Here is a 57,671-nt window from a genome sequence, read left to right as displayed (position 1 = left end):
TAACGCCTGAAAAAGCTTTGATTTCAACGGTAGATTTTTTTTCACCGATGGTCAATGATCCGTTATCATTTGGAAAAATTGCGGTCGCTAATGCTTTAAGTGATGTCTATGCCATGGGCGGAACAGTCCTTTATGCGCTAAATCTTGTGTGTTTTCCACAAAAGATGTCAAAAGAATGGTTGGAACAAATGCTCTTGGGTGGCAGCCTAAAATTAAAGGAAGCTGGTGCTTTACTGGCGGGAGGCCATTCGATTTATGACCATGAACCCAAGTATGGCTTAGCGGTAACCGGAGAAGTTCATCCAGAAAATTTGTGGCATAATAATACGCCACAGGTAGGGGATGTCTTGATTTTAACTAAAGCTTTAGGTGTAGGAATTATTCAAGCGGCTGTTCGGGGGCAATTAGCGAAGCAGACGGAACAAAAAATCGCGCAAGATTCGATGGAACGTTTAAATAAATATGCCGCTGAGAATGCTCAATCCTACGCAGTACATGCTTGTACTGATGTGACTGGGTTTGGTCTATTAATTCATGCAAAAGAAATGGCTGATAATCAGGTAACATTACTGATTGATACAGAAGCATTACCAACCATTACAGGAGCGTTGACCTACGCCGCAGAATGTTTAGTCACTGCAGCTGGGCAAAGAAACCGACAAACAATCGGAACAACAATTGATTATTCAAAAATTTCTATGGAAATGCAAGAACTTTTGTTTGATCCACAAACATCTGGCGGACTGTTAATTAGTGTCGCTGCTGACGAAGCAGCAGCCTGTTTAGCAGCTATTCAAAAAGAGGACCCTGTTGCCAAAATTATTGGCGAGGTTCTACCAAAAGAACAACAAGCAGTATTACTTTTATAGAGAGAAGGGCCAAATATGAAATTAGTAGATGCGTTGGGGAAACCTTGCCCAATACCTGTGATTGAAACAAAAAAAGCCTTGGCGGAGCTAGGTTTAGCTGGAGGCACTATCGAGGTTTTAGTCGATAATGAAGTAGCCGTTGAAAATTTAAAAAAATTAGCTGCTAAAAAACAGGCCACTTTGACTGCGAAGCAGATAGAAGCCACGGTTTTCTCTGTCAAAATTACGGTAGCTGAAGAAGCGACTCAACAAACAAGTCAGCCAGTAACAGATTTAGTAATTACGATTGGCTCCGATCAATTAGGTACTGGGGACGAACAGCTAGGACGACTACTAATGAAAAGTTATCTTCAATCCTTATCAGAAGCAGAAACTGTTCCTACACAGTTATTATTCTTTAATCGAGGGGCGTTTTTAACGAATCAAGCAGCGAATACCTTAGCTGATTTGCAACAATTAGCGGAGAAGGGAACCACGATTCAAACGTGTGGGGCCTGTTTAGATTTTTATCATTTAACAGACACCTTAGCCATCGGCTCTATTACTAATATGTACGAAATTGTTGAAACAATGAATCAAGCGGCTAAAGTAATTACGCTTTAACAAAAAAGAAGGTGAAAAGATGGAGTATTTGCTAACCTTTCCGAATACACATTATGCTGTTCAGGCAGAACAAGTACTGTTGACAAGAAAGGTGGCTGTTCGCGTCTTTACTTTGCCACCATCATTGACGGATGGCTGTGGGATCGGTTTACTCATTAATGAAGCGGAAATAACTCACAGTGTATGTTTTTTAGAAGAAGCAAAGGTACGAGTAGCCTCTATTTTTTCTGTGAAAAATGACCTTGGGGAAAGGAGGTACCAACTGTGGAGTCCTTAAAAAAGTGTTTTGATTTACAAGGAAAGGAGATTGTGTCAATTGTTGGTAGTGGTGGGAAAACAAGCTTAATGTGGGCGCTAGCAAAAACATATCGAAAGGAAGCTGTTCTGGTTAGTACAACCACAAAAATTGGGTTTCCCCAACGTCAATTGTATGATTATTTTTATACAAACCATTTTGAAAAAATAACGCCGAATATCTGCGGAATCACTCTAGCAGGAACCGCTATCAACAACCAAACAAAACTAACAATGCCTGCAATGACCTCATTTCAAACATTGTTTCAGCACTTCACGAAAGTTTTTTTAGAAGCGGATGGGTCCAAACAACGACCTTTGAAAGGCTGGTCCTCTTATGAACCCGTGATATTAAAGGAAACAACCACCACAATTGGTGTGCTTCCGATTTCTGTGATTGGTCAAAAGATAGATGAAACGACCATTCATCGGTTGCCGCTTTTTTTGGAATTAACCGATGCGCAACAACAAGAACCAATCACAGAAACATTGTTAGCTCAACTCATTGCTCATCCAAAAGGATTGTTTAAAGAGAGCCAAGGCAAACGAATTTTGTGTTTAAATCAAACCCATACGCGAAGAGAGTTCGTTCAAGCGATGAATGTCTGTCTTCAATTACCCAAAAGCTGTTTTGAAAAATTAGACAAGATTATTGCTTGCAATATGGAAGTAGAGAAAGGACTTATTTTATGGGAGAAATCAGTCAAAACATCCAAGAAAAATTAGTGATTGTTCGCGGAGGAGGCGATCTAGCGACAGGCGTTATCCAAAAATTATGGCACGTTGGTTTTAAAATACTAGTACTAGAAACAGAATGTCCCCTGGCCATTCGGCGGACTGTTTCAGTTTGTGATGCTATTTTTCAGAAAGAACAAAGAGTGGAAGATTTGGTTGCTGTTCGAATTACTTCATTAAAGGATTGCGCGAAATGTTGGCAGCAAAACAAGCTGCCTGTTTTTGTCGATCAAACAGCAAGTGCTATTCAACAATTGAAACCACTGATTGTTATCGACGCGATTTTGGCTAAGAAAAATTTAGGTACGCATCGAGGAATGGCACCGATTACGATTGCTTTAGGACCAGGATTTTCAGCACCGCAAGATGTCGATGTTGTGATTGAGACAATGCGTGGCCATAGGCTGGGACGTTTATACTTTGAAGGAACAGCTTTACCTAATACAGGTATTCCAGGTGAAATTGGCGGAAAAAGTGCGGAACGAGTTGTCCATGCCCCTGCTTCAGGACAAGTTACCCACCTTAAAAACATAGGGGATTTCGTGTTGAAAGGGGAAGCATTATTTTTTATCGATCAGGTTCCAGTTTATTCACCTCTGACAGGGACTTTGAGAGGATTGATTTCAGAAAAGGTACCATGTTATCAAGGGTTGAAGTGTGCAGATGTCGATCCTCGACCAGTTGAGAAAGTCGATTGCTTGACTACTTCTGACAAAGCTCGTGCATTAGGGGGAGCAGTTTTAGAAGCAATTTTTATGATTGGAAGAAGGAAAAACGTTTTATAAAAAAGGACCTAAATAATATTTTTTTTACCTTAAAAATATTGTTAAAAAGGTTTGGAGTGTGGTATAGTAAAGACGTAGTAAAAAATACTCTATCTCGAAAGGAGAAGAGTACGTACTTAGTTAGATTAGTTTGTGAATAAAATCATTTGTAAAAGTTATTTTTTTAGGAATTAATGTAAGGGGTTACAATTGCATTTGAATGCATTGAAATATTTAGGAAAAAAGAAAGGAAATGAATGAAGATGGCACTAGTAAAAATTGTTTATGCAAGTATGACTGGAAACACAGAAGAAATTTCCGAGATTTTGGAAGAACAGTTTCAAGAAGTTGGAGTAGAAGTAGAACGTGAAGAGTGTTCAGAAGTTGATGTAGACTTCTTTGATGATGCAGATGCTTGTATTATCGCAACGTATACTTATGGTGATGGGGAACTGCCTTTTGAATTTGAAGATTTCTTTGATGAATTAACTGAAAAGGATTTAGCAGGTAAGCCATTTGGCGTTGTTGGTTCCGGTGATCGTGAATATGGTGAATTTTTCTGTAAATCAGCGCATGATTTTGTAGGAGCTTTTGAAAAAGCTGGTGCTAAAAAAGTAGCTGAAACAGTTGAAATTGAAAACAATGCAGAAGAAGAAGACATCGAAATGCTAAAAACATTTGTTAAAAGTGTCGCCACAACTTTATCTGATAGCGTTGCCTAAAGGTTTAAGAAAGTAGGAGTCAGAATGAAAAGGAATGATGAAGGTAGGTATTTCAATGTTTAATATTCTTCAGTCGACTCAATTATCTAATAATACATTTGATTTTTGGCTGGAGGCGCCAAGAATAGCAACACATGCTCAGGCTGGACAGTTTGTTATTTTAAGAATTGACGAAAAGGGAGAGCGGATCCCCTTAACGATTGCGGAAACAAATCCACAAGCAGGCAGTATTCGAATTATTTTCCAAGTAATCGGTAAGACAACAGCTGCACTTTCCCAACTTAAAACTTCCGATTCATTGTTGGATATCAGTGGACCTTTAGGTATGCCCACAGAAGTGAAGCAATATGGAACGGTGATGGTTGTCGGTGGCGGGGTTGGCATCGCGGCTATTTATCCAATTATTAAGGCTTTAAAAGAAGCAGGCAACCGAGTGATTACGATTTTGGGGGCACGAACAGCTGAGTTGGTTCTGTTACAAGAAGAATGCCGCCGTTATTCGGATGAGCTAATCATTACAACCGATGATGGCTCATTAGGTAAAAAGGGCTTAGTAACAGAAGCGATGGAAGAAGTTATTGCACGTGAAGCTGTAGTGTGCGGTTGGGCGATTGGGCCCAGCATCATGATGAAATTTTGTACCTTGACAGCTGAAAAACATCAATTACCAATTTATGTTTCCTTGAATCCTATTATGATTGACGGAACAGGCATGTGTGGCGGTTGTCGGGTCACTGTTGATGGTACCATGAAATTTGCCTGTGTCGATGGACCTGAGTTCAAAGGCAATGAAGTAAATTGGGATGAATTCATTAATCGAATGAAGCAATATCAGGAAGAAGAAGCAGTTTGCTTTACAGATCGTTTGAAAGAGCAGGTGGAGAAAAATGGCTAGAAAAAGTCGTATAAAAACACCGATTGCGGAACAAGCGCCTACTATTAGAAAGAATAATTTTGAAGAGGTTTGTTTAGGCTATACATTAGCAGAAGGACAAGAAGAAGCGGTTCGCTGTTTACAATGTAAAAATGCACCTTGTATTGCTAAATGCCCCGTGATGATTGATATTCCTGGATTTATTTTAGCTATTCGTGAAGGAAACATGGAACAAGCAGCCGATATTTTAAGTAAATATACGAATTTACCTGCTATTTGTGGACGCGTTTGTCCGCAAGAGAAACAATGTGAACAAGTTTGTAAATTAGGGAAAGCCAAAAACTTTGAACCAGTGGCAATTGGCAAATTAGAACGTTTAGTTGCCGATTGGGCATTAGAAAATCACATGTTTCCTAAGAAAACAGCGGAACCAACAAAAGGGAAAGTCGCAGTGGTCGGTTCTGGTCCTTCTGGGTTAACAGTTGCGGGGGATTTGGCAAAGCTCGGTTACGAAGTAATTATTTTTGAAGCGCTTCATGAAGCTGGCGGCGTATTAACCTATGGCATACCTGAATTTCGATTACCGAAAAAAATTGTTAAACAGGAAATTGCGAGTATTGAAGCCTTAGGTGTAACAATAGAAACCAATGTGGTAGTAGGTAAAACGATTACGATGGAAGAAATAATGTCAGAGTTTGATGCCTGTTATCTATCGGTTGGTGCAGGGGCACCAAACTTTATGGGAATCCCAGGAACTAGTTTAAATGGGGTTTATTCTTCTAGTGAATTTTTAACACGAATCAATTTAATGCATAGCTATAAGTTTCCAGAATATGATACACCGATTAAACGTGCTAAAAATGTCGTTGTGATTGGCGGCGGGAATGTTGCAATGGATGCCGCTCGTTCAGCCAAACGATTAGGCGCTGAAAATGTGAATATTGTGTATCGTCGTTCGTTAGAAGAATTACCAGCAAGAATTGAAGAATACCACCATTCCCTTGAAGAAGGAATTAACTATTATTGGTTGACAAATCCGATTGCTTATTTAGATGACCAACAAGGAAATCTAGCTGGTGTTGAATGTGTCAAAATGGTTTTAGGGGAACCAGATGCGTCTGGAAGACGACGGCCAGAACCGGTTCCAGACAGCACGTTTACCATTCCTGCTGATGCAGTAATCGAGGCAATTGGCCAAGGGGCAAATAGAGTCTTGTTATCAACATACCCAGAAATAGAACTAAACCAATGGGGGTACATTCAGGCTAATCCTAAAACAGGAGCAACCTCAATACCTGGTGTTTTTGCTGGGGGCGATATAGTCACAGGTGCTGCCACCGTTATTTTAGCGATGGGCGCTGGGAAAATCGCAGCTAATGCAATTGATCAGTATGTCAAAACACAAAAAACAGCAGTCACAAGCAATGTTTAGGAAAGATAAAAGGTGAAGAAATGAAAAAAACAATGGATGGAAACACCGCAGCGGCTTATATTTCATATGCGTTTACAGAAGTTGCCGCTATTTATCCTATCACACCAAGTTCAACAATGGCTGAGTTGGTAGATGAATGGGCGGAAAGTGGATTAAAAAATATTTGTGGTCAAAAAGTTCAAGTTATTGAAATGCAATCAGAAGCTGGGGCAGCAGGAGTAGTTCATGGTTCGTTAAAAACAGGTGCGTTAACCACTACTTATACTGCTTCACAAGGTTTACTGTTGATGATTCCCAATATGTATAAAATCGCAGGAGAATTGCTGCCTTCTGTGTTCCATGTGGCGGCTCGGGCAGTAACGACAAGTGCGTTGAGTATTTTTGGTGACCATGGCGATGTGATGGCTACCCGCCAAACAGGTTTTTGTATGTTAGCAGAATCGAGTGTTCAAGAAGTGATGGATTTGTCGGCAGTTGCTCATTTAGCTAGCTTAGAAGGTAGTTTACCTTTTGTAAACTTTTTTGATGGTTTTAGAACGAGCCATGAACTACAAAAAATCGAAGTGATTGATTATGATGACCTGAAAGAAATGGTGAATCAGGAAGCTGTAACTCGTTTTAGAATGGGAGGCATGAATCCTAATCATCCCACTGTTTCAGGGACCGCTCAAAATCCTGACATTCATTTTCAACAAAGAGAAACAGTCAATAAAAATTACGAAGAAATGCCAAAAATTGTTCAAAAATACATGAAAAAAATTAACAATCTTCGTGGAACAACGTATGATTTAACCGATTATTACGGGGTTGAAGATGCAACAGAAGTCATTATTTCAATGGGGTCGGCTTCGCCAGTAATCAAACAAACAGTCGACTATCTCAATCAACAAGGACGCAAAGTTGGTTTTATCAATATTCATTTATATCGTCCATTTCCTACCGAAAACCTTCTTGAAAAATTACCAGCTACAGTAGAAAAGGTTGCGGTTTTAGATCGAACAAAAGAATCAGGAGCCGAAGGGGAACCGTTATTGCTAGATGTTCAAAGCGCTCTTTATCAACATGAAAATCGACCAATTGTGATTGGTGGACGTTATGGGTTAGGCTCTAAAGACGTAGCGCCTAATCAAATTAAAGCGATCTATGATCATTTGTTATTGCCATTTAAAGAATTAAAACAACGCTTTACGGTGGGGATCGTTGACGATGTAACCTATCAATCATTGCCAGAAGAACCTGCCTTAGATTTAACGCCAGATACTACCTTCCAAGCAAAATTTTGGGGCTTTGGTTCTGACGGAACAGTGGGAGCAAACAAGCAAGCGATTAAAATTATCGGAGATCATACCGACCTTTATGCACAAGCTTACTTTAGTTATGATTCTAAAAAATCAGGCGGTTTAACCGTTTCGCATCTGCGTTTTGGTAAAGAGCCAATTACTTCCACGTATTTAATTGAACAAGCAGATTTCATCGCTTGTCATAATGCGTCCTATTTGCATAAATACGACCTGTTAAAAGGTTTAAAAGATGGCGGAACGTTTTTACTGAATACTATTTGGGATCAAGAAAAGGTTCACCGTTTATTACCGGCTAAGTTAAAAAAATATATTGGGGAGCACCAAATCAAATTTTATATTATCAATGCGGTTGAGTTAGCTCGCAAAGTAGGCTTAGGTCGTCGGATCAATACAGTGATGTCTACTGCCTTTTTTGAAGTAACAGATATTTTAACGAAAGAACAATATTTACCGTTACTTAAAGAAGAAGTGAAAAAGACTTATGGAAAAAAATCAATGGAAATTGTGGAAAAAAATTACCAAGCGATTGACGCTACCTTTGAATCGCTGCAAGAAATCGTAGTTCCAGAAGATTGGGCCACCATTGCTTTAGATCCAGAAAATCAAGAGTCGGAAGCCCCAGCTTTTGTGACAAATATTTTAGAACCAATCAATCGTCAAGAAGGGGATCAGTTGACCGTTTCAGATTTGATTGAAAACGGAATGAAGGGCGGTGCCATTCCTATGGGCACTGCGGCTTATGAAAAACGCGGCATTGCGTTAGAAGTGCCTGAGTGGCAAATGGATAAGTGTACAATGTGTAATGAATGTGCCTTTGTTTGTCCGCATGCGGCTATCCGACCATTTTTAGCGGATGAAGAAGAACTGCAAGAAGCACCTGCAGGTTTTGCTATGCGCGAAATGCGTGGCACAGATGGATTGATGTATCGTATCCAAGTTTCTTTAGAAGATTGTACAGGTTGTGGTCTTTGTGTTCAGGCTTGCCCTGTGAAAGACAAGGCGATTTTAATGAAACCTTATGAAACTCAGAAAGAACAAGCGATGAATTGGGCCTTTGCGATGACTCTTAAACAAAAAGCCAACCCGATCAAAAAACTTTCTGTTAAAGGTTCTCAATTTAATCAGCCATTGATGGAATTTTCAGGTGCTTGTGAAGGTTGTGGTGAAACACCTTATATTAAGTTGTTGACGCAATTATTCGGTGATCGGATGATGATTGCTAACGCAACAGGCTGTTCATCAATTTGGGGTGGTTCGTCACCGGTGACACCTTATACAACGAACGAATGTGGCCAAGGACCAGCTTGGAGTAATTCGCTGTTTGAAGATAATGCGGAATATGGTTATGGTATGTATATTGCCAATCGAACGAAACGTCAACATTTAGCTAGTCTGGTTGAAGAAAGTCTTGCTAAAAATGTCGGATCAGATTCACTTCAAGCCTTGTTAAAAGATTGGTTGGAACACATGACTGAAGGGGAAGGAACACAACAGCGAGCAACCAAATTAGCGGCGGCATTAAGTGAAGAAGCCGATGAAGATCCACTTTTAACAAAAATTTACGAACAAAAAGATTTACTAGTAAAAACAAGTCAATGGATCGTCGGCGGCGATGGTTGGGCCTATGATATCGGGTTTAGTGGCATTGATCACGTTCTGGCTAGTGGGGAAGATGTTAATATTTTTGTTATGGATAACGAAGTATATGCCAATACAGGCGGGCAAACATCTAAAGCTACACCAGCTTCAGCTATTGCCAAATTCTCAGCGGGTGGGAAACATACCTCTAAAAAAGATTTAGGGATGATGGCAATCACTTATGGCAATGTCTATGTTGCACAAGTGGCTTTAGGCGCAAACTCAATGCAAACGATTAAAGCAATTGACGAAGCGGAGCGGTACCCAGGCCCATCAATTATCATTGGTTATACCCCATGTATTAATCATGGGGTCAAAGGCGGAATGGTTCGGACGTTAGATCAAGCCAAAGAAGCCGTTGAATCTGGCTATTGGCCACTTTATCGCTATAATCCTGAGTTAGTTAAGAAAGGCAAAGATCCGATGGTCCTTGACTACAAGAAAACAGATTTTGATAAAATGCGTGATTTCCTTGAAAAACAAACACGTTACTCTGCGTTGCATACAATTAAAAAGAATCAAGAAGTAGTCGAACATTTACTTGATAAAACTAAAGAAGATGCAATTGAACGCTCTGAAAGTTATAACAAACTAGTCACACATATGAAAAAATAAAAAAGAGCCTGGGACAAAAATCACTTTGGATTTTTGTCCCAGGCTTAAAAATTGATAAACGGCGGAAACAGAAGCAACTCCTTCGGAAATAAGCCGAAATTCTCCAAAAATTAAAGAACAATTTTCGGAAATTCCTTCTTATTTCTCGGAGTTAAACACTTCTGTCCCGACCTCTTTTTTATCCAATAATAATTTTTTCTGATGGGTATTCGTAACCTAAGTCACGTGTTTCTTTTGGTACAAAAATCATTAAGGTATAAAGCATACCGATCCGTCCAATAAACATTAATAAAGCAATCATTAATTTACCTATTGTTGTTAAATCATCTGTAATGCCTAAAGAAAGACCGGTTGTTCCAAAGGCAGAAGCGACTTCCACAATGATTGAAATCAAGGGAAGATTTTCAGTGGCTGACAAAAAGACGACAGCGAAAAAGCACATAATCAAAGATAACATGAAGACGACAATCGATTTTTTGACATCATCGTCATCTATTTTACGGCTAAAGACGCTAATATCATCTTCACTTTTTAAAAAGGCTAACAAATACAAGCCAATAATCGCAACAGTCGTTGTTCGAACACCACCACCAACAGAGCTCGGACTACAGCCAATAAACATTAACACAGAAAAAATAATCAACGTTGTAATTTGGAAGTCTCCTAAATCATTAATTTGGAGGCCAGCGTTTCGTGTAGTCATCGAATAAAACATCGAACTTACCCAACGGCCACTTTCATTCATTGTCAAAAATAGGTGCTCTTTTTCTAATAAGTAAATCAAAATAGTCCCGCCAATAAACAGAACGATAAACGCTAGTAAAGCAATTTTACTAAATAAAGAAAAGCGGAAAGGCAAGCCTCGTTTCTTCTTACGAAAATTCTTTTTCTTAAAATGCAACCATTCATGAATTTCCAGTAAAACGGGAAATCCAATCCCGCCAATAAAAATTAAGAACATAATTGCTAGTAAAAAGAGATAATCATGAGCAAAAGGGATAATTGAATCACCTGAAATATCAAAGCCTGAATTAGTCACTGCAGAAATAGCTTGATAAAATCCATAAAATATTGCATCTCGCCAGTTCGTATAATAACCACTTATATAAAAATAAATCGAAAAGAGCGAACCGAAGATTACTTGGAACCAAATTAAAATCAAAAAAGTGGTTCGGATCAGTCGAACAATTCCGCTCAGTCGTGGTTGATTCATGTCAGTCATAATTAACTGACGTTGCTTTAATGTGATTCGCCGTTTTGATAAAATAAAAAAGACCGTTGAAATCATCATAATCCCTAAGCCACCAACTTGGAAAAGAACCTCCAATAAGACAATCCCACGATCATTAAAAATCGAATTAATATCGACTGTGGTGAGTCCGGTAACACTGACTGTGCTGATTGCTAAGAAAAACAAATCAATAAAAGGAACATGCGAGTCAGGTTCTCTGAAAATAGGGAGGCAAAATAATAAATAAGAAATAACCGTCATTAATATGTAATAAGCGACGATGATTTGAATAGATGAAAAATTTTTGCGAATAAATCGATCGCTTTTTCGCTGTGCCAGCCACAGCAAACGTGTATGGTTCACTAGATAACCTCCCAATTCTAATTAAACTAAGTATACCAAAACTTTTCGCCTCAAACGAATAATTCTGCCAGAAAATCCTTGAAATGACAAATAAAAATAAGAAATTCGTTAGAAATAATTGGAAAACATCCACAAACAAGCGAGAACATGATATTTTATGAAAGAATAGAAAAATAGGTTGTTCCCCAAACAACTTATTAATAATTGGTCAGTTTGTCTAACGATACAACTTTAAAAAGTAGTGGTAGCTTTTTTATTTCGGTTGATATGTGAATGTGTTCACTTTATGTAACAAACTGTTATTTTTATTCAAATGAAAAATAAGAAATTGTGTTGGTAGAAATCAATAGTTTATAAGGTGGGAAAACAATGAAAAAAGTGTTAATGGGAGTTCTTTCCCTAGGGTTATTATTAGGTGCAGCAACAGGTTGTACAAGCGATCAAGAAAAAGCCGCTGGTAAAACAAAAGCATCTTCTGAAAAAACAGAAGCAACATCTGGTGCCTCTGCTAATGGTTATACAGATCCAAGTGAACTAAAAGACAGTTATGATGTTGTTATTGTTGGTTCAGGTGGTGCGGGGATGACCGCTGCATTACAAGCCAAAGAAGCTGGCATGAATCCAGTTATTTTAGAAAAAATGCCTGTTGCAGGTGGGAATACAATTAAATCGTCTTCAGGAATGAATGCTTCACAAACAAAATTCCAAGAAAAAGAAGGCATTAAAGATAGCAACGATAAATTCTTTGAAGAAACACTAAAAGGCGGTAAAGGAACCAACGATCAAGAATTACTACGTTATTTTGTTGATCATTCAGCTGAAGCAATTGATTGGTTAGATACAAAAGGAATTACATTGAGCAATTTAACGATTACAGGTGGAATGAGCGAAAAACGCACACACCGACCTGCTGACGGATCAGCAATTGGGGGCTATCTCGTTGACGGTTTAGTACGTAACGTTCGCGAAGAAAAAATTCCATTGTTTGTTGATGCTGACGTCACAGACTTAGTTGAAGAAAACGGTCAAATTGATGGCGTAAAAGTGAAAATGAAAGATGATAAAGAAAAAACAGTTAAAGCAAAAGCAGTCGTTGTCACAACAGGTGGTTTCGGTGCCAACGAAAAATTAATTACACAATACAAACCAGAATTGAAAAACTATGTTACAACGAACCAAGAAGGAACAACAGGTGACGGTATCCAAATGATTCAAAAAGTTGGCGGTGCGTTAGTGGATATGAAAGAAATTCAAATTCACCCAACTGTTCAACAAAGCGATGCTTTCTTAATTGGTGAAGCAGTTCGTGGAGAAGGCGCAATCTTGGCTTCTCAAAAAGGAGAACGTTTTGTTAATGAGTTAGATACACGTGACAAAGTTTCTGCAGCAATCAATGCCTTACCAGAAAAATCAGCTTATTTAGTCTTTGACCAAGGCGTTCGCGACCGTGCAAAAGCCATTGATTTCTATGATCAAAAAGGTTTCGTGGAAAAAGGTGAAACGATTGAAGAATTAGCTGAAAAAATTGGCATGCCTGCCGATACATTGAAAGCAACGATTGACACTTGGAACCAAGATGTTAATGCCAAAGATGACAAACAATTTGGCCGGACAACTGGCATGGAAGCTGACTTAAGCACAGCGCCTTACTACGCAATTAAAATTGCACCAGGGATTCACCACACAATGGGTGGCGTGAAAATCAATACGAAAACAGAAGTTTTACGTGAAGATGGCACACCAATTAAAGGTCTATATGCTGCTGGTGAATTAACAGGCGGCTTACATGGCCAAAACCGTATCGGAGGCAATGCCATCGCCGATATTATCATTTATGGTCGTCAAGCAGGTACGCAATCAGCAGAATTTGCCTCTGCTCAAAAATAAAGGGTAAATAACTAGAATTAAAAAGTCTGAAATTGTAGTCAAATAATTACAATTTCGGGCTTTTTTATTGCTCACTAGCAGGATCATTGGTTGGAGTATAAACCACCCTGCTAAAATGACTTTGGCGTAGATTCTGTTTTTTTCAGAAAAATGCACGACCATTTTAGCTAAAAATACTGCTTTTTTGCTGAAAATATAGTAAAATACGTAAGGAACTAACGGAAAGGTGTAGTGAACATGGCTCAATTATTTTTCAAGTATGGCGCAATGAACAGTGGTAAAACCATTGAAATCTTAAAAGTAGCACACAATTACGAAGAACAAGACAAACCAGTTGTTTTGATGACCAGTGGACTAGATACACGTGATGGTGTCGGGAAAGTATCCAGTCGCATCGGATTACGCAGAGATGCTATTCCAATTTTTGAAGAAACCAATGTCTTTGACTTGATTAATGATTTGTCTTACAAACCTTTTTGCGTATTAGTCGATGAATGTCAATTTTTAAACAAGCATCATGTCATTGAATTTGCACGAATTGTTGACGAATTAGATATTCCAGTAATGGCATTTGGGCTAAAGAATGATTTTAGAAATGAATTATTTGAAGGTTCAAAGTATTTACTTTTATATGCAGACAAATTAGAAGAATTAAAAACGATTTGCTGGTTCTGTCATAAAAAAGCAACTATGAACTTGCATTATATTGATGGCAAACCCGTTTATGAAGGGGATCAAGTCCAAATTGGTGGGAATGAAGCCTACTATCCTGTTTGTCGCAAACATTATTTTCATCCAAAAACAGTGAATGAAGAACAGTAAGGAGAGACACTATGTACGATCAATTACAATCTATTGAAGATCGCTATGAGGAATTGGGCGAATTATTAAGCGACCCAGCAGTCATTAGCGATACAAAACGTTTCATGGAATTATCGAAGGAAGAAGCTAATACACGTGAGACGGTTGAGGTTTATCGCCGATATAAACAAGTTGTTGAAGGGATTAGCGATGCCGAAGAACTTTTAAGTGAAAACTTAGATGCGGAAATGGCCGAAATGGCGAAAGAAGAACTTTCTGATTTGAAAAAAGAAAAAGAAGTGTTAGAAGACCGCATTAAAATTTTATTATTACCAAAAGACCCAAATGATGATAAAAATATCATCATGGAAATCCGTGGTGCAGCCGGTGGCGATGAAGCCGCACTTTTTGCTGGCGACTTATTTAATATGTACCAAAAATATGCAGAAGCACAAGGGTGGAAAGCGGAAGTTTTAGAAGCAAATGTCACTGGAATCGGTGGATATAAAGAAGTAATTATGATGATTTCAGGAGATAACGTCTTTTCAAAATTAAAATACGAAAGTGGTGCTCACCGCGTGCAACGAGTTCCTTCAACAGAATCACAAGGACGGATTCATACATCGACAGCAACCGTTGTAGTCATGCCGGAAGCCGAAGAAGTCGAAATCGAATTAGCTGATAAAGATATCCGTGTTGATATTTATCATGCAAGTGGCGCTGGTGGACAGCACGTCAATAAAACCGCTTCGGCTGTTCGATTAACCCATTTACCAACAGGAATCGTGGTCGCAATGCAAGATGAACGTTCACAGCTAAAAAACCGTGAAAAAGCAATGAAAGTTTTGCGTGCGCGTGTGTATGACCAAATTCAACAAGAAGCACAAAGTGAATATGATGCTAACCGTAAATCGGCGGTGGGGACTGGAGATCGTTCAGAACGAATCAGAACGTATAACTTCCCACAAAATCGAGTAACGGATCATCGTATTGGTTTAACCATCCAAAAACTAGACCAGATTCTTGCTGGTAAATTAGACGAAATCATTGATGCATTAGTTTTATATGATCAAACATCGAAATTAGAAGAGATGCAAAATGGCTAAACGTTACTTTGAAGTCCTTAACTGGGCTTCTTCTTTTTTAGAGGCGCAAGGCAAAGAAGGTTATGCTATTCGCTATGTTTTTTTAGAACGTAAAGGTTGGGATAAAACGCAGTGGCTCCTGCACATGCAAGAAGAAATGCCCAAAGAAGAAGAGGAACAATTAAAAACGGATTTAGCCCAATTATTGACAGATTACCCAGCACAATACTTACTAGGACAAGCTGAATTTTATGGACATTCCTTTATTGTTAATGAACATACTTTGATTCCTAGACCAGAAACAGAAGAATTAGTCGAGCGTTGCTTAAAAGCCAATCCAGATACTCCTTTGACGGTCGTGGATGTCGGAACAGGGACCGGGGCCATTGCGATTAGCTTGAAACTGGCACGGCCCAACTGGCGAGTTATTGCCATTGATCTTTCAGAGGAAGCGTTGACTGTCGCTAAACAAAACGCGCAAGCATTAGGTGCTGGCATCGAATTTTATCAGGGGAATGGCTTACAGCCAGTTGCTTCTGAAAAAATTGATCTGCTTATTTCTAATCCGCCCTATATTAGTGAACAAGAATGGCCTTTAATGGATGCAAGTGTCCGAACGTATGAACCTAAAACCGCTTTATTCGCTGAAAATAACGGTTTGGCCTTATACCAACAATTAATTCATGAAAGTCAAACGATGCTTAAAGCAGATGGTAAAATTTATTTTGAAATAGGGTTTCAACAAGGCGCGGCCCTCCAAGCATTATTGAGCGCCGCCTATCCACAAAAAACAATTCAAATTGAAAAAGATTTATCTGGCAACGATCGTCTCGCGATAGCCGAATAACCAAGGCTCTTCGTCGCCACTTTTCTAGAAGGAGCGATTTGCAATGGAAACAAAAAAATTAACCAAACAAGAAATAGCCCAAGCAGCAGCAGCCATTCAAGCAGGCGAGCTAGTGGCTTTTCCAACAGAAACTGTTTATGGCTTAGGTGCCGATGCCTTAAATGAAGCGGCAGTAAAAAAAGTTTACCAAGTAAAAGGCCGTCCCAGTGATAATCCATTGATTGTTCATGTGAACAACGTTGAAATGGTCAAAAAATATGTAGCGACCTTACCAGAAGTCGCTACAAAATTGGTGTCTGCCTTTTGGCCGGGACCATTAACTTTAATATTTAATGTGCCTAGCGATACATTTTCTAAAACAGTAACAGGTGGTTTAGAGACAGTCGCTTTTCGTATGCCAGATAACCAAGCGACCTTAGCCTTGATTGAACAAGCCAATGTTCCATTGGTCGGACCAAGTGCGAACACTTCTGGCAAGCCTAGTCCAACATCTGCAGAGCATGTTTATCATGATTTGCAGGGGAAAATTGCTGCTATATTAGATGATGGCCCAACACAGATTGGGGTGGAATCAACGGTCTTAGATTTAACGTCGGAAGATGGTGTGCCAGTTATTTTACGACCAGGAGCAATTACCAAAGAGCAGTTGGAAAGCATTATTCCCCAAGTGAAAATCGATACACATTTGATTAGTGAAACTACAGCACCCAAAGCGCCAGGGATGAAATACAAACACTATTCTCCTGATGCGGAAGTTTGGATTATAAGCGGTCAAACAGCAGACTGGCAAGCGGCGATTCGACAAGCAAAAGAACAAAAGCAAAAAATCGGCTTATTTTTAAGTGATGAGCAGGCAGCACAACTAGATACAGAAAATGTATTTGTTTATTCTTATGGCACAGAAACGGTTGAAAACGCCACAAAAGAACTATTTGCAGGGTTAAGAGCGTTAGATGAGCAAGGAGCTACCACAATTTTTGCACAAGGATTTGCAGAAACTGGTTTAGGCACTGCTTACATGAATCGCTTGAAAAAATCAGCTAATCAAAAATTTTTTGAAAAATAAGAGGTATTTGTAACGAAGCTGACACAGAAGTATGATACAATCAGACAAAAGAAAACAAAATGGAGTGTTGTTTGAATGGATTACAAAACGTATGACCCAGATTTATGGAATGCAATTGCAAGAGAAGAAGAGCGCCAAGAAAATAACTTGGAACTAATCGCATCTGAGAATGTTGTGTCAAAAGCGGTTATGGCTGCCCAAGGAAGTATTTTAACGAATAAATACGCAGAAGGTTACCCTGGCAAACGGTACTATGGTGGTTGTGAATTTATCGACATCGTAGAAAATTTAGCTATTGATCGTGCCAAAGAATTATTTGGCGCAAAATTCGCGAATGTACAAGCCCATTCAGGTTCTCAAGCCAACACAGCGGCATACCTTTCATTGGTTGAACCAGGTGATACCATTTTGGGGATGGATTTATCAGCTGGTGGTCACTTAACACATGGTTCGCCCGTTAACTTTAGTGGAAAAACCTATAATTTTGTCAGTTATGGAGTGGATCCTTCAACAGAAGTAATCGATTACGATGTCGTGCGAATTTTAGCAAGAGAACATCGTCCAAAACTAATTGTTGCTGGCGCAAGTGCGTATTCACGGACGATTGACTTCAAACGTTTCCGTGAAATCGCTGATGAAGTAGATGCCAAGTTAATGGTTGATATGGCGCATATTGCAGGCTTGGTAGCTTCAGGGTTACACCCAAATCCAGTTCCGTATGCTGATATTGTAACAAGTACGACACATAAAACATTGCGTGGTCCTCGTGGCGGTTTAATTTTGACAAATAGCGAAGAATTGGCGAAAAAAGTAAATAGTAGTATTTTCCCAGGCATTCAAGGTGGACCATTGGAACATGTGATTGCTGGAAAAGCCGCAGCTTTTAAAGAAGCATTGGATCCAAGTTTTGCTGAATATAGTCAGCAAGTGATTGCAAATGCGCAAGCGATGACAAAAGTTTTCAATCAAGCGCCAGAAGCTCGTTTAATTAGTGGGGCAACAGACAACCACTTATTACTGATCGAAGTGACAGGTTTTGGGTTAAACGGAAAAGAAGCAGAAGCTATTTTAGATAGTGTAAATATCACTGTTAATAAAAATTCAATTCCGTTTGAACAATTAAGTCCATTTAAAACAAGTGGTATCCGTATTGGAACGCCTGCGATCACTTCACGTGGTTTTAAAGAAGAAGATGCGGTAGAAGTTGCCAAATTAATCGTTCAAGTTTTAAAAGATCCAGAAAATACAGCAGTTCATGATGAAGTCAAAGCAGCTGTAGCAGCGCTAACAAAAAAATATCCATTATATAACTAACATCAGAGATAGCTGAAGCGCGATTCTCTGAACAAATAAGAGTCGGAGCTTAGGATTTAAGGAATTCAACTTGTGTCCTAGGCTCTTTTGTTTTACAATAAGAAAGAATAAAATAATGAAGGAGAATAGATATGGGAAAATTTCAAGTAATTGATCATCCGCTAATTCAACACAAACTAACAATGATTCGCGAAAAGAACTGTGGGACAAAGGTTTTCCGCGAAGTTGTCAACGAAATTGCTATGTTAATGGCTTATGAAGTATCACGGGATATGCCTTTAGAGGATGTTGTCATCGAAACACCGATGGGTAAATCAACACAAAAAACACTTTCAGGAAAAAAAGTAGCAATCATTCCTATTTTACGTGCCGGCATTGGCATGGTTGATGGGATTTTAGAATTAATTCCAGCAGCGAAAGTTGGACACGTTGGACTTTACCGTGATGAAGAAACATTGCAACCACATGAATACTTTGTGAAATTACCTGAAGATATTGCAAGTCGTCAATTATTTGTTGTTGACCCAATGCTAGCAACAGGTGGTTCCGCAATTATGGCCATCGATTCATTAAAAGAACGTGGTGCTAGCAACATTAAATTTGTATGTCTAGTGGCCGTTCCAGAAGGTGTGAAAGCTTTACAAGAAGCGCACCCAGATGTAGATATTTATACAGCAGCTTTAGATGAGCGCTTAAACGAAGACGGCTATATCGTTCCTGGTTTAGGGGATGCTGGTGACCGTTTATTCGGAACAAAATAATAACAAAAGACCGTTAGATAACCGATTATGGTTACTAACGGTTTTCTTTTGCTTAAAGAACTTTTCTAGGTGTATAATAAAAAATAAAAAAACAAAGGAGTAGCTATGAAAAAGAATAAAAAAGTCTTACACGCTATCGCTGTGATTGCTAGTGTGATGTCAGTTTTAATGTATGTTTCGTATATTCCGCAAATTTATGGAAATTTACATGGGGAAAAGGGTAATCCGACGCAACCATTAGTTGCAATGATTAATTGTATTTTTTGGACGATTCATGGGTTATATGGAGATGATGGAGAAACACGAGATAAGTCTATTATTTTTGCTAATGTGCCCGGAATTATTTTTGGTTTTTTTGCTTTTATTACAGCAGTATAGTTTTAGACGAATTGGAAAGTATTCCAATTCTGTACATAAAAAAGAGCGGGGGAAATTTCCCACGCTTGAAGAATTAAATCTTTTTCAATTGTTTGTAATTAATAACAATCACACCATTGCTGTGCACCATTAAGTGATTGTTTTTTTGCGTTTCGTCAATTTCGACGACAGCGGCATTTTTTAATTGTTTCGTAACAACGCCTGTTTGTGGCTGTCCGTGAACAAGAAAAGTAACATGGGTGTCAACGGCGAAATCCTTACCAGCATCCGATGGAACAACAGGAGTAACCATACCATTAAAATTTGACATACAAAAAACCATCCTTTCTTGATATCTCTATTATACCACATTTTCAGAAAAAAGTTTGTAAAGTCGCTATTTAGCTTATTTTAAGGAGATTTTGCATAAATAAATAACAAACAGACTTTACAAATAAAGTAGAAAGTCCTATAATAGACTTGTTTCAGGCCAGCTTAGCTCAGTTGGTAGAGCAACGCACTCGTAACGCGTAGGTCACAGGTTCGATCCCTGCAGCTGGCATCAAAAAAAACAGACAGGCACTACCATCTGGTAGTGCCTGTCTGTTTTTTTTAGATAAAATTTTGGATTAGTGCAAATGAAGCAATACCTACAATTACAATAATCAATAAGTTTTTAGTAAGTATTGCGGCTAAAATGGTAGGGAATGAAGCAAATAAATAAGGAAGATTGAGGCTTGGTAAATGCCCCATTCTTTGTTCAAATAAGCTACTAAACCATAAGGCGGACATAATCACAATGGGAACAAAACTTAGATATTCTAATAATTTCTGTGGCAGGCTGACTTTTTTTAAAAGTAAAAATGGCAGTATTCTTGAAAGCCAAGTTGCAGCGGTACAGCCTAAAATTGTTAAAAAGAGATACTCAGAAGAAGGCATGTTTGATCATCACTCCTATTCCACAACCGATTAACGTGACAACTAAGACAATTAAATTACTGGGAATAAAAATTAGACCAATAGACATCAAACCAAAAGTAATCAGGACCATGATGAGTTGTAAAGCGATTTTCATGGAACGATCACTAATTATCTGCAGATAAAGTAAACCAATGAACATAGCCACAACCGCAAACTCAAGACCTAGTGCTTGAGGATTTGCAATAAAGCGCCCTAGATAGGTACCGATGATCGTCGAAAAAACCCAAGTCGCATAGGAAATTAAATTGGCAGCATTAAACCACTCAAAACTTAAACGTCCTTTGGTGTGATTTAATTTATTCATTCCTAGTGCAAAACTTTCATCCGTCAGTAAGGTTCCCAACCAGAGATTTTTACCGAGAGATTCGGCTTTAAAGTAAGGTGCAATGGTCATTCCCATAAGAATCATACGCGCATTTACTAAGAAAGTCGCTAACACAATAGATAAGATAGGGCTGCCGCCAGTCAACATACTAACTGTTACAAACTGAGCAGATCCTGCAAAAATAAAAAACGACATCGCACTAACAATAAGAGGGGAAAAACCTGCTGCTTGTCCGACGATACCAAAAGCAATGCCAATACCAATATAGCCAAAAACCGTTGGCAAGGCTTCACGAATGCCAGTGCGTGCATCTAATTGGTGGTTCATTCTCTTTTTTTCCTTCTTTCTGTATAAAATTTAAACACGTGTGTATGAAAATCTAGACCTTCGATAATGAGACACAACGAGCGAATGAGCGTTTTCATTATTAACCACTCCTTTTGAACAACTAAGATATATATTGTATAATACAATAAAGAATACTTTTGTTCAATATATTAAACTTTTGGATGATAAAAAGAAACAGAAGGAGTAACTATTTTGGAGATTAATACAATTATTGGCAATAATTTAAAAAAAATTAGACAAGAAAAAAAACTTACGTTAGATGAACTAGCTGGGTTAACAGGGGTGAGTAAAGGGATGCTTTCGCAGATTGAAAAAGGAACCACCAACCCTACCATAAATACAATTTGGAAAATAAGTAATGGACTCAATGTTCCATATACGTATTTATTAGAATATGACTATGTTAAAGAAAATCCCGTGGTTAAAAAAACTGAGACGGTAACACAACATTCTGAAGATCACTCCTATCGAGTCTTTAATTACTACTCAGACAACCAAGAAAGAAACTTTGAACTCTTTCAGTTTGAATTAGATTCAGGGAAAAAGTATCAAGCTGTTGGGCATTCAAAACGTTCGACAGAGTATGTCATGGTTATTCAAGGAACATTAGCTATTGAAGTGGGCGGTCAGAGATACCTTCTTCCAAAAGACGCCGCTATGTATTTTGATGCTAATCAAGTACACACGTATATAAATGATGGAACAGAGAAAGTCCAAGCAGTCGTCATTAACTATTATACGTAACAGTGGAAAATAAACATTAGGAAATTGCTTCATCTGTTATTTTATGGACAAAAAAAGTAAACAATGCTACCCTAAAAATAATAGAAAATGAAAGATAAAAGAAGAGGTCAAAATGAATAAAAAAATTGAAAGTCTTGGTAATACAGCATTAAGTTTACTAAGTAATACGATTATTGTTGTGCCTTATTTACTTTACATTCAATTGAGTGATGGACACAACCTTCTAACAATTTTACCATTTGTCTTATTTTATACATTGCGTATGACAGGCATCTTTCTGGTTCGAGGAATTAATTTGTCTTTAACTAGTCTAGGTCTACTAAAGATTTCTCTCTTGTTAGGCTTGGCAGGCTCCTTAATTGGGATCGTCGGCGCTTTTTCTTTCCCTCTTTATAGCATTTCAGGAATGTTGTTAGGACTTAGTGGGGCGTTGTTGCCACCAAGTAGTCAATCAATTCGCTTTTTCTTGAAAGAAGAAGGTCAAAAAATCAGTCACAGCAACCTTTTTACGACAGTCTTATTGACCGCTGTTTTATTTGGCGCTTTATTTTTTAAAGCGGCTGAGATTGGACTGGCGTTATTGGTGTACGCTCTCTATTTTCTGGTTGCTTTAATAGCAATCAAGAGCTATCCTGTTTCATTAAACGAGCTGGAAGAAGAATCAGCAGAAGTTTCACGTAAAGAATTAATTCTGTTTGTTATCTTTTTTGTGTTATTACTCTTATTAAGAAGTGGCCGCTTATTAACGAATGCGGTGGAATTTGATTATGCGATTGTTGGCGCCTGCTGTTTCTTTGTGGTGGCTGTCCTTTTCGTTAGTCATTATGGCAAACGCGGCGCGTATAAAGTGTCGTTAGAAATGAATCTTGCGACCTTGATTAACGGGATTGTCGGGAACTATTTATTTTTATTTGGTTCCATTTATGTTGCAGGAGTTTATGGCAGAGCTCAGATGGTCATCTATCTCTATTTACCTTATGTTTTAGGGATGATTTTTGCAATGATTGTAGCTAGTAAAACGAAACAATGGTCAAACAATGTACCAATGCTAGGGCTGGCGGGAAGTTTGGGAATATTACTTCTTACTTCGTGGACTATTTTAGGCCTGTTTCTCTTGAGTTTTTTCAAAAGCACATTGAACAGCTTTTTAGCTAGGCGATATTATCAAGAGACAGATTTGCCAAAAGATAGCCGCATCCTTATCAAATATACAACACAAACAAAAGGAAGTTTATTCCATCAATTTATTTTGATGGCGCTTATGTTAGTCACTGTAGTAGGCAAAGGTGGCACGACACAATTTTTATTAGAATTAACTGGCGGCAAAGGCATTTCGACGCAAACAAGTCAATTTTTAACTTTCATTAAAAATAGTAATTCGCTCTTAGTGTTATTGTTTATTGCAGTTTATTTCGTGGTCGTTTTTCGTCAAAAGAAACGATAATTTACAAATATTCATAAAAAAATACTTGGAAAAACAGTGATTGTGGCTGATTTTCCAAGTATTTTTTTATGAAAAGATGTTTTTTTTTTTCGAAGATTCAAAAAAAATTAAGCAATTGTTTCATTTTTAACAAGCTATTATTAGGTTATATGAATTTTATTGAAAGGGGATTAGTATGAAGAAAAAAACTTTTTCTTTTGTGATGTTAAGTATACTTCTCGCACAAAATTTCGGTTTTGCCGTAAATGCCTATGCTGTAACAACGACAGAAGCACAAACAGAGACCACTGATACAGCAGAAAAAGAGACAGAATTACCGAACACAACACCAGCTTTACCTTTAGCACCAACGACTACTTCAGAAATGAATCAACCAACTGCAACAACTGAATCGCAAACCACAGAGGCGAACACAACAGCTGCCAGTGATGCTGTTAAACCAGCTGAACAACAAACAACGGAGGACACCTCACTTAATGAAAAAGCCCTACCAGATGTTCAAGCGTCAATTACAGATGAACTACTTGACAGTATGAGTCTTGCGCCGATTGGTGGAACAGAATACAGCCAAACAGAGGTTCACCGCGAATTAAATACAACACCGGTAACCGCTACGTTCCAATTTGCTGTTGGCAACACGGGCTATGCACCTGGATCAGTTTATACAGTTCAATTACCAGAACATTTAGGTTATTCAACTGTCAGCGGAGAAGTGACAGGCATTGGCGCAACTTGGGCAGTCAATGCGGCAACCAAAACATTAAGTATTACGTTTAATCAGCGAGTTTCGGATACCTCCTTTAAAGTAGAACTAAAAAGTTATCTAACAACAGAGGCGGAACCATTAATCAAAATTGAAACTCCAGGAAAAAATAAAAAAACCTACTCGTTTGATTTATATGAACAAGTAGAACCAATTCAATATAACGAACGAACCAGAACGACAGGGTTAGATGGCGAAATTTTTTATAATTTAGACCGGACGTTAACTGGCAATCAAACATTAGAATTATTAACAACAGAGACGCCAGGCGCTGTCTTTGGAAAACAAGATAACTTGGAACCTCAAGTTTTCAGTTACGATGTCGACATTAATGGTCAAATTTTACCAGAAACACAAACCCTGTTAACACCTGGCAAAGATTATACATTAAGCGATAATTCACTCGGGCGGATTGCTGTAACTGTTCCAAACATGGATCAACAAAAAGCTTATTCCTTATCGATTAATCGGACAATTTATTTAGAGAGTGTTTCGGACTATAACTACTTATATTCGCAGCAGTATCCAACAACAAAAATTGGTTCAATTTCTTTGAAAAGTACGACAGGATCTAAACAAACAACCGATTTTACTGCTAAGACGAGTCAAACAAGTAAAGTAATTGCTGATCGTGAAATGCGTAGTATGTCCTATATCAGTTTTCAAAGCAAAGGGAAATATTATGTAACAATTTATGGCACGTTAACAGAAACAAAAGTGGGTCAACAAATCGTATTAGAGAGTACAAACGGTCAAGAAATTAAGAATCCTAAATTTACGGCGTATGGTCCTTTATATGAAAATGTAAAATTGGAAGACTATTTTGATATTAAAACTGAAGGTGGCAAGCTCATCTTAACGGCCACAAAAGATAGCTATTTAAGAATAAATATTTCTGATTTAACAATGGATTTTGACAAGAAGGACATTAATCTATCATTAAGTACACCTGTAATTGGTCCCAATAAAGCCATTCAATTAGTATCCGATCAATATATTGAACCAATTAGTGTTGTTAATCCTTTGAATGCTGAAACTGCTTGGGGTAATTATGATCAAAATGGTGCCTATTCATCGAGAACAACTGTCTCAGTTATGGGAAGCAAAGAGACACCGATTCAAAATTTAGAAATTAAAGTAAAGCATCCTAATTATCTTTCATTACGAGCTACAAAAGAAATTTATTTTTATTACAAGTTAGGAACGGATTATACAGTAACGCCAACGTCAGATGGTTCAGTTATTAAGTTCACTACGCCAATAACCAATGAAATCCAAATTCCAATTGGTTTTAATTATGTGCCAGATAGTTTGCCAAAAGATAAAAGTATCCCAGTCGATACGATACCGATAACAATGAGTGCTGAAGGTTTAACTCCAGTTGATACGACAGTAACTACTAATAGTAAGCGTGGTTCTGAACGAACACTTCAAAGTAGTAAAAATCAATTCCTTGTCAATGCACGAAATGATTCTTTTGACTCACTAAGCGTCCGTACAAAAATTCCAGCTGGCGCCGATGTTCTTTTTGACATTTATGATGTTTCAAACGATCAGGTAGATTCAATTTATCCACAATACTGGGATCGTGGCTATTATTTTGATAAACCAATGTCACCAGACAGTCCTGGATACCCAACGATTACTTTTGACGAAAATACCAATAGTTACACGTTTGATTTTGGAAAAACCAACAAACGTTACATTATTGAGTATAAAAATGCCAATGGCTGGATCGACGTGCCGACTCTTTATATAACAGGGACAGCTAAAGAACCACAATCGAATAATAATGAAGGGTCTGCTTCGGTTTCTGTTCAAAATGAAGCGTTAGACATTTTGAGTGCAACACAAGCGGCGAATCCAACATTAAAAAATGTAACAAAAATAACAGTAACAACAAAAAATATTGATAATAAAACACATCGTGTGAAAAATCCAACGATTGAATTAACACCAAAAGGCACAACCAACGCTCAAATCGATTTGAATTCTATTACCGTGAAAGGCGTGCCAGAAGATGCTTATTCATTAGAAAAGACTACAAACGGTGCGAAAGTTATTTTTAAAGACTATACATTGACAGAAAACATTACGATTGAATACAATACTATTTCTACAAACGCTGGCCAAATCTATACAGAAACAACAATCGACTCTGAAACATTGGACCAGATGTCTGCTAACAAGAAAAAAGTCACTACTACGCCAATCACATTGAAATTCTCAGAAGGCGATGCGGAAGGTATTGTTTATTTAGCAACTGCCACATTCTATACGCATAACATAGAGGATGAAAACCAAGCAATTGCCAAGGTTTCTTTTGAACTAATTGATAATGTCACGCATACAGCAACCGAATTTACAACAAACGAAAAAGGTCAATATTCCTTTGATGCCATCATGACAGGTGATTATACTTTGCGAGTAACGAATGTACCACAGGAATATTCCGTGGATGAAGAGTATTTGACAGGCAAAGCCATTAAGCTGGTCAAAGGAGACAATCAACTAAAAATTCCATTAACTAAAACAATTGATCACAGTCGTTTACAAGTCAAAGATTCAACGATTTATGTGGGCGATAAATGGGAACCAGAAGACAATTTCGTCTCAGCGACAGATAAAACAGGCCAAGATGTCCCATTCGCAAAAATCACTGTTTCAGGTCAAGTTGATAACACCAAAGCAGGCGTTTACCCAATCGTATACAGTTACGAAGGTAAAGAAGAAACAGTTCATGTGACCGTCAAACCCGACCAATCTAAGTTAGAAGTCAAAGATACAACGATTTATGTTGGTGATAAATGGGAACCTGAAGACAATTTCGTCTCAGCGACAGACAAAACAGGCCAAGAAATTTCTTTTGAAAAAATTGACGTTCAAGGAACAGTGAATGTCAATAAAACAGGCGATTATGAAATTGTCTATAAAACTGGCACAAAAGAAGCGAAAGCAATCGTTCATGTCCGTGATGACAGTCAGTTAGAGGTCAAAGATTCAACGATTTATGTCGGCGATGAATGGAAACCTGAAGACAATTTCGTCTCAGCGACAGACAAAACAGGTCAAGATATCCCATTCGCAAAAATCACTGTTTCAGGTCAAGTTGATAACACCAAAGCAGGCGTTTATCCAATCATTTACAGTTACGAAGGTAAAGAAGCAACAGCCCATGTGACCGTCAAGCCCGACCAATCTAAGTTAGAGGTCAAAGATACAACGATTTATGTTGGTGATTCTTGGAAACCAGAAGATAATTTCGTTTCAGCAACAGATCGTGACGGTCATGCTATATCCTTTGATAAGGTTCAAGTAAAAGGGGAAGTTGATACAAAGAAAACAGGAGAGTACCAGATTTCCTATACCACTGAGCCAGTTAATGAAACAAAACCAGTGGTGCAGTCACAACTTTTCTCAATGTTTTCAAAAGAAACACCCCGTCAATTGACGACAGTAGCAACTGTTCATGTGATTGATCGTAAGCCTACACCGCTACCAGATAAAAATGAGAACAATCAGACTAGTTCATCAACGAATCAAACCACGATAAAAAGTAGTCAATACGTCACACACATTGTGAAACCAGACAAGCAGGGACGTTATCCAAAAACGGGAGAACAAATTAATGGTCTATATCGTGTGCTAGGACTTGTTGTGTTACTTATCGTGATTATTAGTGGTATAGTCATCAAGAAGAAACGAAGATAATTAAATGAGCGTGGGGCGAAAGTTTAAAGTAACTTTTGTTCCACGCTTAAAAGATGATAAGTGCCTGAATGAGGGTAGCTGTTTCCTTGGAAAATAGGAAGTTTTACAAGTTACTTATTTTAAGAACCTATTAGCAGGATTTTCTGTTCAGATAGTTGTTTTTATGAAATGGTTTGGAGGAATAATAAACAAGATGAACCAGCGAACTATTTATTATGGTAGTATTGGCACAGCCTTATTTCTTTCTTCAGGAATGTTGATTGCTTCAGTGAATAGCTATGCAAGCGAAGCGACAACACCAGGAAAATACACCGTGACTTATGAAGTGGATGGCAAAATTGAAACAGCAACCATTACGGTCAAAGAAAATCAAACGGAACTTAAATTAAAAGACACGTTGTTAGAAGTTAATCAAGAATGGTCACCATTAGACAATGTCGTTTTTCTAAAAGATAAAGAGGGACGACCGTTAAATTTAGAAAATGTAATTATAGAGAATAATGTAAATACTCAAAAAATAGGCCTTTATTTTGTAACCTTTCGTTACGGATCATACCTTTCCATTGCAAAGGTATATGTCACCCCCGCTAATTTTAATGTAGAGGGGACTACGCTTGCAGAGATTCCTTATAGTCAAGCAATGATTGGCCCAGAAAGACCAATTATTGCCTCGAGACAGGACAAGGAGCAACACACCAAACAGGAGAAAAAGAAAAATAAAATTGAACAGGAACGAGCAAATAAAAAAGTGCTGTTAAATGATGAGTTGTTGAAAAAAATAGATACGATAGCCCCAGTGGAAGTTACTGGAGGAGCGGCAAGTGGGCCCTCTCAATTTGGCACCACTTTAAGCTTCCTGTCAGGCTCACTTTTGTATGGAACAAGGAGAGTTTAAATGGAATTCTTGTTATTAGATGATCGGGAAAATTTAAAATTAGCGATTATTAGAAAGTTAGAGCAACAATATTCATTTTCTGAACGAAAAGATCGTTTATGTAAGCAATTAGCTATTTCTCCTTATTTGCTGGAACGGAACATAACAGAAATCAATGCAGATTTACAACGCTTTGGTCTGATTAATGAGATGGAAATCAGTGAAAAAAATAATGAAATTTTATTATCTCAAAGCCTTCGTATTTCTTCAAGTATTATTGAAGAATATTATTTAAAAGACTCGTTAGAATTTAATTTATTAAAAACGATTTTCTTTCATCAGTTTACCTCAATCAAAAAATATGGTGAAAAGCACGGAATGAGTCGAACGGTTGTATACAAAATTGTTGACCATATTCGGAAAGAATTAGGTCAATACGGTATTAAGTTATCCAAAAATTTACAACTTAGCGGCAATGAAATGGCAATTAGACAATATTTTACTATGCTCTATTACCGAATTTACAAAGATTCTGAAGAATTATATAATCAAACAGATCTTCGCGCAGTGAACCAATTATTGGCTCAATTGAAAGGCTCTTATGAAAATATCACTAATTTTCATTTATTTAAACATTATGTATTGGTGGCGTTAGAACGAACGCAGAGAAAAGCTAATTATTTTTTATCACAAGAAGAAAATCCATTCGTTTTTGACGAAGGGAGTTCGATTTATCATGAAATTCAGTGTTGGATTAACGAAGTGATGAAGGCGACTCATGCAGAGAAAAATGCAGAAATTCAAGGGATTATCGGTAATTTATCGGTCTATCAAAGCGAACTTATTTCGGAACATTTGCTGAGTTCTCACAATGAGGCAATTACGGCTACGAAAACATTATTTTTTTCTTATATGCCGTTTATAATTTCGGAAGAAGAATTTTATCAAGAAATTGTTCCGATTATTTATCAACATCGTTTTATTACGCCGTTTATCGATATCACCTTACGAATTATGGACTTAGAATTTTTTCAGGAACGCTACCCAATTGTTTTTGATAGCTGTCGTCAGTTTTTATTTGCGTTGGATTGTTCGGCGTTTGAGTTTAGTAAGCTTTCTTTATTTTTTGATTTGCTATTAGTGTTATCCCGTCTTTATGACCAAAGGAATGAAAAAAGTACGATCAATCTTTATGTGAATTTTACGCAAGGAGAAAAATATACTCAGTTTATCAAAGAACAAATCAAAATATTCGATTCTTTCAGTATTCACTTTCATTCAGCGATTCGACCAGATACTGATTTAGTAGTTTCGGATTATTTACCAAAAACGTTATTTTCAGTAAAATGTTTAATTTGGCTAGCGCCCCCGCGAGCCAGTGACTGGCAAAATTTTGGCAACGAAATTGTCCGAATTAATAAAGAGCTACAACAAACAAAACAAAGAAAAAGCGAATAAAAACAGTTGCAACGTAGTTTAGTTGCGACTGTTTTTTGTTACTGAATGTCTATAGTAAACTTCCTCATTATCACTGATGTAAAAATTTTAAATAAAAGCAAAATAGGATGGAAGAAAAAGAAAAAAATGCTAGAGAAACACCAATTCTCTAAAGTTTTTCTCAAATATAGTAGAATTCCTTTCTTTTCTTCTGTGAGAAAGATATAATAAAAAACGTATGAACAAAGGAAAAGGGATGACGAATGAATAGAAAAGAGAAAACAAATTTAGATAGTCGAATTGATTACGGTGTGATATTACCAGTTTTTCTTTTATCACTAATTGGTATGCTATCGCTGTATGTAGCGCTTTACAATGATCCAAGCAAACCTAAAATTGGTAGCTTGTTAATGAAACAAGGACTGTGGTATTTAGTCGGAGGATTAAGTATTGTCATTATTATGCATTTCAGCTCAAAATTACTCTGGCGGTTAACGCCCGTTTTTTATGCACTTGGATTAGTATTAATGGGATTACTACTGAAATTTTATGATCCCGTGTTAGCAGAGCAAACAGGTTCTAAAAACTGGATTCGTTTTGGTGGCACCACATTCCAACCATCGGAATTAATGAAGATTGCGTTTATTTTGATGTTGGCCTATATAGTGACCATGCATAATGTCAAATATGTGGACCGAACACTCAAAAGTGACTTTTGGCTAATCGCTAAAATGCTATTAGTGGCAATTCCGGTAATTGTTTTAGTACTTTTACAAAAAGACTTCGGGACGATGTTAGTTTTCTTAGCCATTTTTGGGGGAGTTTTCTTAATGTCTGGCATTACTTGGAAAATTATTGTGCCCGCCTTTATTATAGCTGCTCTAGTCGGGGCAGGAACCATCTACCTAGTGACAACAGAAACAGGAAGAGACTTATTGTCTAAAATAGGTATTAAAGCTTATCAATTTGATCGCATTGATTTATGGCTAAATCCTTTCCATACAGATCCAGATCGTTCATTCCAACCAGCGCTAGCATTAACAGCAATTGGTTCTGGGGGTCTTTTCGGAAAAGGCTTTAACGTGAGTGATGTGTATGTCCCTGTTCGTGAGTCAGATATGATTTTTACAGTTGTTGGTGAAAACTTTGGCTTTATCGGTGGCTGTTTCATTATTTTGTTGTATTTTATTTTAATCTACCGCATGATTCGCGTTTGTTTTGATACAAATAATGAATTCTATGCCTACATTGCCACAGGAATTATCATGATGATTTTATTCCATGTTTTTGAAAACATTGGAGCGAATATTGGTTTACTACCATTAACTGGGATTCCATTACCGTTTATTAGTCAAGGTGGTTCTTCCATTTTAGGTAACATGATTGGGGTGGGCTTAATTATGTCCATGCGTTACCAACAAGAAACGGTTCGTACCAGAAGCGGTCGTTAAAGAAAGAAGAAAGAAGGGGTAGAAATGTACACACTTTATGAATATCCTAAATGTTCAACTTGTAAAAAAGCGAAAGCGTGGTTAGATCAACAAGGCGTTAAATACCAAGCAATTGATATTAAAGCAACACCGCCTAGTAGTGACCAATTAGCAAAATGGATGAAAGAAACCGGCTTGCCTGTTCGTCGTTTTTTTAACACAAGTGGGGTTTTATATAGAGAACAAGGCTTAAAAGATTTTGTTGACAGTTTTTCTATTAAAGAAGCAAGTCAGCGTTTAGCTGAGGATGGCATGTTGATTAAGCGACCAATTCTCTTAAAAGACAATACATTTCTAACGAATGGTTTTAAAGAAGCAGATTACGAAGGAGTGCTTGGAAAATGAGTGAAATGAAACAAATCGATCAATTATGGATTTTACCAACAGAAGCAGGCTATAAAATTGGTTTAACTGCCGAAGCCCAAGAGGATTTAGGGAAGATTACTTTTGCAACATTTCCAAAAGTCGGACAAACATTAGCTAAAGGCGATTCTTTAATTGAATTAGAAGCAGAAAAAGCAGTCAGTGAATTCAGTAGTCCATTATCTGGTAAGGTAGTTGCGATTAATGAAGCGGCTGATCAAGAGCCAAGTGCGTTAGATGAAGAAAATGCCTGGATTGCTGTTTTAGCAGATGTTGAACCAACAGAATTTGAAAATCTTTAGTCTTACGTTGACAAGGCCAATGTTTATTGCTATAATTTTCTCAATCTAATCAAAAAGAAAGCTTTGAAAAGAAGAGTACATGTTAAGGACGTTTGAAGAGAGCCCTGTTTGCTGAGAATGGGTAACAGATTTAAGATGGAAGATGGTCTTTGAGCAGAGTAAGTGAGCGAAGAAGTGAACTTACTACGGGGCGCCCGTTACAGCCAACGGTATGCGAAGAATCAAGTACCGTATGAGGTTATTATTGAGAAATAATAGCGAACTAAGGTGGTATCACGAAATGACAAACTTTCGTCCTTTTTGCTGTAATAGCAAAAGGACGGAAGTTTTTTTGTTTTTATTAAGCAAATTCGTTTCATAAAAAGTGAGAAACCTTCAAAATAAGAAAGTAGAACAGAAAGAAGAGGAGAACAAAATGGCATTAATTGAATTACGTCATGTAAAAAAAGAGTTTTCCGGTAAAGCGGGTAAAGTCACGGCTTTAAAAGATATTGATTTAACGGTTGAATCAGGTGATATTTATGGCATTATTGGCTATTCAGGTGCAGGAAAAAGTACGTTGGTTCGCCTATTGAATGGACTTGAAACACCTACAGAAGGTGAAGTAGAAATTCAAGGACAAGATATTGCATTGTTGCCAAATAAAGAACTACGAAACTTCCGTAAAAAAATTGGGATGATTTTTCAACATTTTAATTTATTATGGTCACGGACGGTCCTAGAAAATATCATGCTACCGTTGGAAATTGCTGGCGTTCCAAAACAAAATCGGAAAAGCCGCGCAGAAGAGTTAATCAAGTTGGTTGGTTTAGAAGGACGGGAAAATGCCTACCCAAGTCAACTCTCTGGTGGACAGAAGCAACGAGTGGGGATTGCCCGTGCCTTAGCTAACAATCCTGATATTTTGCTTTGTGATGAAGCAACGAGTGCTTTGGATCCGCAGACAACCGACGAAGTGCTAGAATTACTACTAAAAATCAACCAAGAATTAAATTTAACGGTTGTATTAATTACCCATGAAATGCACGTGATTCGTAAAATTTGTAATCGCGTAGCCGTGATGGAATATGGTGAAATTGTTGAAGAAGGTAAAGTAATCGATATTTTCAAAAAGCCCCAAACAGAAATTGCGAAACGCTTTATCCAACAAGAAGCGGATAAAAACATTGAAGAAACGGAACTGGTTGTCGAAGAAATGTTGGAACAATATCCAAACGGAAAAATTGTTCGCCTACTTTTCCACGGCGAACAAGCGAAATTACCAATTATCTCGCATATTGTCCAAGAATATCAAGTAGAAGTTAGTATTATTCAAGGGAACATTCAGCAAACAAAACAGGGCGCAGTGGGTTCTCTTTATATTCAATTATTAGGCGAAGAGCAAAATATTCTAGCAGCCATTGAAGGATTACGAAAACTTCGTGTAGAAACAGAGGTGATTGGAAATGAATAATCGTGGCTTAGCAAGTTTCTTTGATTTTTCGCAAATTGATATAAGTAAACTACAAGAAAAAACGATTGAAACACTCTATATGACAGGGATTTCAATCATAGTGGTCGCCATTTTAGGGTTGATTTTAGGACTACTACTTTTTGAAACGTCAGGCAGAAAAGGTATTTTGAGCCGATTACTGTATTGGCTAGTAGCCATTTTTGTAAATATTTTCCGTTCGATTCCGTTTATTATCTTAATCGTTCTGTTAATTCCTTTTACAAAAATTATTTTAGGGAGTATGTCTGGTGTCAAAGGCTCATTACCAGCATTGATTATTTCCGCAGCACCTTTTTATGCTCGCATGGTCGAAATTGCTTTTCGTGAAGTCGATAAAGGCGTGATTGAAGCAGCCAAAGCAATGGGGGCCAATCGTTTCCAAATTATTTGGAAAGTTCTATTACCAGAAAGTCTGCCAGCACTTGTTTCTGGCTTAACCGTTACAACCATTTCCTTAGTGGGCTACACTGCAATGGCAGCTGCTATTGGAGCGGGCGGTTTAGGAAGTTTGGCGTATCAAGATGGCTTCCAACGTGGTCAAAATACAGTTACTTTAGTAGCAACGATTTGTATCTTAATTATTGTCTTTGCGATTCAATGGCTTGGGGATACAGTCGCTAAAAAAATAGATAAACGATAAATGGAGGGAATAAGATGAAAAAACGTACATTATGGTCAGTAATTACTGTAGCAGTAGCTGTCTTACTTTTAGGGGCGTGCGGCAATAAAAAGAGTGATGACTCAGTCTTGAAAGTTGGGGCTTCACCAGTTCCACATGCAGAGATTTTAGAACATGTAAAACCTTTATTAGAAAAAGAAGGCGTAAAACTAGAAGTGACGACTTACACAGATTACGTGCTACCTAACAAGGCGTTGGAAAGTGGCGATATCGATGCCAACTATTTCCAACATGTGCCGTTCTTTAATGAAGCGGTGAAAGAAAATGATTATGACTTTGCGAATGCAGGTGCGATTCATTTAGAACCAGTTGGGCTTTACTCGAAAAAATACAAATCGTTACAAGAAATTCCTGATGGTTCAACGATTTACGTTAGCTCTTCCGTTTCAGATTGGCCACGTGTTTTAACTATCTTAGAAGATGCTGGTTTAATCACGCTGAAAGAAGGGGTAGACCGGACAACTGCCACTTTTGATGACATTGATAAAAACACTAAAAAGTTGAAATTCAATCATGAAAGTGATCCAGCAATCATGACCACTCTTTATGACAATGAAGAAGGGGCTGCGGTTTTAATTAACTCAAACTTTGCCGTGGATCAAGGATTAAATCCGAAAAAAGATGCGATTGCTTTAGAAAAAGAAAGTTCACCTTATGCCAACATTATTGCGGTTCGTAAAGAAGACGAAAACAATGAAAATGTAAAAAAATTAGTCAAAGTGTTACGTAGCAAAGAAGTCCAAGATTGGATTACGAAAAAATGGAACGGTGCCATTGTTCCAGTCAATGAATAAAGAGAAAAAGACAAAACGATAAAAACTTGAGGTCGGGACAGGAGTGTTAAGCTTCAAGAAATAAGAAGAAAGTTCTGAAAGAGGCTTTTTGTCTCTCACGAACGTCCAGCTTATTTCCGAAGAAGCTGTTCCTGTCCCGTTGTTTATTTAAAATTTTAGGGCTAGGCAGATAAATCATGTTGATTTACCTGCCTAGTCTAAGGTTTTTTCTTTTAAAAAAAGACCATTAATGGTAAAGTTACAAGGAATTTCTTAATTATCAGGAAAATTCAGGGACTATGCATAGGCATTTCCATTAGTTATTGTTATAATAATTAAGATAGATTTTTTGGAATGGAGGGAAAAAGATGTTACGTTTTTTTCCGCAAAAAAATAAATATGTAGAAGAAGCAAGTCAGTACGCCTTTGATAAAGAAGGCCAAATCCCGCAGCACATTGCCATTATTATGGACGGAAATGGCCGGTGGGCACAGAATCGAAGACTACCGAGAATTGCTGGACATAAAGAAGGCATGGATACGGTCAAAAAAATAACGAAGCATGCCAGTCATTTAGGCGTTAAAGTTTTAACACTTTATGCATTTTCAACGGAAAATTGGAAGAGACCAACAGATGAAGTCAATTTCTTAATGCAATTGCCTGTTGATTTTTTTGATACATTCGTACCGGAATTAATTAAGGAAAATGTTAAAGTCAATGTAATGGGCTACCAAGAGTTTCTACCAAGTCATACGCAAGATGCCGTTAAGCGAGCCATTGAGCAAACCAAGGATAACACGGGCATGGTTTTAAACTTTGCTTTAAACTATGGGGCGCGTGCGGAGCTACTAACTGCCATGAAACAGATTGCTGCAGAGGTTTCAGAAAAAACATATACGGCAGATGAGATTACAGAAGAAACAATCGCAGATCACTTAATGACTGGCTTTTTACCCACGGAACTTCGTGATCCAGAATTGTTGATTCGAACAAGTGGTGAAGAGCGAATTAGTAATTTCTTGTTATGGCAAATTGCTTATAGCGAGTTGTTTTTTACAAAAGCATTATGGCCTGATTTTTCAGGGGACACTTTAGAAACTGCGATTGCTTCTTTCCAAAATCGTAATCGCCGTTTTGGGGGTCTAAAAGAAATTACAGAAACAGAAGGGAGCGATCCGCAGTGAGACAACGTGTCATCACAGCTATCGTCGCATTAGTCATCTTTATTCCAATTATCTGGTATGGTGGTTTTGCAGTTGAGATTGCCGCTGTTGCTTTGGCAGTAGTCGGCGTGTACGAGTTATTCCGTATGAAGGGACTAACATTATTAAGTTTTGAAGGTGTTTTATCAGCATTAGGGGCCGTTTTTTTAGTTATCCCAACAATTAAGTGGTTAAACTTTTTACCAGAAATGCAAACAAATTTCATTTTATTTTATGTCACTGTGATGTTGTTGTTAGGTGCTTCGGTGATTTCTAAAAATACATATACGATTGAAGAAGCTGGCTTCCCAGTTATTGTCAGTTTATATGTAGGGATGGGGTTCCAGAACTTTATTAGTGCCCGTTCCGCAGGTTTTGAAGTCTTGTTATTTGCTTTATTTATTGTCTGGGCAACGGATATTGGTGCATATCTAGTGGGGCGCCGATTTGGTCGTCATAAATTGATGCCCGATGTCTCACCTAACAAGACAATCGAAGGCGCACTCGGTGGTATTTTATCAGCCGTCATTATAGCAGCGTTGTTTTTAGTTTTCACAGCTAATAAAGGGCTATTTCCTTATCCGATGCCGGTGATGCTCGTATTGACGGTTCTATTTTCTATAGTGGGGCAATTTGGTGATTTGGTTGAATCTTCTATCAAACGTCATTATGGCGTGAAAGACTCTGGTAACATCTTGCCAGGTCATGGCGGTATTTTAGATCGTTTTGATAGTTTATTATTTGTTTTCCCAATTATGCACTTATGCGGATTATTTTAAATTGATCAAAAGAATTTAAAAAATAAGATAAGTAAAAAACCAGAAGATAGACTCTTCTGGTTTTTTGCTGTTTATTGGGATAATGTGTGAAACACCGACAGGGTATGTATGAGATAAGTTTAATTTTAAACAACTCTTTAATTGACAATAGCCTTCTCTTTGAAGAGAAGGCTATCTAACGAATCAATATTATTATTTTAAAGTTGGATCAGACTATTTCTAGTATTCAAGTATTTTTCATTTAAGCGATGTATTCCCTACCTCTAATACATCCTTGTATCTCTCTAGACACGCCAGTTTTGAATAAAATCATCAAAACAATTGAATGGTTCGTTTAAAAATATTTTTCGTGTTCTAATTATTATAACATAAAACTAGTCAACTGACCACTAGTTGACTAGTTCGTAAGTTCTCCAGATAAATAGACAGCCGTTTTCCGCCGACTGTCTAAGATTAAGATAGATTTGTAAAGAAGTGAATAAATGCTTCCTACCATCTCTTTATAACATGAGGAAAAGAAAACTGCAAAAGATAGCTGTATTTTTTTTAAAAAAGATCAGCTGGTTTCCGCCAGCTGATCATCCGTTGAAAAGAGATATAAAGAAGTGAATAAAGCTTGCTTTACCTCTATTTTATACCATGTTTTGATTTAAATAACTATTCAGCATTAGTTATACTTAAATAATAAATATGTATACGAATTTATTATTTTGAGGTATAGTCATAGAGAAAAGAGGGAACATCTATGAAAAAATTTTGTTTAAGTTATAGCTCTGGTAAAGATTGTTTATTGGCGATGGATCGATTGGTACAAGCAGGAAATCAGCCAGTTGCGTTAGTGACAACATTAAGTGATGAAATTAATCGTTCTTGGTTTCACGGTGTACCAATCTCCGTCTTAGAAGCAGCAGCCGAAGCGTTAGATTTACCACTTGTTATAACACATAACAATGAAACAAATTACACAGAAAAAGTGGTTGAGGCACTGCATGAAGCCAAAATATTGGGTGCAGAAACGGTTTGTTTTGGTGATATAGATATTGAACAAAATGGTGCTTGGGATCGTCAAGTGGCATTAAGCGCTGGACTTGAACCACATCTACCTCTTTGGCAGGAAAATCGCGAAGCACTTGTGAAAGAATTCTTGGCAAAAGGGTACACAGCGATTATCAAAACGGTCAGCAAAGAGGCAGGCATTCCAATAAAATTTTTAGGGGAACCGTTAGATGACACATTTATCACGTACCTTAAAGAACATCAACTAGATATTTGCGGAGAAAACGGGGAGTATCATACGTTGGTAATTGACGGTCCACTATTTAAAAAGAGGCTCAGTTATCGCACTTCAGGAATTTATGAAAGTCCTTATGCCTATTCTTTGATTATTGATGCTTAAATGAAAGTAAAAGGGCACAACCAGCCACTTTTTCTAGGGATATGCTATAATTAGCTTAAGAAAAGTAGAGAAAGTGAGTGGTTAATTATGGAAGAAACTGTCTTTTTTAATTTAGGGAATGCCCTTGCTTCAAAAAGAGATCAAAAAGAATTAATTAAAGAAGCCCAAATTGCGAAAGATACTCGAAAGATTCCAGGAAAACTAATTATCGTTGAAGATGAAGAAAATGGTACCCATATTTTATTTGAATTAGCTGATCAAACAGAACCGTCTGATGAAACAAAAGAATTCAAAGTGAAAAAAGTGATTGATTAATTAAATAAGCAACGAATTTTTCTAAATTCGTTGCTTTTATATATTTTTTTACACAAATGATACAAAAAGCATATCAAAATCAAATAAATGATTAGTATACTTGAAGAAACAAATAGGAAGCAAAGCCAACGTTTTGAGGTGTTCTTTCATGGAAAATCGAGGAATTTTATTTGATAAAGATGGTACGTGTATTCGTTTTGACACTCTTTGGCAAGCAGGTTTGAAGGCTTGTTTTGAAACACTAAGTATGTTAGCTCCTCATCATTCAGCAGAAATAAAAAAGATATTAGCTATTCAGGAGCAACGTTTTTTGCAAAAACATTTACTTGATGAAGTCCTTTATCAGGAACTGTTTCAGGAATTGGCGCAGTTTGAGGAATTAGTCGAACAGGGAGTCAGCAGTCGATGGCTGGAGCAATTTTTTTATGATTATTTACGAAAAAATCTGAAAAAGATTGAACCAATTGGCGATTTAAAACAGTTATTTCTTGAGCTGAAACGGAAGAACTATAAAATTGGATTAGCAACTTCAGATACTCTGCCAGCGACTATGTTGATTATGGAATCTCTTGGTTTAACAGAAATGTTTGATTTTATTGCGACAGGAGAACGTTATTTACCGAAACCAGATGCGGACATGCTCCAAGCCTTTTGTCAGTCATGTCAATTGAAGCCGACAGAAGTAATTATGGTGGGTGATTCGCTCGTGGATGTTTTCATGGGAACTTGTCATGGCAAAGCAGGAATTGGTGTTTTAACAGGCAACTGTCAGTCAATTGATTTTGAAAAGTTTGAAGTAGCTTATTTTCGTGATATCCATGAAATACCCTATCAAGAATTATGGGAAAATACCAAGAATAAAAAAGTCCTGAAAAGATGATGAGTCTTTTCAGGACTTTTTTATTAATCTAATTGAAGCAATTGCTGTTTCTTTTGTTGAAATTCTTCTATTAGAATTCCTTAATCAACTAACAGTTTTAAATTTCTTAATTCAGTCATTACGTCTTCAATAGCGCTAGATGATTTTTTTGTGAATCAGATAGCTTTGGTTCAATCAGTTGGTCTTTATCACTCTTTATAGGAGTGAACATTTCTTCGAAAAATCTAAAAACTTCGACCGCCACCACCGAATGTGCCGCCGCCAGTTGAGTGGGTGGTGCTACCGCCACCGCCCATGCCGCCACTGCCGCCATTATTTTTAGGAATACGACGAGTAGTGATGAAAGAGTTGGTTAACTGGTCTGTGCGGGAGGTTAAGTTTAACGTTGTTTTTTCCCTAAAAGGATATTGATAACTTGAAAATTTTAATTGGTATTTAGAAATATTGATGCCTAAGAAGACCAAACTGAGTATCAGCGCAGCAGCAAAAGCAATTACCATTTCCAGCGGGGTAATGACTTTATAACGGGTAATTTTACCTGTTTCGCTGTCCACACGATAGTGCCCCCCAGGAACCCCTTTGTCAACAAACGCTTGAGTTTCCTGAACAAAGGTTTGAGCAGCCGCGAAATAATTTCCTTGTCTCATCCCATCCATTACTTTATCTAAGGTATCATCAATTCGTGCATCCGTCATATAATCAATCATGTTTCCAGAAGTAGAGATGTAGACTTTCCGTAAGTCCATATCAATGAGAAAAAGAATCGCATTTTGGTCCTTGCCAACTTTATTTAAAAGATAATGATCTGCATATTCTTGTTCATCGCCATAGGTATTGTTATTTGTGGTCACAATAAAGACAGAGGCTTTTGTTTTTTCTTCTAAAGGTTGTATTTCTTGTTTTAGTTGGTTAGTTTGATCAGGTGTCAGTAATTGTGCGCCGTCATCAATTGAATTTTCAGCCGCCGAAACGGGCAGGGCAAGTCCAAAGGCCAGAAGTATTAGGAAAAAAATAGGTAAAAGTCGTTTTTTCATAGGAAATACCCTCCTAATAAAAAGAGTGCTAAGAGGCCAGCGAAAATGCCTAACGTCGCTAGCCCTAAACGAGTGTAACTAATTGGAAGCACACCGCTTACTTTGCCTGTTTGTCCATTCATGGCGTAATAATAAACTTTTTTTGATTGTTCCTGACTACGATAGGTAACTAACCAAATTGGCAAAAGCATATAATGGTTAGTTTCTTGGTTTAGAGAAATATCCGTGCGAACATTTGTTAACGTAGTATAACCAGAAGCAGAGTCCCGTAACAATGATTCCGAATAATCTTGTAATTCTTGTTGGACGTGTTTTTTGATTGCTTCATATTCAATATCGCGTTTTTCTGCTTGGAAACCTGCTAGGTATTGGCTTTTGAACGGCACTGCTTGATCAATTAAAAATGGTTGAACGCCTTCCACCATTTTTTGTTGGACGTTTTTTGACAAGGCATTTTTAACTAATTCTTTAAAAGATAATTTTCCTGAACGCCCTACATTGAAACGTTTTGTTTCGGTGTATTCAATATCACCTACGCGCCAAATGCGAATACTTGTGCCAGTAGCTTGGAGTTGTCCGTCGACTTCTGCATCAACGACCCAATAGGGGAAATAAACTCCAGTTAATTTATCGATTTGATTTTTGCTGAAAAAATCTCGAGGAATGAACCATTTTTTCTTGGTCCAAGCGAGAAATTTTTCAATCGCTTCGTCTTTTTCAATTGTAAAAGGTAAGACGTTTTCTGGTAAAAATTCGCCACTTAATCGACCAGCCAAGACAACTGGATTATGGCAATAATAACAGTAAGTGGCTGCCGTTGTCGCATCGGTGACAATTTGAGCGCCACAGCTTGGACAATTAAAAATTTCCATTGTGCCTGCATCTGTAGTTGTTTCCTTCTCAGTGGTCTCTGTTTGTTGCGTAGTAGAGGATTCTTCTTCCGCCGTGAAAGTCAAATTTTCCTCGGCAGTCGTTGTTGAGGGTTTCTCTAAATGCGCCTCATGTTGCTGTTGCTCATAACGAGTCACTTCTTCTTCCGTGTAAATATTTAAACAATATTCACAATGAAATTTTTGGTCTTTGGGATTAAATAAGAGCGGGCCGCCACAGTTGGGGCATTTATGGGTAAATGTTGTTTCCATTGCAACCGTCCTTTCTAATAGAGTGAGTAAATAACAGGAATCTGATTCAAAGAAAAAGGGTAGACTTGTGCCTGACCCTTTTCTTTAATTGTTCACTACTTGCTTATAAAGGAACCCCTTGGAATGGTTTACCACAATGTGGACAGAACTTAGGAATACCATTACTTAAGTCAACAATTTCGCTACATTCACTACATTTCATTTCTAATTTTGGTTTCTCATTCGTTGGTTTTGGTGTACCACAGTTTGAGCAAAACTTCCCAGTGTTTTCAGTCCCACATTGTGGGCAAGTCCAAGTATCTGTAGCTCCTTGTGCATTTTGCTGGTTTTGTTTTTCCTGCATTTGTTGTTGGTTTGTTTGAGACGCTTGCGCAAAGTAGTTACCATTCGCATTCATGCCCATACCAACGCCCATAAAGCCGCTCATAGCGCCACCTTCATTTTTACCAGCAGCCTCCATACCACGAGCCAAGGAACCTTGAACATAGCCTTCACGAACACCTGGATCGCTGAGCATTGCTCCTTCATTTCGCATGTTGATTAATTTTGTTGAATCATCTGTATAAGAAATGCTCGCAACTGCTACAGAAACAATTTCCATACCGCGATTGGTACGCCAATCCTCATCGAGTGCCGTTTGCATATATTTGCTTAATTCAACACTTTTTGAAGGAACATAAGAAATACGTTGCCCATCAGCAGACATTTGATTGATTGCTGCTTGCAATGCTGTAATGAACTCTGCTAAATATTGTTCATTAATATCATTAATATCTACTTGTGTTTGATTTTTAGGAATCGCATTAGTATAAAATAGCAAAGGATCTGTAATTTTAATTGAGTAATTTCCGTGTGCACGTAAGAAAAGTTCGGCATTATAAAAATTATCAAAATAGTTTAATGGTGCAGGTGTTCCAAATTTAATGCCTTTAATTTCTTGCAAGTTAATATAAAAAACTTGTTGTTTTTGTGGAGTTACACCACCAAACTTGAAACGACTGAAGGTCTCAGCAATCGCATCTTTTAAAGAACCGTTAAACATTGAAGGCGCAGAATCATTTTTAACTGTATAGTAGCCTTCTTCAGCAGTGTAATCGATGATTTTTCCACCATCAACAAGAAGCATCATCATGTTGGGATAGACATGTACAACAGAACCATCTGTTAAAACATCTTCCGTTCCTTTACGATTAGAACCACGTTTATCATCTTTACGTACAAAAACACCATTTGTCATGACGGTTGTGTCGCCCATATTATCAGGTTCAATAACCTCTAGCCATTGATCGGCCAAGCCACCGCCAACTGAACTTGTTGCTGCTTTAATAAGTCCCATGTTCATTCCTCCTAATAAAAAACTAATTGTTACAGCTAGTATACCACACAATGAATGCAGAGAAATCCAACGAAAGCCTGATGAAATGGAAAAATTTGATCAAACTTTATTAAGAAATTAAAAAAAGTCTAGGTGAAACACAAGCATTTTAAAAAAAGTTACGTATAATAGAAGAAAAGACATATTATATAGTTAGGGGATTATTGAATGGAACGAAGCAATCGTAATAAAAAATCTTCAAAAAAACCACTTATTCTTGGTGTTTCTGCCTTGGTTCTAATCGCTGCTGCCGGTGGCGGGTATTATGCTTATAGTCAATGGCAAGCCAAACAAGAATTAGCCGAAGCGAAGAAAACAGCTACTACATTTTTAAACGTATTGTCAAAACAGGAATTTGATAAGTTACCGTCCGTTGTTCAAGAAGCTAGCTTAAAGAAAAATGGCTATGATACTAAATCTGTTGTTGAAAAATACCAAGCAATTTATTCAGGGATTCAAGCAGAAGGGGTCAAAGCTAGTGATGTTCAAGTCAAAAAAGGGAAAGACAACCAATACACATTTACCTATAAATTATCGATGAGCACTCCTTTAGGCGAAATGAAAGATTTGTCTTATCAATCAAGTATCGCCAAAAAAGGGGATAACTACCAAATCGCTTGGAAGCCGTCTTTAATTTTTCCAGATATGTCAGGAAATGATAAAATTTCGATTCAAGTAGATAATGCCAAACGTGGAGAAATTGTCGATCGTAATGGTAGTGGGCTAGCAATTAACAAAGTGTTTGACGAAGTGGGCGTAGTGCCTGGCAAACTCGGTTCTGGCGCAGAAAAAACAGCCAATATTAAAGCTTTTAGTGATAAGTTCGGCGTTTCTGTTGATGAAATCAATCAAAAGTTAAGCCAAGGGTGGGTCCAAGCAGACTCCTTTGTACCAATCACAGTTGCTTCTGAACCAGTTACAGAATTACCAACAGGGGCTGCGACAAAAGATACAGAGTCACGTTATTATCCGCTGGGGGAAGCAGCTGCGCAATTAATCGGGTATACGGGTACCATTACTGCAGAAGATATTGAAAAAAATCCAGAGTTAAGTAGTACGGGCGTAATTGGTAAAACTGGCTTAGAACGAGCGTTTGATAAAGAATTAAGAGGGCAAGATGGTGGCTCACTAGTTATTTTAGATGACAAAGAGAATGTCAAAAAAGCTTTACAAACCAAAGAGAAAAAAGATGGTCAAACGATTAAATTAACGATTGACAGTGGCGTACAACAACAAGCCTTCGCTATATTTGACAAACGCCCTGGTAGTGCGGTCATTACCGATCCTCAAAAAGGCGATTTATTAGCAACGGTTAGTTCACCTTCGTATGATCCTAATAAAATGGCCAATGGCATTTCTCAAAAAGAATATGATGCTTACAATAACAACAAAGATTTACCATTCACAGCACGTTTTGCGACAGGCTATGCACCAGGCTCTACCTTTAAAACAATTACCGGTGCCATTGGTTTAGATGCAGGGACATTGAAGCCAGATGAAGAGCTAGAAATTAATGGCTTGAAATGGCAAAAAGATAAATCTTGGGGCGGCTATTTTGCGACACGTGTAAAAGAAGCAAGTCCAGTAAATCTGCGTACCGCTTTAGTTAATTCAGATAATATTTATTTTGCCCAACAAACATTACGTATGGGGGAGGACAAATTTAGAGCGGGTCTTAATAAATTCATTTTCGGTGAGGAACTAGATTTACCAATTGCCATGACGCCTGCTCAAATTTCAAATGAAGATAAATTTAATTCTGAAATTCTTTTAGCAGATACGGGCTACGGTCAAGGCCAATTGTTAATTTCGCCAATCCAGCAAGCTACCATGTATAGTGTTTTCCAAAATAATGGAACATTAGTCTATCCAAAACTAGTTTTAGATAAAGAAACAAAGAAAAAAGACAATGTAATCAGCGCCAACGCAGCGAATACAATTGCCACAGATCTTTTAGGTAGTGTGGAAGATCCTTCAGGTTATGTTTATAATATGTACAATCCGAACTTCTCGTTGGCTGCCAAAACAGGAACAGCTGAAATAAAAGATAAACAAGATACAGATGGCAAAGAAAACAGTTTCCTTCTAACGTTAGATCGTAGTAACAATAAATTCTTAACAATGATTATGGTTGAAAATTCAGGAGAAAATGGTTCTGCAACAGATATCAGTAAACCATTAATTGATTACTTAGAAGCAACCATTAAATAAAAAGAGAAAATGAACGAAACGAGGTTTCTGTAAAAAGAAACCTCGTTTTCCCTTTTTAGAAAAAGGAAAGTGTGCTACAATGAAGCGACTAAATTGTAGAAGGAAAGGGATTCGTGTGCGAATTTTAGCAATAGATACATCTAACCAAACATTGAGTATTGCTGTGTGTGAAAATCAAAAAATTCTGGGAAGTTATACAGCAACGGTTAAAAGAAATCATAGCTTAACATTAATGCCGGCAATTGACTATTTGATGAGTCAATTGAACTTGGCGCCAACGGCAATTGATCGTTTTGTCGTAGCAGAAGGACCTGGATCATACACTGGTTTACGTTTAGGCGTGACAACTGCCAAAACATTGGCCTATACTTTAAAGAAAGAGCTAGTAGGCATTTCCAGTCTACAAACGTTAGCTGCCAATTGTGTTGGGCAAACCGGTTTAGTTGTGCCTCTTTTTGATGCGCGTCGTAAAAACGTCTATGCTGGTGCTTATCGGTTTGTCGATGGCGTGTGGCAAAATGAGTTACCGGACCAACATATTTCACTGCGGGAGTTATTAGAACAACTAAAAAATGAACCAAATCTTTTTTTTGTTGGTGAAGATGTTGAAAAATTCACTGAAGAAATAGCTCAAATCATTCCTCATGGGGAAATTTGTGATGTCCCACAATGGCAAATTCCTAATGCCGCAGTTTTGGCTGCGTTAGGCAGTGTAGCTGAGCCTGTTGAAAATGTTCATGGGTTCTTACCTGCGTATTTGAAAAAAGTAGAAGCGGAAGAAAATTGGTTGAAGACACACACGCCTAATGGAGAAAGCTATGTGGAAAAACTTTAATTTTGTGACAAAATACTTTACAAAAAGACGGCAACGGTATATAACTAAAACCATTGCAATGAACCAACAAGAATTTCAATTGCGTGAAATCACCTACCAAGATATTAAGGATTTACTAGCAATTGAACGTGAAGTTTATGCTGGGGAACTTCCTTGGACGATGTCTGCTTTCATGGCAGAACTTGGCTCAAAAGCGCCGCATCTCTATTTGTTAGCGGCAATTAACGGAAAAACAGTTGGCTTTATTGGCTGTCGGATTCAAGGAACGGATGCACACATTACGAATGTCGCTGTTCACACAGCATACCAAGGCTTAGGTTTAGGTCGTTCTTTAATAGAAGAAACGCGAATTTTTGCCAAGAAAAATCGTTGTGAAACCTTATCGCTAGAAGTACGAATGAGTAATGTTAAAGCCCAACGTTTATATCGGAAAATTGGCTTTGCCTCACAAACGGTGAAAAAAGGCTATTATGACGAAAATAATGAAGACGCACTAGAAATGATAATTGATTTAAAAGAAGAGTGAAGAAAAAATGTTAGTAACAAAAAAAGAAATATCTGTAGCAAATATTGGTGAAGAATTATGGCGTTTTAGTAATTCTTCTTATACAACTGGCTCCCCTTGGACAGAAACACAATTCGCGGAAGATTTTGCTCAGGAAAATAGCGAATATCTTTTTTTAGTTGAAAATGGCCAGTGGTTAGGTTATATTGCCTATCATTTTATTTTAGATGAAGCAGAAATTAGTCACGTTGTTGTGAATGGTCAGAAACAACACCAAGGAATTGGTTGTCAATTAATGAAAGCTTTTAAAGAATATGTTAAAAGTCGTGACATTACACAAATTTTCTTAGAGGTCAGAGAATCGAATACATTAGCTCAAAAACTTTATGAGAAAACAGGTTTTCGGAAAGTAGCTGTTCGAAAAAATTATTATAAAGAACCTCAAGAAAATGCCTTTGTAATGTGTGCGAAATTAAGGAAGGAAGCCCAATGACAATTTTTACAAAAGAACGTAAATTATTATTAGCTGTGGAAAGTAGCTGTGATGAAACAAGTGTGGCTGTCATTGAAGATGGCGACAAAATTCTTTCCAATATTGTAGCTTCGCAAATTAAGAGTCATCAACGTTTTGGTGGAGTCGTTCCGGAAGTTGCGAGTCGTCATCATGTCGAACAAGTGACGATCTGTATTGAAGAAGCATTAACAGAAGCAAAAGTCACACCAGAAGAGCTTAGTGGTGTTGCTGTGACCTATGGACCTGGGTTAGTCGGTGCTTTATTAATAGGTCTTTCTGCAGCAAAAGCATTTGCTTGGGCGCACCAATTACCACTTATTCCAGTCAATCATATGGCTGGGCACATTTATGCTGCCCGTTTTGTGGCACCGCTCGAATTTCCATTGATGGCCTTACTCGTTAGTGGAGGACATACGGAATTGGTCTACATGAAAGAAGATGGCTCTTTCGAAATTGTTGGTGAAACACGTGATGATGCAGCTGGTGAAGCGTATGATAAAGTCGGACGTGTGTTAGGATTGCCTTATCCTAGTGGCAAAGAGATTGATGCTTTGGCCCATGAAGGCACAGATACCTATCAATTTCCACGGGCGATGCTAAAAGAGGATAACTATGACTTTAGTTTTAGTGGCTTAAAAAGTGCGTTTATTAACACGGTTCATAATGCAGAGCAACGTGGTGAAGCACTGTCTACAAAGGATTTAGCCGCAAGTTTTCAGGCGAGTGTGGTGGAAGTGTTGGTGACTAAAACCATTCGTGCTTGTCAAGAATATCCTGTTAAACAATTGCTAATCGCTGGGGGCGTTGCTGCGAATCAAGGATTACGAGAAGCAATGAGACATGCAATCAGTGAGCAATTACCAGAAGTGACATTACTTATTCCGCCATTAAAACTTTGTGGGGATAACGCGGCGATGATTGGCGCTGCCGCTTTTATCGAAGCTGAAAAGAATCATTTTGCTTCGTATAACTTAAATGCAGAACCTGGCGTTAGTTTTATGACAATTAGTGAAGAAGGCTAGCCAGCTAGACAAAAATTTGCTATAATGAAGCCAGTTTAACAATGACATTCGATGATAAAGAGAGTACTTATTTCAACGTCAGCTTAGCGATCTTGGGAAGGTGGGAGCCAAGAGTGATCGGAATGAGGAAGCGCACTTTTAGAATTCTGCTGAAAGCAGACGGCAATCACCGTTATCGATGAAGCAGGTCTATCCAAGTAGTATAGACAATTAGAGTGGTACCGCGGGTAAATTCTCGTCTCTGACAAAACAAATTATTTTGTTTTGTCAGAGACGTTTTTGTTTTTTTAATACTTACAAATTAATCAGGAGGGTTCTTATGAACAACAAAGAAATCGTAGCAAAAGCGTTACATGATGTTTTAAATGAAGAATTAACGATGGATCAAATCGAACAATTATTGGAAAATCCTAAATCTGTTGATCATGGAGATGTTGCTTTTCCAGCCTTTTCATTAGCTAAAATTTATCGTAAAGCACCACAACAAATTGCAGCAGAATTAGCAGAAAAAATTGATGGCACAAATTTTGAAAAAATTGAAGTGGTAGGACCTTATTTAAACTTTTTTATGAATAAAGAAGCAGTCAGTCAAGCTGTCATTGGCGCAGTAGTCAAAGAAAAAAATAATTACGGAAACAGTACCTTTGGCAATAATGGCAATGTTCCTATTGATATGTCTTCACCAAACATTGCTAAACCAATTTCTATGGGACACTTACGTTCTACGGTAATCGGGAATTCAATTGCCTTTATTTTAGAAAAAATTGGATATCAGCCAATTCGGATTAACCATTTAGGTGACTGGGGTACACAGTTTGGTAAGTTAATTGTAGCTTATAAAAAATGGGGTTCTGAAGAAGCAGTCCGCCAACAACCAATTAATGAATTATTGCGCTTATATGTGCAATTTCATGAAGAAGCAGAAGAAAAACCAGAATTAGAAGACGAAGCACGTGCCTGGTTTAAAAAATTAGAAGAAGGAGACCAAGAAGCCAATGAATTATGGAAATGGTTCCGTAGCGAGTCTCTAAAAGAATTTGATAAAATCTATTCCATGTTAGAAGTTGAATTTGATTCTTATAATGGCGAAGCCTTTTATAATGATAAAATGGATGAAATTGTTACTTTATTAGAAGAAAAACATTTATTAACAGAAAATCAAGGTGCAGAAATTGTTGATTTGACAGAATATAATTTAAATCCAGCACTTATTCGTAAATCAGATGGTGCGACGTTATATATTACACGAGATTTAGCCGCTGCGCTTTACCGTAAACGGACGTATGATTTTGCCAAATCACTTTATGTAGTCGGCAACGAACAAAGCAATCACTTCAAACAATTAAAAGCAGTCTTGAAAGAACTAGGGTTTGACTGGTCAGATGATATGGAACACATTCCGTTTGGTTTAATTACTCAAGGCGGTAAAAAATTATCCACACGTAAAGGGAAAATCGTTTTATTAGAAGAAGTATTGAATGAAGCTGTTACTTTAGCAGGAAATCAAATTAACGAGAAAAACCCAGACTTAGCAAATCGTGAAGAAGTGGCGAAACAAGTAGGTGTAGGTGCAGTTATTTTCCATGACCTTAAAAATGATCGTCTAAATAATTTCGATTTTGTATTAGATGAAGTTGTTCGTTTTGAAGGTGAAACTGGGCCATATGTTCAATATACGCATGCTCGTGCGATGAGTATTTTACGTAAAGCAAACTTTACACCAGATGCTACACAACGTTATGCACTAAATGACAAGGATAGCTGGGAAGTCGTGAAGTTGTTACAAAAATTCCCTGAAACTGTGATGCAAGCTGCTGAAAAATATGAACCATCTGTTATTGCAAAACATAGCATTCATTTAGCACAAGCGTTCAACAAATATTATGCCCATGTTCGGATTTTGGATGAAGATGATCAAAAAGAGGCACGCTTAGCGTTAGTTTATGCAGTAGCTACTGTTTTAAAAGAAGATTTACGTTTACTAGGATTACATGCACCAGAAGAAATGTAGAAGTTTTTGTGAAAATTTTGCTACGTTGAACGCTAAACTTATTAAGCAAATATTAAAGTTAAGTTACAGATTGAGAAATTCATAGTAATTAAATAGCTGGGGTGCTATACTCGAGTCAAGTTATAAAAGGATTAGAAAAGGTGGCACCCAATTATATGACAGAAAAATGGCGTGAAGACGAAGAATATCTTTCTTATGTAGAAGATTTATTAGCAACCGAAGAAGTCCAAAAATTAGCAGAATACACACAACATATGCATTCAACTCGTTTAGAACATTCAATTAGTGTTTCCTATCATAGCTATAAATTAGCAAAGCGTTGGAACGGCAATGCTCGTGCCACAGCTCGTGCTGGTTTATTACATGATTTGTTTTACTATGATTGGCGTACAACAAAGTTTGACGAAGGCTCTCATGCCTATGTTCATCCACGAATTGCAGCCAAAAATGCTGAAAAAATTACAGAGTTGTCTGATTTAGAACGAGACATTATTATTAAACATATGTGGGGTGCAACTATTGCACCACCAAAATACAAAGAAAGTTACATTGTAACCTTTGTTGACAAATATTGTGCTGTGAAAGAAGCGGCGTTGCCGATGACGACAGCCATGAAAACCAAATGGCGTCAGTATTTTGGCCAACAGTCAATCTAAAAAAAGCTTATCCGTAAGGATAAGCTTTTTTTGTTTGACGTTGACTAAAAAGTCTAGCATTCATCTATTTAAAATAAATATTAAAAGTAATTTTGTTCTGTTAATTTCTTTTGAGCGTATCGAAAGACTGCTTCTTGATTTTCAGTTGTTAACTGTTTGTAAATGTTCATAATATTGGTTGGGACAACAAATGGTGTTTCTTCCGTTTCAGGAATACCTAAGATTTCAAGAGGTGATACATCTAAAACTTTAGATAAGGCGATAATCTTATCTCTCCCCATATTCTCAATCATTCCAGTTTCCCATTTCCTGACGGTACTTTTTCCGACACCAACAAAATTTCCAACTTGTTCTAATGTAAGATTTTTCTCTATCCGTTTTTGCTTTAAAAAATTCTCTTTCAAAAAAATCACCTCCGTAAGAACATTCTAGCATAAAAAGTGTCGCAAAAGAAACATGTTTTTTTGAAAGTGGATATAACGAATATAACAAAAAAATTATTCATTTTTAATGATATTGACGTCTTTTTCACAAGATGATATAATTCATGTGTCTTATTAGACACATGAATGGTAAAAAAGGGAGAGAGTAGAATGGAATCAAATTTAATTCATTCAAAGTTGAGAATGAAAGGAAAAAATGTTGAATGGTTGGCAAATGAAATGACTGCATATGGGCAACCAATATCCGCTTCAACCATTTACAAAAAATTAAAAGGAGAAGTTGTTTTCAAAGCAGCGGATATTAAATTGATTTCACAGTTGTTGGATTTGAAGAATGAAGAAATCATGGCTATTTTTTTTAGTGAATCGGTGTCCAAAAAGACACAAGTTGATATTGAAAGGATTGTGATGAATGAAAAAAATTATTAATAAGTTATTTTCGCTTTGTTTAATTATCATTATTATTATAGGCTCTAATACAAGTATTATTTCTTATGCGATGGACAATGAAAGTGGAACGCAAATTCGGTCCATAGCTGTGGAGTATCCAGAGAATAAAACGGAAATTGTAGCGACAAAAGATTGGGCAACGGTTTCCTTGTCATTATTAATTTCTAAATTAGCAACGGGAGAGACGCTGACGTTAAAAATGGATAGTGAAAAATATTCCTATTCAATGATGCCTTTTGAAATTAGTGATGGGCTTCGAGTGACTCCAAATGATGATGGAACATGGACGATTCAAGCGTTGCAAAATATTGTAGACTATTCAGCAGATTTAGAATTAAAATTACGATACAATCAAAATTTGTCAGAAAATTTCGAAGACAAAGTGACTTTTACTTTTGGAGATTCACAAAAAGTTGCAATGATTAACATTGGGCAATACGTTGAGAAAGTTCCAGAAACCGAGCTTGTTCGGAAAGTTCCTTTAGGTTTTACGCCAGAAGGAAGAGTCGCTTGGGTCATCTATTTTAACTATAACCAAGCAGGACTTTCAGGTTCAGAAAAAACAACCTTTAAATTTTTGGATAATGTAGGTCCAAACCAAACTTTAGCTGTTGACAGTATTGCCGCGTATCTCACCAAGCAGCCTATTTTAGAAGTAAATGGTGAAATGATTCGGAATTTAGAACATGATGAATACAGTTATGATGCCAGTCAATTTTTCCAAAAATATGCTTCTGAATCTGGATTTAATTATGAAGCGGAGAAATTTGAAGGAATACCAACGGCCACGGGCAGTTATCTTTCTAATAAAAACGCCTATTATATTTATTTAGAAACAATTCCAAATGAAAATATTCCAAGTGATGCTTTGCTATCAAATTACACCTATATGCGTATTTCTAATGAGGGATTCGATGCTTGGGAAGATGAAGACATCGCTTATATCACGGCTGATGAAAATAGTGGAGGAACAGGTCAAGGTGGTGTTATTTTAGAAAAAATAGACGCAGAGACAGCTGAAGTGCTGCAAGGCGCTATTTTCAAACTTGTGAATAAAAAAACACAACAAGTTGTTCAAGAGAATTTAAGGACCAATCAATCTGGACAAATCCGTTTAGTTGGTTTAGAACCTGATCAATATGAATTAATTGAGGTTAAAGCACCACCCGGATATAAATTAGATACAACGCCAGTAGCATTTGAAATTAAAACAGGCCAAACTCAGACGATTCGTCTGAAAAAAGAAAATACACGTTTAGAAAATCAATTAAAAGTAGAAAAAGTAGATGAAAATAATGAGGCTAAGCGTTTAGCAGGTGCTGAGTTTTCGTTGTATGACCAAAAAGATAATCTAATAGCAAAAGGTGTCACGAATGAAAATGGCGAACTGTTATTTTCAAACTTATCACCTGATGGAGAATATTATTTAGTTGAAACGAAAGCGCCTACAGGTTATGAACTAGACGCTACTAAACATCCTATTTCATTTGCTGGAAAAGCCGACTACACTTTAACATATCGAGTGAAGAATACGCAGCAAGTACAAACTGGCTCTATTAAAATTGTCAAACAAGATAAAGACAGTAAAAAACGTTTAGCAGGCGCAGAATTTCAGTGGAAAGATACGGTGACAGGAAAAACAGAAACAGTGACAGTTGGAACAGACGGAACGGTCACAATTCCCAATTTAGCAGTCAATCGTACGTATGAACTTACGGAAACAAAAGCACCAGCAGGCTATGTACTAGATAAAACCGTGCACAAAGTCACTTTAACAAGTGCCCAAGCCAACAAAGTAGTGACTGTAACTGTTGACAATGTTGCGCAAAAAGGCTCCATCAAAATTGTTAAACAAGACAAAGAAAGTAAAAAACGTTTAGCAGGCGCAGAATTTCAATGGAAAGATACAGTAACAGGAAAAACAGGAGCAGTGACAGTTGGAACAGACGGAACGGTCACAATTCCCAATTTAGCAGTCAATCGTACGTATGAACTTACGGAAACAAAAGCACCAGCAGGCTATGTACTAGATAAAACCGTGCACAAAGTCACTTTAACAAGTGCACAAGCTAATAAAGTAGTGACTGTAACTGTTGACAATGTTGCGCAAAAAGGTAGTATAGCCATAATCAAAGTAGACAAGGATTCTAGAAAACGTTTGGCGGGCGCAGAATTTAAATGGCGTGACACGGTGACAGGAAAAGAAGGCACCGTCGTAGCTGATAAAAATGGTCAAGCGTTGATAACAGATTTACCTGTCAATCGTGTATACGAAATTACAGAAATCAAAGCACCAAACGGATATATCTTAAATAACAAGACCTACCGAGTTATCCTGACCACTAATTTTGCTGATAAGATTGGTTATTACACAATTGAAAATACAGCAAAAAAAGGTAGTTTAGCCATAATCAAAGTAGACAAAGATTCTAGAAAACGTTTGGCAGGCGCAGAATTTAAATGGCGTGACACGGTGACAGGAAAGGAAGGCACCGTTGTAGCTGACAAAAATGGTCAAGCATTGATAACGGATTTACCAGTCAATCGTGTATACGAAATTAAGGAAATCAAAGCACCAAACGGTTATATCTTAAATAACAAGACCTACCGAGTCAACTTAACTGCCAATTTTGCAGATAAGATTGGTTATTATACTATTGACAATGTTGCGCTACGTGCCAATTTAAAGTTAGTCAAACAAGATAGTTATTCAAAAAAACGTTTAGCAGGCGCACAATTTAGATGGCGCGACACAGTGAATGGCAATACAGGCATAGTGACAACGAATGCCAATGGTGAAGCAATTTTGTATAATTTTTCCGTCAATCGGGTTTATGAAATTACAGAAATCAAAGCGCCAAATGGTTATGTGCTAGATAAAACCGTGCATAGAGTTCTCTTACCAACAAATTATGCTGGTAAAACGTACACTTTTATAAAGAATAACCGTGCGCAACACGGTGCTATCAAAATTGTGAAACAAGATATGCACTCTAGAAAACGTTTAGCAGGCGCGCAATTTAAATTCAGAGACACAACCAATAATCACACAGAGACTTTTACAGCCAATAATAACGGGGAAGTGTTAATTCCTGGTTTAGCAGGAGATCGGGTCTATGAAATCACGGAAATCAAAGCGCCAAATGGTTATATTTTAGATAATCGCGTTCACCGTGTGGATTTACGCGGACAAGGAGGGAAAACCTATACTTTAATTGTCAATAATGAGGCGAAACGCGCTCATTTAAAACTGGCAAAACAAGATGTTGATACAAGAGTTCGCTTAGCAGGTGCACAATTTAGGTGGCGCGATACAGTAAATGGTAATACAGGCGTAGTGACAACGAATGCCAATGGCGAAACAACGTTGCATAATTTTTCAGTAAATCGTGTCTATGAAATTATAGAAATCAAAGCGCCAAATGGTTATATATTGGATAGAACCGTCCATCGGGTGTTATTACCAGCTAATTCAGCTGGCAGAACCTATACATTTACAAAAAACAACAAAGCAAACTATGGTGCTATTAAAATTATTAAACAAGATGTTGATTCAAAAGTACGTCTCTCAGGTGCTGTTTTTGAATGGAAAGATACGACAAATGGTTATACACAACGAGTGACAACAGGATGGGATGGCACGGCCACTATTAGTGGACTATCCGTCAATCGCGTGTATGAAATTAGAGAAATTCAGGCACCAACAGGTTATTCGAGGAACACGACACCAACACGTGTCAGTCTGACGCAAAATCATGCGGGTCAAACAATAGCAATTGTTCGAGAAAATAGAAGAATCCCGGTTTATAATCCACCGCCACCAACGTATTGGCCCACGTATGTCCCACCAGTCACTTACTATACGCCCCCTGTGTACTATAATCCACCGAGATATTATTATGGGGGATGTGTCATGGTTATCGTGGTGGTGTGTTGGTAAAAAACAAATAGAGAGAAAGGAGTATCTAATGAGTCAATCCGCTTTACCGAAACTTGGGGTAATTTCAACGGGCGCCCTTTTCGTGACTGATTTAATTGGTGTTATTCTAGTTTCAATCGTCACTTCATACATCCTATATCGTTATTTTTTGAAAAGAGGTCAAATTACATGATTTATTTGTATCAATTATACAAAGTAATTATGTTTATCTTTTTAACGTATTTATTTACAAGTTTATTTCTCAGTTTTCGAACAAGAAAAAAAACAAGAAGAGAAGTCGAAGTAGCAGAAAAATTCTTCTGCTACTTTCTTGTCCCGTGTGTAAATGAAGAAAAAGTCATCGGAGAAACATTGAAAAAACTGGTTGCTTTACCCATTAAGAAAAAAATAATTGCGATTGATGATGGATCAACGGACCAAACAAAAGCAATGATGAACAGTATTGCTGGTCCAATCCAAGTTCTGTCTCGTCAATTTCCCAATGCACAACAAGGCAAAGGAGCCGCTTTGAATCACGCTTTCCAAATTGTATTAACAGATGCAGAAAAAGGACACTATTCTTGGGATCAAGTTTTAGTGGGTGTGGTAGATGCAGATGGTTTTTTTAGTGAAAATATTGTCAATGAGCTAACTGCTGTTTTCACAGATACAACAGTCTGTGCTGCGCAAACAAGAATCAAAATGAAAGATGTCACAAATTTTATGTTTATTGCACAAGATGTTGAATTTTTTACGATTAATAATTTTATTCAAAAGGCGCGTCGAGCAACAAAAACCATCGGACTTGGTGGCAATGGTCAGTTTTTTCGGTTATCCATGATTACCGAACACTTAGGCTATCAGCCTTGGGGAAATGCTTTGTTGGATGACTATGAGTTAACCATTAAATTAATGCTGAAAGAGTTATCGATTGCTTATATTGACGAGGCCTTTATGGCTCAAGAAGCACTGAGAGATGCGAAACGTTTTATTCGTCAACGAAGTCGTTGGGTTCAAGGAAATTTAGATTGTCTAGCGTATTTACCCAGGGTGATCAAATCAAAGTCATTAACGCTAAGGCAGAAGTGTGGGATCTATTATTTTTTAGCGCAACCCTTTATTAATCTCGTAGCGGGGATGCTCGTTTTTGTCTTAACTGGGCTTCAACTGCAATACTTGTATAGGTTAGGCTTTTCGTTATCGATTGTCATTAGTTTTGTTTTGGCCGTCAGTATTTCGTTAGTTTTCGGCATTTTTTTTACAATCAACTATTATCGCGAGTTGAAAAATTTTCAATTAAAAGTACCTGCAAAACTGGGGCTGATTATTTTGCCTTTTACTATTTCCTACATGTACTTAATTTTATTCGTTAGTGTGGTGATGGCTTATTATCGGTTTATCAAAGGTAATAGCACGTGGATAAAAACAGAACGTAATTGATTTTTTATTGCACTTTCTAGTGTTGCGTGGTATTATTTTTAATAGTTTAATAGCAACATGGTGATGGTGTTCACCACGAACTATTTATTGGACGAATAAATTAATGACGCCTACCAAACGGGAGAAGTGTACCCTTTGGTAGGCTTTTTCTGTACGCTAGGATTGGCGATAAGAAAATTGTAAAGGAGCATGTAAAGTGAAAAAAGAAACAAAGCAACTATTATCAATTGGCGGGTATATGGCAAAATGGTTGCTCA

General features: G+C 37.4%; 52 protein-coding genes, 1 tRNA gene, 1 pseudogene, 1 riboswitch and 2 other annotated features (2 of these 57 only partly in view). Of the genes and pseudogenes, 45 read left to right on the top strand and 9 right to left on the bottom strand.

The window, feature by feature from the left end; translation table 11 throughout:
- The 9 genes from selD to nifJ form a co-directional block, all read left to right on the top strand.
- Window positions 1-869: the 3' portion of a selenide, water dikinase SelD gene (gene selD, locus IGI87_RS10110; protein WP_438736911.1), read on the top strand. It extends 154 nt beyond the left edge of the window; 869 of the gene's 1,023 nt are visible here — the last part of the coding sequence; its start codon lies beyond the left edge, outside the window; its stop codon occupies window positions 867-869.
- 15 nt (window positions 870-884) lie between these two features.
- Complete coding sequence (yedF, locus tag IGI87_RS10105; RefSeq protein ID WP_438736909.1) at window positions 885-1,472, top strand: sulfurtransferase-like selenium metabolism protein YedF; 588 nt, start codon at window positions 885-887, stop codon at window positions 1,470-1,472.
- Between the two features lie 19 nt (window positions 1,473-1,491).
- Window positions 1,492-1,749, top strand: coding sequence for a DUF3343 domain-containing protein (locus IGI87_RS10100; RefSeq protein ID WP_002367121.1), 258 nt, complete (start codon window positions 1,492-1,494; stop codon window positions 1,747-1,749).
- On the top strand, window positions 1,737-2,492 hold the full coding sequence (gene yqeC, locus IGI87_RS10095; RefSeq protein WP_438736907.1) for a selenium cofactor biosynthesis protein YqeC: 756 nt from the start codon (window positions 1,737-1,739) through the stop codon (window positions 2,490-2,492). The genes IGI87_RS10100 and yqeC overlap by 13 nt, the downstream gene beginning before the upstream one ends.
- On the top strand, window positions 2,456-3,286 hold the full coding sequence (gene yqeB / locus IGI87_RS10090) for a selenium-dependent molybdenum cofactor biosynthesis protein YqeB (protein WP_438736905.1): 831 nt from the start codon (window positions 2,456-2,458) through the stop codon (window positions 3,284-3,286). Before yqeC ends, yqeB begins: the two co-directional genes overlap by 37 nt.
- Window positions 3,287-3,522: 236 nt before the next feature.
- Window positions 3,523-3,987, top strand: a complete 465-nt coding sequence (locus tag IGI87_RS10085) for a flavodoxin (RefSeq protein WP_162782518.1) — start codon at window positions 3,523-3,525, stop codon at window positions 3,985-3,987.
- Between the two features lie 37 nt (window positions 3,988-4,024).
- Window positions 4,025-4,882, top strand: coding sequence for a sulfide/dihydroorotate dehydrogenase-like FAD/NAD-binding protein (locus IGI87_RS10080; RefSeq protein WP_438737427.1), 858 nt, complete (start codon window positions 4,025-4,027; stop codon window positions 4,880-4,882).
- A complete protein-coding gene (gene gltA / locus IGI87_RS10075) occupies window positions 4,875-6,293 on the top strand; it encodes an NADPH-dependent glutamate synthase (protein ID WP_438736902.1) in 1,419 nt (472 codons plus the stop codon). The genes IGI87_RS10080 and gltA overlap by 8 nt, the downstream gene beginning before the upstream one ends.
- A gap of 20 nt (window positions 6,294-6,313) precedes the next feature.
- The gene (gene nifJ / locus IGI87_RS10070) at window positions 6,314-9,847 is read left to right on the top strand and encodes a pyruvate:ferredoxin (flavodoxin) oxidoreductase (protein ID WP_438736900.1); all 3,534 of its coding nucleotides are present in this window, start codon (window positions 6,314-6,316) and stop codon (window positions 9,845-9,847) included.
- A gap of 178 nt (window positions 9,848-10,025) precedes the next feature.
- On the opposite strand, the gene IGI87_RS10065 is transcribed toward nifJ, so the two are convergent.
- Window positions 10,026-11,441: a TrkH family potassium uptake protein gene (locus tag IGI87_RS10065; RefSeq protein WP_438736898.1), complete on the bottom strand. Its 1,416-nt coding sequence runs from the start codon at window positions 11,439-11,441 to the stop codon at window positions 10,026-10,028.
- 369 nt (window positions 11,442-11,810) lie between these two features.
- Between IGI87_RS10065 and IGI87_RS10060 the strand changes: the two genes are divergently transcribed.
- The 8 genes from IGI87_RS10060 (at window position 11,811) to IGI87_RS10025 (ending at window position 19,580) form a co-directional block, all read left to right on the top strand.
- Window positions 11,811-13,328 (top strand): flavocytochrome c, encoded by a 1,518-nt coding sequence (locus IGI87_RS10060; protein ID WP_002356617.1) that lies wholly within the window; start codon window positions 11,811-11,813, stop codon window positions 13,326-13,328.
- 237 nt (window positions 13,329-13,565) lie between these two features.
- Window positions 13,566-14,150, top strand: a complete 585-nt coding sequence (locus IGI87_RS10055) for a thymidine kinase (protein ID WP_002356618.1) — start codon at window positions 13,566-13,568, stop codon at window positions 14,148-14,150.
- A gap of 11 nt (window positions 14,151-14,161) precedes the next feature.
- Window positions 14,162-15,235, top strand: a complete 1,074-nt coding sequence (prfA, locus tag IGI87_RS10050; protein WP_002356619.1) for a peptide chain release factor 1 — start codon at window positions 14,162-14,164, stop codon at window positions 15,233-15,235.
- Window positions 15,228-16,061, top strand: a complete 834-nt coding sequence (gene prmC / locus IGI87_RS10045) for a peptide chain release factor N(5)-glutamine methyltransferase (RefSeq protein WP_104855347.1) — start codon at window positions 15,228-15,230, stop codon at window positions 16,059-16,061. The genes prfA and prmC overlap by 8 nt, the downstream gene beginning before the upstream one ends.
- A gap of 43 nt (window positions 16,062-16,104) precedes the next feature.
- The gene (locus IGI87_RS10040) at window positions 16,105-17,127 is read left to right on the top strand and encodes an L-threonylcarbamoyladenylate synthase (protein ID WP_438736896.1); all 1,023 of its coding nucleotides are present in this window, start codon (window positions 16,105-16,107) and stop codon (window positions 17,125-17,127) included.
- A gap of 75 nt (window positions 17,128-17,202) precedes the next feature.
- The gene (gene glyA, locus IGI87_RS10035) at window positions 17,203-18,441 is read left to right on the top strand and encodes a serine hydroxymethyltransferase (protein ID WP_002356623.1); all 1,239 of its coding nucleotides are present in this window, start codon (window positions 17,203-17,205) and stop codon (window positions 18,439-18,441) included.
- A 131-nt stretch (window positions 18,442-18,572) separates the two neighbouring features.
- Entirely contained in the window at window positions 18,573-19,202 is a 630-nt protein-coding gene (gene upp / locus IGI87_RS10030; RefSeq protein ID WP_002356624.1) for a uracil phosphoribosyltransferase, read from the top strand.
- A 105-nt stretch (window positions 19,203-19,307) separates the two neighbouring features.
- Entirely contained in the window at window positions 19,308-19,580 is a 273-nt protein-coding gene (locus tag IGI87_RS10025) for a SemiSWEET family transporter (protein WP_113794459.1), read from the top strand.
- Between the two features lie 73 nt (window positions 19,581-19,653).
- Here IGI87_RS10025 and IGI87_RS10020 read toward each other — a convergent pair whose 3' ends face one another.
- Window positions 19,654-19,890 (bottom strand): hypothetical protein, encoded by a 237-nt coding sequence (locus tag IGI87_RS10020; protein ID WP_002381528.1) that lies wholly within the window; start codon window positions 19,888-19,890, stop codon window positions 19,654-19,656.
- A gap of 158 nt (window positions 19,891-20,048) precedes the next feature.
- Between IGI87_RS10020 and IGI87_RS10015 the strand changes: the two genes are divergently transcribed.
- Window positions 20,049-20,121: transfer RNA gene (locus IGI87_RS10015), tRNA-Thr, on the top strand.
- Window positions 20,122-20,171: 50 nt separating this feature from the next.
- Here IGI87_RS10015 and IGI87_RS10010 read toward each other — a convergent pair.
- Both IGI87_RS10010 and IGI87_RS10005 read right to left on the bottom strand, forming a co-directional pair.
- Window positions 20,172-20,498, bottom strand: a complete 327-nt coding sequence (locus tag IGI87_RS10010; RefSeq protein WP_113794457.1) for an AzlD domain-containing protein — start codon at window positions 20,496-20,498, stop codon at window positions 20,172-20,174.
- The gene (locus tag IGI87_RS10005; RefSeq protein ID WP_438736893.1) at window positions 20,485-21,192 is read right to left on the bottom strand and encodes an AzlC family ABC transporter permease; all 708 of its coding nucleotides are present in this window, start codon (window positions 21,190-21,192) and stop codon (window positions 20,485-20,487) included. Before IGI87_RS10005 ends, IGI87_RS10010 begins: the two co-directional genes overlap by 14 nt.
- A 213-nt stretch (window positions 21,193-21,405) precedes the next feature.
- On the opposite strand from IGI87_RS10005, the gene IGI87_RS10000 reads away from it, so the two are divergent.
- The 16 genes from IGI87_RS10000 to IGI87_RS09925 all read left to right on the top strand — a co-directional run bounded on the left by IGI87_RS10000 (window position 21,406) and on the right by IGI87_RS09925 (window position 39,857).
- Window positions 21,406-21,957 (top strand): helix-turn-helix domain-containing protein, encoded by a 552-nt coding sequence (locus tag IGI87_RS10000; protein WP_438736890.1) that lies wholly within the window; start codon window positions 21,406-21,408, stop codon window positions 21,955-21,957.
- Window positions 21,958-22,069: 112 nt separating this feature from the next.
- Entirely contained in the window at window positions 22,070-23,401 is a 1,332-nt protein-coding gene (locus tag IGI87_RS09995; RefSeq protein WP_438736888.1) for a hypothetical protein, read from the top strand.
- A 175-nt stretch (window positions 23,402-23,576) separates the two neighbouring features.
- Complete coding sequence (locus IGI87_RS09990; protein ID WP_438736886.1) at window positions 23,577-27,875, top strand: bacterial Ig-like domain-containing protein; 4,299 nt, start codon at window positions 23,577-23,579, stop codon at window positions 27,873-27,875.
- Window positions 27,876-28,068: 193 nt separating this feature from the next.
- Window positions 28,069-28,770 carry a bacterial Ig-like domain-containing protein gene (locus IGI87_RS09985; RefSeq protein WP_438736884.1) on the top strand — a complete coding sequence of 234 codons (702 nt, stop codon included), beginning with the start codon at window positions 28,069-28,071 and terminating at the stop codon, window positions 28,768-28,770.
- Window positions 28,771-30,207: a helix-turn-helix domain-containing protein gene (locus IGI87_RS09980; RefSeq protein WP_438736882.1), complete on the top strand. Its 1,437-nt coding sequence runs from the start codon at window positions 28,771-28,773 to the stop codon at window positions 30,205-30,207.
- Window positions 30,208-30,449: 242 nt separating this feature from the next.
- A complete protein-coding gene (locus tag IGI87_RS09975; RefSeq protein ID WP_002367107.1) occupies window positions 30,450-31,637 on the top strand; it encodes an FtsW/RodA/SpoVE family cell cycle protein in 1,188 nt (395 codons plus the stop codon).
- Between the two features lie 24 nt (window positions 31,638-31,661).
- A complete protein-coding gene (locus tag IGI87_RS09970; RefSeq protein ID WP_438736880.1) occupies window positions 31,662-32,021 on the top strand; it encodes an arsenate reductase family protein in 360 nt (119 codons plus the stop codon).
- 5 nt (window positions 32,022-32,026) lie between these two features.
- A complete protein-coding gene (locus tag IGI87_RS09965; RefSeq protein ID WP_011109554.1) occupies window positions 32,027-32,341 on the top strand; it encodes a glycine cleavage system protein H in 315 nt (104 codons plus the stop codon).
- Between the two features lie 54 nt (window positions 32,342-32,395).
- Window positions 32,396-32,643 (top strand) — a binding site (T-box leader).
- Window positions 32,644-32,756: 113 nt separating this feature from the next.
- Entirely contained in the window at window positions 32,757-33,794 is a 1,038-nt protein-coding gene (locus tag IGI87_RS09960; RefSeq protein ID WP_002364465.1) for a methionine ABC transporter ATP-binding protein, read from the top strand.
- The gene (locus IGI87_RS09955; protein WP_002356640.1) at window positions 33,787-34,473 is read left to right on the top strand and encodes a methionine ABC transporter permease; all 687 of its coding nucleotides are present in this window, start codon (window positions 33,787-33,789) and stop codon (window positions 34,471-34,473) included. The genes IGI87_RS09960 and IGI87_RS09955 overlap by 8 nt, the downstream gene beginning before the upstream one ends.
- 14 nt (window positions 34,474-34,487) lie before the next feature.
- The gene (locus IGI87_RS09950; protein WP_104855094.1) at window positions 34,488-35,306 is read left to right on the top strand and encodes a MetQ/NlpA family ABC transporter substrate-binding protein; all 819 of its coding nucleotides are present in this window, start codon (window positions 34,488-34,490) and stop codon (window positions 35,304-35,306) included.
- Between the two features lie 347 nt (window positions 35,307-35,653).
- On the top strand, window positions 35,654-36,469 hold the full coding sequence (locus tag IGI87_RS09945; protein WP_438736878.1) for an isoprenyl transferase: 816 nt from the start codon (window positions 35,654-35,656) through the stop codon (window positions 36,467-36,469).
- Window positions 36,466-37,266, top strand: coding sequence for a phosphatidate cytidylyltransferase (locus IGI87_RS09940; RefSeq protein WP_113794446.1), 801 nt, complete (start codon window positions 36,466-36,468; stop codon window positions 37,264-37,266). Before IGI87_RS09945 ends, IGI87_RS09940 begins: the two co-directional genes overlap by 4 nt.
- A 745-nt stretch (window positions 37,267-38,011) precedes the next feature.
- Window positions 38,012-38,662 (top strand): diphthine--ammonia ligase, encoded by a 651-nt coding sequence (locus tag IGI87_RS09935; RefSeq protein ID WP_438736876.1) that lies wholly within the window; start codon window positions 38,012-38,014, stop codon window positions 38,660-38,662.
- A gap of 87 nt (window positions 38,663-38,749) precedes the next feature.
- On the top strand, window positions 38,750-38,977 hold the full coding sequence (locus tag IGI87_RS09930) for a hypothetical protein (protein WP_104855105.1): 228 nt from the start codon (window positions 38,750-38,752) through the stop codon (window positions 38,975-38,977).
- Between the two features lie 148 nt (window positions 38,978-39,125).
- Entirely contained in the window at window positions 39,126-39,857 is a 732-nt protein-coding gene (locus IGI87_RS09925; protein WP_438736874.1) for an HAD family hydrolase, read from the top strand.
- An 80-nt stretch (window positions 39,858-39,937) separates the two neighbouring features.
- Here the strand turns inward: IGI87_RS09925 and IGI87_RS09920 are convergent.
- The 4 genes and pseudogenes from IGI87_RS09920 to IGI87_RS09905 all read right to left on the bottom strand — a co-directional run bounded on the left by IGI87_RS09920 (window position 39,938) and on the right by IGI87_RS09905 (window position 43,369).
- Window positions 39,938-40,104: pseudogene (locus IGI87_RS09920) on the bottom strand (SHOCT domain-containing protein).
- Window positions 40,082-40,891: a TPM domain-containing protein gene (locus tag IGI87_RS09915; protein WP_438736873.1), complete on the bottom strand. Its 810-nt coding sequence runs from the start codon at window positions 40,889-40,891 to the stop codon at window positions 40,082-40,084. The pseudogene IGI87_RS09920 and the gene IGI87_RS09915 overlap by 23 nt, the downstream one beginning before the upstream one ends.
- A complete protein-coding gene (locus tag IGI87_RS09910) occupies window positions 40,888-42,033 on the bottom strand; it encodes an ATP-binding protein (protein ID WP_104858211.1) in 1,146 nt (381 codons plus the stop codon). Before IGI87_RS09910 ends, IGI87_RS09915 begins: the two co-directional genes overlap by 4 nt.
- 103 nt (window positions 42,034-42,136) lie before the next feature.
- A complete protein-coding gene (locus tag IGI87_RS09905) occupies window positions 42,137-43,369 on the bottom strand; it encodes an SPFH domain-containing protein (protein ID WP_438736871.1) in 1,233 nt (410 codons plus the stop codon).
- Between the two features lie 207 nt (window positions 43,370-43,576).
- Here IGI87_RS09905 and pbp4 point away from each other — a divergent pair, with 207 nt between their 5' ends.
- From pbp4 to IGI87_RS09870, 7 genes are all read left to right on the top strand, one after another.
- Entirely contained in the window at window positions 43,577-45,619 is a 2,043-nt protein-coding gene (pbp4, locus tag IGI87_RS09900; protein WP_421503386.1) for a penicillin-binding protein PBP4(5), read from the top strand.
- Between the two features lie 115 nt (window positions 45,620-45,734).
- Window positions 45,735-46,454: a tRNA (adenosine(37)-N6)-threonylcarbamoyltransferase complex dimerization subunit type 1 TsaB gene (tsaB, locus tag IGI87_RS09895; RefSeq protein WP_002362637.1), complete on the top strand. Its 720-nt coding sequence runs from the start codon at window positions 45,735-45,737 to the stop codon at window positions 46,452-46,454.
- The gene (rimI, locus tag IGI87_RS09890) at window positions 46,426-46,980 is read left to right on the top strand and encodes a ribosomal protein S18-alanine N-acetyltransferase (RefSeq protein ID WP_002384199.1); all 555 of its coding nucleotides are present in this window, start codon (window positions 46,426-46,428) and stop codon (window positions 46,978-46,980) included. The genes tsaB and rimI (IGI87_RS09890) overlap by 29 nt, the downstream gene beginning before the upstream one ends.
- Window positions 46,981-46,987: 7 nt before the next feature.
- Complete coding sequence (gene rimI / locus IGI87_RS09885) at window positions 46,988-47,452, top strand: ribosomal protein S18-alanine N-acetyltransferase (protein WP_002359702.1); 465 nt, start codon at window positions 46,988-46,990, stop codon at window positions 47,450-47,452.
- Window positions 47,449-48,495 (top strand): tRNA (adenosine(37)-N6)-threonylcarbamoyltransferase complex transferase subunit TsaD, encoded by a 1,047-nt coding sequence (gene tsaD / locus IGI87_RS09880; RefSeq protein ID WP_002388334.1) that lies wholly within the window; start codon window positions 47,449-47,451, stop codon window positions 48,493-48,495. Before rimI (IGI87_RS09885) ends, tsaD begins: the two co-directional genes overlap by 4 nt.
- Window positions 48,496-48,537: 42 nt before the next feature.
- Window positions 48,538-48,741: a binding site (T-box leader), on the top strand.
- Between the two features lie 73 nt (window positions 48,742-48,814).
- A complete protein-coding gene (gene argS / locus IGI87_RS09875; protein ID WP_010827625.1) occupies window positions 48,815-50,506 on the top strand; it encodes an arginine--tRNA ligase in 1,692 nt (563 codons plus the stop codon).
- Window positions 50,507-50,661: 155 nt separating this feature from the next.
- Window positions 50,662-51,162 (top strand): HD domain-containing protein, encoded by a 501-nt coding sequence (locus IGI87_RS09870; protein ID WP_002356666.1) that lies wholly within the window; start codon window positions 50,662-50,664, stop codon window positions 51,160-51,162.
- Window positions 51,163-51,242: 80 nt separating this feature from the next.
- On the opposite strand, the gene IGI87_RS09865 is transcribed toward IGI87_RS09870, so the two are convergent.
- Window positions 51,243-51,575: a helix-turn-helix domain-containing protein gene (locus IGI87_RS09865; protein WP_438736869.1), complete on the bottom strand. Its 333-nt coding sequence runs from the start codon at window positions 51,573-51,575 to the stop codon at window positions 51,243-51,245.
- Window positions 51,576-51,755: 180 nt separating this feature from the next.
- Between IGI87_RS09865 and IGI87_RS09860 the strand changes: the two genes are divergently transcribed.
- The 4 genes from IGI87_RS09860 to IGI87_RS09845 form a co-directional block, all read left to right on the top strand.
- Entirely contained in the window at window positions 51,756-52,034 is a 279-nt protein-coding gene (locus IGI87_RS09860) for a hypothetical protein (RefSeq protein ID WP_368552569.1), read from the top strand.
- Window positions 52,018-55,995, top strand: coding sequence for an MSCRAMM family protein (locus IGI87_RS09855; protein WP_438736867.1), 3,978 nt, complete (start codon window positions 52,018-52,020; stop codon window positions 55,993-55,995). The genes IGI87_RS09860 and IGI87_RS09855 overlap by 17 nt, the downstream gene beginning before the upstream one ends.
- Before the next feature lie 168 nt (window positions 55,996-56,163).
- Window positions 56,164-57,414 (top strand): glycosyltransferase family 2 protein, encoded by a 1,251-nt coding sequence (locus IGI87_RS09850; protein WP_438736865.1) that lies wholly within the window; start codon window positions 56,164-56,166, stop codon window positions 57,412-57,414.
- A 50-nt stretch (window positions 57,415-57,464) separates the two neighbouring features.
- Window positions 57,465-57,534, top strand: a riboswitch (Fluoride riboswitch).
- A 76-nt stretch (window positions 57,535-57,610) separates the two neighbouring features.
- A protein-coding gene (locus IGI87_RS09845) for a voltage-gated chloride channel family protein (protein WP_438736863.1) crosses the window boundary here: on the top strand, window positions 57,611-57,671 show its start. The gene runs 1,205 nt beyond the window's last position; only the first 61 of its 1,266 coding nucleotides appear in the window; its start codon is at window positions 57,611-57,613; its stop codon lies off the right edge, out of view.

This window comes from Enterococcus sp. DIV1444a (assembly GCF_051712125.1).
GTDB lineage: Bacteria > Bacillota > Bacilli > Lactobacillales > Enterococcaceae > Enterococcus > Enterococcus faecalis.
The sequence above is the reverse complement of the archived record's forward strand: the minus strand, read 5'-3'. Positions and strand labels throughout refer to the sequence as shown.

Bases quoted from the DNA above. Each gene is read 5' to 3' on its own strand.
- yedF (WP_438736909.1), top strand. From the start codon at position 885: ATGAAATTAGTAGATGCGTTGGGGAAACCTTGCCCAATACCTGTGATT.
- IGI87_RS10100 (WP_002367121.1), top strand. From the start codon at position 1,492: ATGGAGTATTTGCTAACCTTTCCGAATACACATTATGCTGTTCAGGCA.
- yqeB (WP_438736905.1), top strand. From the start codon at position 2,456: ATGGGAGAAATCAGTCAAAACATCCAAGAAAAATTAGTGATTGTTCGC.
- IGI87_RS10085 (WP_162782518.1), top strand. From the start codon at position 3,523: ATGAAGATGGCACTAGTAAAAATTGTTTATGCAAGTATGACTGGAAAC.
- IGI87_RS10080 (WP_438737427.1), top strand. From the start codon at position 4,025: ATGAAGGTAGGTATTTCAATGTTTAATATTCTTCAGTCGACTCAATTA.
- gltA (WP_438736902.1), top strand. From the start codon at position 4,875: ATGGCTAGAAAAAGTCGTATAAAAACACCGATTGCGGAACAAGCGCCT.
- nifJ (WP_438736900.1), top strand. From the start codon at position 6,314: ATGAAAAAAACAATGGATGGAAACACCGCAGCGGCTTATATTTCATAT.
- IGI87_RS10060 (WP_002356617.1), top strand. From the start codon at position 11,811: ATGAAAAAAGTGTTAATGGGAGTTCTTTCCCTAGGGTTATTATTAGGT.
- IGI87_RS10055 (WP_002356618.1), top strand. From the start codon at position 13,566: ATGGCTCAATTATTTTTCAAGTATGGCGCAATGAACAGTGGTAAAACC.
- prfA (WP_002356619.1), top strand. From the start codon at position 14,162: ATGTACGATCAATTACAATCTATTGAAGATCGCTATGAGGAATTGGGC.
- prmC (WP_104855347.1), top strand. From the start codon at position 15,228: ATGGCTAAACGTTACTTTGAAGTCCTTAACTGGGCTTCTTCTTTTTTA.
- IGI87_RS10040 (WP_438736896.1), top strand. From the start codon at position 16,105: ATGGAAACAAAAAAATTAACCAAACAAGAAATAGCCCAAGCAGCAGCA.
- glyA (WP_002356623.1), top strand. From the start codon at position 17,203: ATGGATTACAAAACGTATGACCCAGATTTATGGAATGCAATTGCAAGA.
- upp (WP_002356624.1), top strand. From the start codon at position 18,573: ATGGGAAAATTTCAAGTAATTGATCATCCGCTAATTCAACACAAACTA.
- IGI87_RS10025 (WP_113794459.1), top strand. From the start codon at position 19,308: ATGAAAAAGAATAAAAAAGTCTTACACGCTATCGCTGTGATTGCTAGT.
- IGI87_RS10020 (WP_002381528.1), bottom strand. From the start codon at position 19,890: ATGTCAAATTTTAATGGTATGGTTACTCCTGTTGTTCCATCGGATGCT.
- IGI87_RS10010 (WP_113794457.1), bottom strand. From the start codon at position 20,498: ATGCCTTCTTCTGAGTATCTCTTTTTAACAATTTTAGGCTGTACCGCT.
- IGI87_RS10005 (WP_438736893.1), bottom strand. From the start codon at position 21,192: ATGAACCACCAATTAGATGCACGCACTGGCATTCGTGAAGCCTTGCCA.
- IGI87_RS09995 (WP_438736888.1), top strand. From the start codon at position 22,070: ATGAATAAAAAAATTGAAAGTCTTGGTAATACAGCATTAAGTTTACTA.
- IGI87_RS09990 (WP_438736886.1), top strand. From the start codon at position 23,577: ATGAAGAAAAAAACTTTTTCTTTTGTGATGTTAAGTATACTTCTCGCA.
- IGI87_RS09985 (WP_438736884.1), top strand. From the start codon at position 28,069: ATGAACCAGCGAACTATTTATTATGGTAGTATTGGCACAGCCTTATTT.
- IGI87_RS09980 (WP_438736882.1), top strand. From the start codon at position 28,771: ATGGAATTCTTGTTATTAGATGATCGGGAAAATTTAAAATTAGCGATT.
- IGI87_RS09975 (WP_002367107.1), top strand. From the start codon at position 30,450: ATGAATAGAAAAGAGAAAACAAATTTAGATAGTCGAATTGATTACGGT.
- IGI87_RS09970 (WP_438736880.1), top strand. From the start codon at position 31,662: ATGTACACACTTTATGAATATCCTAAATGTTCAACTTGTAAAAAAGCG.
- IGI87_RS09965 (WP_011109554.1), top strand. From the start codon at position 32,027: ATGAAACAAATCGATCAATTATGGATTTTACCAACAGAAGCAGGCTAT.
- IGI87_RS09960 (WP_002364465.1), top strand. From the start codon at position 32,757: ATGGCATTAATTGAATTACGTCATGTAAAAAAAGAGTTTTCCGGTAAA.
- IGI87_RS09955 (WP_002356640.1), top strand. From the start codon at position 33,787: ATGAATAATCGTGGCTTAGCAAGTTTCTTTGATTTTTCGCAAATTGAT.
- IGI87_RS09950 (WP_104855094.1), top strand. From the start codon at position 34,488: ATGAAAAAACGTACATTATGGTCAGTAATTACTGTAGCAGTAGCTGTC.
- IGI87_RS09945 (WP_438736878.1), top strand. From the start codon at position 35,654: ATGTTACGTTTTTTTCCGCAAAAAAATAAATATGTAGAAGAAGCAAGT.
- IGI87_RS09935 (WP_438736876.1), top strand. From the start codon at position 38,012: ATGAAAAAATTTTGTTTAAGTTATAGCTCTGGTAAAGATTGTTTATTG.
- IGI87_RS09930 (WP_104855105.1), top strand. From the start codon at position 38,750: ATGGAAGAAACTGTCTTTTTTAATTTAGGGAATGCCCTTGCTTCAAAA.
- IGI87_RS09925 (WP_438736874.1), top strand. From the start codon at position 39,126: ATGGAAAATCGAGGAATTTTATTTGATAAAGATGGTACGTGTATTCGT.
- IGI87_RS09915 (WP_438736873.1), bottom strand. From the start codon at position 40,891: ATGAAAAAACGACTTTTACCTATTTTTTTCCTAATACTTCTGGCCTTT.
- IGI87_RS09910 (WP_104858211.1), bottom strand. From the start codon at position 42,033: ATGGAAACAACATTTACCCATAAATGCCCCAACTGTGGCGGCCCGCTC.
- IGI87_RS09905 (WP_438736871.1), bottom strand. From the start codon at position 43,369: ATGGGACTTATTAAAGCAGCAACAAGTTCAGTTGGCGGTGGCTTGGCC.
- pbp4 (WP_421503386.1), top strand. From the start codon at position 43,577: ATGGAACGAAGCAATCGTAATAAAAAATCTTCAAAAAAACCACTTATT.
- rimI (WP_002384199.1), top strand. From the start codon at position 46,426: ATGGAGAAAGCTATGTGGAAAAACTTTAATTTTGTGACAAAATACTTT.
- rimI (WP_002359702.1), top strand. From the start codon at position 46,988: ATGTTAGTAACAAAAAAAGAAATATCTGTAGCAAATATTGGTGAAGAA.
- tsaD (WP_002388334.1), top strand. From the start codon at position 47,449: ATGACAATTTTTACAAAAGAACGTAAATTATTATTAGCTGTGGAAAGT.
- argS (WP_010827625.1), top strand. From the start codon at position 48,815: ATGAACAACAAAGAAATCGTAGCAAAAGCGTTACATGATGTTTTAAAT.
- IGI87_RS09870 (WP_002356666.1), top strand. From the start codon at position 50,662: ATGACAGAAAAATGGCGTGAAGACGAAGAATATCTTTCTTATGTAGAA.
- IGI87_RS09860 (WP_368552569.1), top strand. From the start codon at position 51,756: ATGGAATCAAATTTAATTCATTCAAAGTTGAGAATGAAAGGAAAAAAT.
- IGI87_RS09855 (WP_438736867.1), top strand. From the start codon at position 52,018: ATGAAAAAAATTATTAATAAGTTATTTTCGCTTTGTTTAATTATCATT.
- IGI87_RS09850 (WP_438736865.1), top strand. From the start codon at position 56,164: ATGATTTATTTGTATCAATTATACAAAGTAATTATGTTTATCTTTTTA.